The organism is Rhizobacter sp. P5_C2, assembly GCF_054049715.1.
The window spans coordinates 1-54784 of the sequence record NZ_JBFULV010000003.1 but is presented as its reverse complement, the minus strand read 5'-3'; the positions used below and the strand labels follow the sequence as shown (position 1 = coordinate 54784).

Genomic DNA, 54784 nt, shown 5'->3' with positions numbered 1-54784 from the left:
GCGCGCGGTGGCTCGCTGACGGCTGCCGCCGCGGCGCTCGGCGTCACGCCGGCGGCGGCCAGTGCGATGCTGAAGCGGCTGGAGGCGCAGCTCGGCACGCGGCTGTTCGAGCGCTCGACGCGCGCGATGCGGCTGACGGCGCAAGGGCAGACGCTGCTCGGCTATGCGACGCGAGCCTTCGAGCTGCTGGCCGAGGGCGAGTCGCAGGTGACGGAAGAGCGCGGTGCGCTGGTCGGCAGCTTGCGCGTCGCCGCGCCTTCGGACCTGACGCGCACGACGCTGCTGCCGTGGTTCAGCGAGTTCCTGGCGGCGCATCCCGGGCTGCAGTTGTCGCTGTCGGTCGGGGATCGCCCGAAGGACGTGGTGCGCGACGATGTCGATGTCGCGTTGCGCTACGGCACGCCGGCCGACTCGGGCCTGGTCGCGCGGCTGCTGGTGCCGTCGCGGCCGGTGCTGTGTGCATCGCCCGACTACCTGCGCCGGCACGCCGCGCCGCAGGTGCCGCAGGACCTGCTGCAGCACAACTGCCTGACCTTCGACCGCGGCGGGCGCAACTTCCGCGGCTGGCGCTTCGGCCGCGACGGCCATTGGGTCGAGGTGCGGGTCAAGGGCGACCGCACCGTCGACGATGCATCGCTGGCCCGCGAATGGGCGGTGGCAGGGGCAGGGGTGCTGCTGAAGTCGCAGATCGACATCCGCGGCGACCTGCTCAGCGGTGCGCTGGTGCCGCTGCTGCCCGAGTGGGAGACCGAGCCTTACCCGCTGCACGCGCTGCTGCCGAGCGGCCGCTTCGTGCCGGGGCGGGTCAGGGCGCTGGTGGATTTCCTGGCGAAGAAGTTCGATGACATGCCCAACGACTCTGTCACCGAACTGAAAGGCATGTTTGGCAAGGCGGCTCGCACCGTGACGCTCGAGGAAATGAACCGGGCGATCAAGGTGCGTGGCACATCGGCCGAATGACGCCTTGCTGAGCCGACACGGAAGCGTCGAGGACAAAAGTCTTTGGAACGCCTTGAGCGCGCGTGCGACTTAGAGGGGGCCATGGAGCCCGGCACAACGCTGGCGAAATGGAAATTCGTCCCGTGAACTGTTGCCCAACAAGGCTGTAGTGATGCAAAAAGTCAGTGATCGACCAATCCACCAGCGGGCTCATTCTGAGCCTCCAAAATCTCCCTTTCGAGAGCGTACCGCCGATTTGCGAAAGGCCGCAAAGAGGCTCAATTCACACATAGGCTACGCATTTCTCAGCGGTAATACCCACAAGGCGAATGCACTTCTGCATTCCCAGGGGGATTTCGACGATGTTGAGAAATTCTCTTATCTTCTGCAGCCTTCGACGCGAGATATGCTCAAGTCGACACTTGGGTCTGACGGTGTTGTCGAGATAAAGGCCTTTCAATGTTTCCTCAGAGGCGAGCGACGTGAGTGGCGCGATGTCGCCGCGTTCGCAAAACAATGGGCAACGAAGTGGAAATATCCAGATGGTCGTAAAGACTTGCAGAAATTTTCATGGGCGGAACATTTGAACAAGGCTGTTCAGGCGTTTCAGAGAATCAGTGAGCCGCAGAAAAATAATGAGCAATTGTCATTTGTCTGGGCGGAGGAGGTGGAACTTGAGACTTCCTCGCGAGAGTTGCCCGTTGATTCCTTGGAGGACGAGGTCCGGCTTCGTTTGGAAAACGCCTCCGCGTCCGAGGCGGGGGTGGTAGATTTGTCGGACATCTCTTGTACAGATCGGCATGCACCTGACATCATGGCCCAACAGGTGTATTTGTTTTCCATCAGCCATCCTGATGCCAAGCTGAAAATCAAGCTTTCAGGTGAGTTCCGCGCCGGATTGTGCCTATATTTCAAACTGCCGCCTGTTGACGGCAAGAAATTCAGTAAAGAGGAAAAGATAGACCAAGCATGGCGGCCGGCGTATTTTGCGGGCGCGGCTGAACGGGGGCGCGGAGGGCGCTGGCGTCCGCGATCGCTGTCAAGCGAGGCTGATTCTGAAACAAGGAAGCGGAAATTCGCGAATCTCGCCGGAGTCGCCAAGGATCTTGCTGTCAGCGCACCTCAGAACGCAGGGCCAGTGGTGAAGTTTCTTATCGATGTCTGCAAGAGAACTGAAGTCAAGGGGGAAATTGAAGACATGGGTAGATCACTGAGTGATGTCTATGACTTGTACGGTGGCACGCTAGCCCTTCAAAAGAGGAACGATGGACTGAGCGAAGAACGGGAAGATATTGCAAGCATGCTTCAGCATGTCATAGAAAATAGCGATTATTCTGCCAGATATGGCGATGCCACTATTGAAAATTCATGGGTGCGACTGGAGAAGTTGCGAGGGGCGATGCTCGGAAATCATGGTTGGGAGGTGTTGAATCCCGCGATGACAGATGATTTAACTCTGAGGAAGCAACAGTTTGACAGTCTTTGCAGATTGACCGGTTACTATATTCATTTTCAACCTGATAATGCAAAGCGGCTGATTCGCGCCTTGTACACTCGATGCAATGCCGAGAAAGATCCCGGCGCGATGAGGAATATTCATTCGACGCTCAAAGCCAGTTGTGAATTGGTTGAGAATTGGTCTCTCCAGGAGGCGGGGAAGGGAAATCCCAAGTACGGGAGGGATCGAAAAAAGATAGTGAAAAATTTGAATGATTTTCTGAAGAAGTCGGATTTCTCGAAAAAGGTGAATAAAGCCCTTCGGCATTGATGATTCGCTACGCCCTTGCGAGGCAGTATCGCGAAAAACCCATTAGCCTGAGCCCCTCGAAGGGTCGGTGCGCATCGAGCGAGGGCTTCGATAGGCTCAGCCCGACCCTTCGACAAGCTCAGGGTGAACGGAGTTTTTTTGCAACCGCCGGGTCCCTTCAAGGACCTCTTGTGCTCAGGGCAAACGGGGTGTGCTGGCTTTGATCTCCAATCGCGGCGACCCCTGCCGCATCCGCCCGATCACCGCAGCTTGCCCAAACCCGGTGGCATGAAATCGCGCCAGCACCTGCGCCGCCGCCTCGGGCGCGCAACTCACCAACAGCCCGCCGCTGGTCTGCGGATCGGTCAGCAGCGCCTGCTGCCACGGCTGCAGCTCGGGCGCGAGCGTCACGTCGGCGCCATACCCGGCCCAGTTGCGCGCCGACGCCCCGGTCGCGATGCCGTTGCGGGCATGAATGGCGGCCGATTCGATCAAGGGCAGCGCGGAGAAGTCCAGCTCGGCCGCGAGGCGTGAGCCCCTGCACACCTCCAGCAAGTGCCCCGCCAACCCGAACCCCGTCACGTCGGTCATCGCATGCACGCCGTCCAGCCCACCCAGCTCGCTGCCCACGCGGTTCAGCTGCGTCGTATGCCGGATCATCTCGGCATACCCCGCCGCATCGAGCAAGCCCTTCTTCAGCGCGGCCGACAGGATGCCGACGCCGAGCGGCTTGCCCAGCACCAGCACGTCGCCATCGCGCGCATCGGCATTGCGGCGCACGCGATCGGGATGCACCAGCCCGAGCGCCACCAGCCCGTAGATCGGCTCCAGCACGTCGATCGAATGGCCGCCGGCGATCGGGATGCCGGCCTCGCGGCAGATGCTCGCGCCGCCTTCGAGGATCGCGCCGATGACGGCCGGCGGCAGTTTGTCGAGCGGCATGCCGACCAGCGCGAGCGCCATGATGGGCGTGCCACCCATCGCGTAGATGTCGGAGATCGCATTCGTCGCCGCGATGCGGCCGAAGTCGCGCGGGTCGTCGACAATCGGCGTGAAGAAGTCGGTGGTGGCCACCAGCGCCTGCTGATCGTTCAGCCGGTACACCGCCGCGTCGTCGGCGGTCTCGGTGCCCACCATCAGCTCGGGCGGCACCAGGCCCTGCGGCGCGCGCGCGAGGATGTCGGCCAGCACGCCGGGTGCGATCTTGCAGCCGCAGCCACCGCCATGCGAGAAGGAAGTGAGTCGAATGGGTTCGGTCATCGTTGAAGTGTCGATCAAAAGAAGACTGAAGGCACGCCCGTGAGCCACAAGCCCACCACCGTCGAGGACCTGTCCGCCTTCAGCGTGCTGATCGACGTGCGCACGCCGGCCGAGTACGCGCTCGACCACATCCCCGGTGCGATCAACTGCCCGGTGCTCAGCGACGACGAGCGCCGCATCGTCGGCACGACCTACGTGCAGGTGTCGGCCTTCGAGGCCCGCAAGATCGGCGGCGCGATGGTGGCGCGCAACATCGCCGACCACCTCGACCTGCTGATGCGCGACAAGCCGCGCGACTGGCGCCCGCTGCTCTACTGCTGGCGCGGCGGCATGCGCAGCGGCAGCTTCGTCCACTGGCTGCGGCTGGTCGGCTGGGATGCACAGCAGCTGAAGGGCGGCTACAAGTCGTGGCGCGCGCATGTGATCAGCGAACTCGCCACGCGCGCACCGGCGCTGCCGCTGCGCGTGCTCTGCGGCCCGACCGGTAGCGCGAAGACGCGCGTGCTGCACGCTTTGGCAGAGCAGGGCGAGCAGGTGCTCGACCTCGAGGCGCTGGCCGCCCACCGCGGCTCGGTGCTCGGCGACCTGCCCGGCACCGAACAGCCGTCGCAGAAGGGCTTCGAGACGCAGCTGCTGCACGCGCTCGACGCGCTCGATCCGACGCGCCGCATCTGGGTCGAGGCCGAGAGCCGCCGCATCGGCCGGCTCACCGTGCCCGAGCCGCTGCTGCAGCGCCTGCGCGCGAGCCCGATCGTCGAGATCGCCGCGACGCGCGAGGCCCGGCTCGCCTACCTGCTGCGCGACTACGCCTGGCTGGGCGACGACCCGCAGCGCCTGGCCGACAAGCTCGGCGGCCTGCGCGAACTGCTGCCGAAAGAGACGCTCGCGAGCTGGCAGGCCTGGGCGCTGCAGCGCGAGCTGCCGCCCTTGTTCGAGGCGCTGATGGCCCAGCATTACGATCCGCTCTACGCCCGCTCGCAAGGGCGGCAGCTCGAACGCATCGGCCAGGCGCAGCGCGTCGAGGCCGACGACCTCTCTCCCGACGGCATCGCGGCACTCGCGCGGCGCATCGCCTCCCTTTCTTGAACCCCCTGGATCCCACCGATGAAACGCTCGCTCCACCACCTGTTCGCCACCGTCTCGCTCGCGCTGATCGCCGGTACCGCCGCGGCGCAGACCGCCACGCCCGGCGTGCTGCGCGTCACCGCGATCCCCGATGAATCGCCGACCGAGCTGGCGCGCAAGTTCGCGCCGCTCGGCAAGTACCTCGAAGCGAAGCTCGGCATGAAGGTCGAGTGGACGCCGGTGACCGACTACGCCGCGGCCGTCGAGACGGTGGTCAACCGCAAGATCGACCTGGCCTGGTTCGGCGGCTTCACCTTCGTGCAGGCTAGCGTGCGCTCGAACGGCAAGGTGATCCCGCTGGTGCAGCGCGAGGAAGACGAGCGCTTCCGCTCGGTCTTCATCACCGATGCGCAGAGCGGCATCGCGAAGCTCGAAGACCTGAAGGGCAAGACGTTGAGCTTCGGCTCGGCCTCGAGCACCTCGGGCCACCTGATGCCGCGCAGCTTCCTGCTGGCCGCGAAGATCAACCCCGACGCCGACCTGAAGCGCGTCAGCTTCTCCGGCGCGCACGACGCGACGATCGCGGCGGTGGCGAGCGGCAAGGTCGATGCCGGCGCGCTGAACATCTCGGTGTGGGAGAAGTTCGTTGCCGACAAGAAGGTCGACACCAGCCAGGTGAAGGTGTTCTTCACGACGCCGGCCTACTACGACTACAACTGGACGGTGCATGCCGACATGCCGGCCGAGCTGCGCAACAAGATCCAGCAGGCCTTCCTCGCGCTCGACCCGGCCACGCCGGAAGGCAAGGAAATCCTGGGCCTGCAGCGCGCGACCCGCTTCATTGCGACCAAGCCCGAGAACTACGTCGGCATCAAGGCCGCGGCAGAGAACGCCGGCCTGCTGAAGTGAACGAAGCTGCAGCGGCCGTCGAGCTGCGCGCGCTGTCGGCCCCGGCGGCACCGGGCGTGCCGGGCCTCGCGCTGCGCGGGCTTGACCTGCGCATCGCGGCGGGCGAGCAGGTCGCGGTGATCGGAGCCTCGGGTGCCGGCAAGACCAGCCTGCTGATGGCGCTTGCCTGCGCGGTGCGGCCGGCGGGCGGCAGCGTCTCGCTGTTCGGCCGCGATCCGTGGGCGATGCCGACGCGCGAACTGCGCCGGCTGCGCGGCCGCTTGTTCCTCGCGCCGCAGGTGCCGCCGCTGCCACCGCGCCAGCGCGTCGTGACGGCGGTGCTGGCCGGGCGGCTGCCGGCGATGGGGTTGCTGCAGAGCCTGCGCACGCTGTGGAGCCCGCACGATGCCGGGCTCGCGCAGGCGGCGCTGGCCGAAGTGGGCCTGGCCGACAAGCTGTGGCTGCGCGTCGACCGCCTGTCGGGTGGCGAGCGGCAGCGCGTCGGGCTGGCGCGCGCGCTGGTGTCGCAGGCAAGCCTGTGGCTGGTCGACGAGCCCTTGTCGGCGCTGGACCCGACCCGTGCGCGCGGCGTGATCGATGCGCTGCTCGGTGCCGCGCGGCGCGACGGCCGCACGCTGGTCTGCAGCCTGCACCAGGTCGACGTGGCGCGCGAGCGCTTCGAACGCATCGTCGAGCTGCGTGCCGGCGTCTGCGTGTACGACGGCCCGGCGGCCGGGCTGGACGATGCCGCCTTGCGCGAGCTGTACGCCGGCGAGCTGCCGGGGGCCGCACCGGCCGATCCGCTGCCGGTCCCCGACGCGTTGCCCGAAAGCATGTGCCGGTGATGGCGCAGGCCATGCGTTCGACCGGTGCCGCGTTGCACGACCCGGCGCTGCTGCGCAGGGTGTCGTGGCTGCTGGTGGTGGCGGTGCTCGCGTGGCCGGTGCTGGTGTGGACCGAGTTCAATCCGGCAACCTTGCTGGAGGCGCGCAGCCTGCGCGCGACCTGGAAGTTCGTCGCCGATTTCGTGCCACCGAAGCACGATGCCGATTTCCTGGCCGAGCTGCTGCGCGAGACTTGGCGCACCGTCGCGATCGCGACGGCGGGCCTGGCGCTCGCGTGGCTGCTGGCGGTGCCGCTGGCGCTGCTGTCGACCGCGCGCCTGTCCCTCAGCGGCCTGGCCGCGAGCATGGGCCCGCTGCCGACGGCGTTGCGGCAGGCGGTGCGCTGGGTGCTGGTGGTGCTGCGCTCGATTCCCGAACTGGTCTGGGCGCTGCTGTTCGTGCGGGCCGTGGGCCTCGGGCCGACCTCGGGCGTGCTGGCGATCGCGATCACCTACGGCGGCATGCTCGGCAAGGTGTATGCGGACATCCTGGAAAGCAGCGACCCTGCGGCCACGCAGGCGCTGCTGCGCAACGGCAGCGGGCGGCTGCAGGCCTTGCTGTTCGGCGCGCTGCCGGAGTGCGCCGGCGAGCTGGTCAGCTACACGGTGTACCGCTGGGAGTGCGCGATCCGCTCGTCGGTGGTGCTCGGCTTCGTCGGCGCGGGCGGGCTGGGCCAACTGCTCGACAGCGCCACGAAGGTGTTCGCCGGCAGTGAAGTGAGCGCCATCCTGCTGGTGTTCGTTGGGCTGGTGTGGTTGAGCGACCGCGTGAGCGCGGTGTTGCGGCGGGTGATGGGATGAAGGCGATGAGCGAGACCAGCGTGCTGCCACCCCCGACCTCGTCGCGCCGCCGCGGGCTGCTGGTGCTGGCCGGCGTGCTGGCACTGGTGGTGGCCAGTTTCGCGACGCTCGACCTGCACTGGCGCGAGTTCCTCGCGCCGGCCGAGCTGGCGAAGCTGGCGTCGTTCGGCGCGAGCTTCTTTCCGCCGGAGACGGCTCCTGCGTTCCTGCGCCGCACGCTGGTCGCGGCGGGCGAGACGCTGGCGATGTCCTTGCTCGGCACGGTGCTCGCGGCAGGGGTCGGCCTGTGCGTGGCCTTGCCGGCGAGTGCGCGTGGGGGAGCCGCGGCGCGCGCGGTGCATGGCGCTGCGCGCCTGCTGCTGAACGCGCTGCGTTCGATCCCCGAGCTGGTGTGGGCCTCGCTGCTGCTGATCGCGGCCGGGCTGGGCCCGTTCCCCGGCACCTTGGCGCTGGCCTTGCACACCACCGGCGTGCTGGGCCGCCTGTTCGCCGAGAGCATCGAGAACGCGGCCGCCGGCCCGGCGCTGGCGCTGCGTGTGCGCGGCACCGGTCGCGTGCGCGTCTTCCTGTGGGCGACCTTGCCGCAGGTGCTGCCGCAACTGCTGTCGTACAGCCTGTACCGCTGGGAGAACAACATCCGTGCCGCCGCAGTGCTGGGCGTGGTGGGCGCCGGCGGCCTGGGCCAGATGCTGTACTTCCACCTCGGCCTGTTCCAGATGCACGAGACCTGCACGGTGCTGCTCGCGATGATCGCGCTGGTGGCCGTCGTCGATGCCTTGTCGTATGCCGCGCGGCGGGCGCTGAGGTCGTAGCCCGCAGGCCCCATCACCCGCCAAGCGCCAGCAGCACCTCGTAGCACGCGCCCATCGTGTGGTAATCGGTCTTGCCGGCCGGGCTCTTCTCGTCGCTGTACTTCCGGTTGTCGTGCGTCAGGATCCTGTACCACGCCCCATGCTCGTGGTCGACGAAGTGCGCCCAGCTGTGGTCCCAGATGCGGTCGTACCAATCCCAGTACCCGCCTTCGCCGGTGCGCACCGCCAGGCACGCCGCAGCCGCCAGCGTCTCGGCCTGCACCCAGGAATGCTTGTCGGTGTCGCAGACGCTGAAGTCCGGCGCGAAGCCATGGAACAGCCCCCCGTGCTTCGCATCCCAGGTGTGCTGCGTCGACGCCGCAAAGAGTTCGCGCGCCCGCGGCAGCAGCCAGTCGCTCGGCCGGTGCCGGTCCAGGATCAGCAGCAGCTTCGCCCACTCGGCGTGGTGCCCCGGCTGGAAGCCCCACGGCCGGAAGGGGTTGCTCTTGTCGTCACTGTCGTTGCCACTGCCGTGCTCCCGGTCGATCGACCAGTCGAGCCGGTAGTGCTCCCAGACCAGCCCGTGCGCCAACGCCGCCAGCCGCTGCGTCACCGAGCGCGCCAGCGTCTCGGCCCGGTCGAGAAACCGCTCGTCGCCGGTGGCCTCGAAGGCCGCCAGCATCGCCTCGCAGGCGTGCATGTTCGTGTTCTGCCCGCGGTACGGCGCGAGCTTCCAGTCGGCGCTCGCCTCGTTGGCGTACAGCCCGTGCGCTGGCTCCCAGAAGTGCTGCTCCATCAGCCCGAAGGTCTCGTGCAGGCCGAGCCGGGCGTCCTCGATGCCGGCCATCAAGGCCTGCGCATGCGCCAGCAGCACGAACGCCAGGCCATAGCAGTGGTTGGTTGCGTCGAGCACGTCGCGCTCGCCATAGTTGCCGCCGGCGCCGTGCCAGCGCACCTGCCAGGCGTAGCCGCCAGTGTCGGCGTCGCGGTGCGCATCGCGCAGGAAGCGCAGCCCGTGGCGCGTGGCCTCGCGCCACTCCGGCCGCCCGAAATGCCGCGCCGCCATCGCATGGTTGAACACGAAGCGCGCGCTGCTGACGAGGTGGCGCGTCTCGCGGTCGTAGACCGTGCCGTCGTCCTTGAAGAAGTGGTAGAAGCCGCCGCTCGGGTCGCGGCTGCGGCCCTCGTAGAACGACATCGTGTGGAGGATGTGCCGGCGCAGGAAGTCGGGTGAGCGGAAGTCGATGATCGGTGTCATGCACTGCCTCCTCGCTTCGTCCCTGCGGACGGTGACTACCTCACCCCATGGTCTTCAACCCACCACGCGCTGCTCGCTCTTCGCGTCGAACAGGTGCGCGTCTTCCGGCTGCCAGCGCAGGTGCACGCTGTCGCCCACATGCTGGTGCACCTTGCCGGCCACGCGCGCGGTCAGCTTGCCGACGGCCGTCTCGACCATCGCGTAGGTTTCCGGCCCGGTCGGCTCCAGCATGCTGATCGTGCCCGGCAGGCCCTGGTCGTCGAACGACAGGCTCTCCGGCCGCAGCCCGTAGCTGATGCCCGCACCGTTGGTGGACTGCAGCGCGCCGCGCTGCGCATCGTTCAGCAGCAGCGGAACGCCCTGCGCGGCCAGGCCGTCGGCCGCGCGCTGGCTGTCGATGATGTTCATCGCCGGCGAGCCGATGAACTCGGCCACGAAGCGGGTCGCCGGGCGCGAGTAGATGTCGTCGGGCGTACCGAACTGCTGCACCAGGCCGTCGCGCATCACCGCGATGCGGTCGCCCAGCGTCATCGCCTCGACCTGGTCGTGCGTCACGTAGACGGTGGTGGTCTTGGTGCGCTGGTGCAGCAGCTTGATCTCGGCGCGCATCTCGACGCGCAGCTTGGCATCCAGGTTCGACAGCGGCTCATCGAACAGGAACAGCTTCGGGTTGCGCGCGAGCGCCCGGCCCATCGCGACGCGCTGGCGCTGGCCGCCCGACAGCTGGCCCGGCTTGCGGTCGAGCAGGTGCTCGATCTGCAGCATCTTCGAGACGCGCTGGATCGCCTCCTGGCGCTGCGCCTTCGGCACGTTGCGCATCTCCAGCCCGAACGCGATGTTCTGCCCGACGTTCATGTTCGGGTACAGCGCGTAGCTCTGGAACACCATCGCGATGTCGCGGTCCTTGGGCAGCGCGTAGGTCACGTCGCGGTCGGCGATGTGGATGCTGCCCGAGGTCGGAGTGTCCAGCCCGGCGATCATCGACAGCAGCGTGCTCTTGCCGCAGCCGGACGGGCCGACCAGGATCAGGAACTCGCCGTTCTCGACCTCGATGTCGATGCCCTTGAGGATCTCCACCGGGCCGTAGCTCTTGCGGACGTTGCGAATTGAAAGTGCACCCATGACGTTTTCTCTTTGAAGCCCGGGCCGGTCAGCCCTTGACGGCGCCGGCGGTGAGGCCGCGCACGAAGTATTTGCCTGCGACGATGTAGACGAACAGCGTCGGCAGCGCGGCGATCATCGCGGCCGCCATGTCGACGTTGTATTCCTTCACCGCGCTCGAGGTGTTGGCCAGGTTGTTCAGGCCGACGGTGATCGGCTTGGACGCACCGCCCGAGAACACCACGCCGAACAGGAAGTCGTTCCAGATGTTCGTGAACTGCCAGATCAGCGTGACGACCACGATCGGCGTCGACAGCGGCAGCACGATGCGCCAGAAGATGCGCCAGAAGCCCGCGCCGTCCAGCATCGCCGCCTTGATCAGCTCGTCGGGCAGGCCGACGTAGTAGTTGCGAAAGAACAGCGTCGTCGACGGCAGGCCGGCGATGATGTGCACCGCCACCAGCCCCCAGATCGAGCTCGCGATGCCGAACCAGCCCAGCACCTGCGACATCGGCAGCAGCACCACCTGCAGCGGCATGAACATGCCGAACAGCATCATCGCGAACATGAACTCGCTGCCGCGGAAGCGCCACTTGCTCAGCACGTAGCCGTTGATCGCGCCGAGCGAGGTCGACACCGCCACCGCCGGCAGCACCATCAGCACCGAGTTGAAGAAGAACGGCCTCAGGCCGCCGCAGTCGATGCCGGTGCAGGCGGTCGACCAGGCCTTGGCCCAGGACGCGAAGCTGGGCGCGGAGGGCAGCGACAGCAGGTTGCCCTCGCGCACCTCGTTCATGTCCTTCAGCGAGGTCGTGAGCATCACGTACATCGGCATCAGGAAGACCACCGCGAACAGCAGCAGCACGGACCACAGCGCCGCGCGGTGCCAGTTGAATTTGTTTCCCATGTCTTGTTCTCTCAGCGCCCGCTCAGCGCTTGACGCGCAGTTCCGAATACAGGTAGGGCACGACCAGCGCCGCCACGGTGGCCAGCATGACCGTGGCCGATGCCGCGCCCAGGCCGATCTGGCCGCGCGAGAACGCCATCGTGTACATGAAGGTGGCGGGCATGTCGGTCGCGTAGCCGGGGCCGCCGGCGGTCAGCGCCATCACCAGGTCGAAGCTCTTGATCGCCAGGTGGCTCAGCACCATCAGCGTGCTGAAGAAGACCGGCCGCAGGCTCGGGATGATGATGCGCCAGTAGATGCGGGGCAGGCTCGCGCCGTCGATCTGCGCGGCCTTCAGGATCGAGTCGTCGATGCCGCGCAGGCCGGCCAGGAACAGCGCCATCACGAAGCCGGCGCTCTGCCAGACGCCCGCGATGACCACGGTGTAGATCGCCATGTCGGGGTCGATCAGCCAGCTGAAATGGAAGTTCTCGAAGCCCCAGCCCTGCAGGACCTTCTCGAGGCCGAGACCGGGGTTCAGGATCCACTTCCACGCGGTGCCGGTGACGATGAAGCTCAGCGCCATCGGGTAGAGGTAGACGGTGCGCAGCACGCCTTCGACGCGGATCTTCTGGTCGAGCAGGATCGCCAGCAGCAGGCCGATGGCCATGCCGAAGAAGATGAACAGGCTGCCGAAGATGCCGAGGTTCTTCAGCGCGACCCACCAGCGTTCGCTCGCGAACAGGTTGGTGTACTGCTCCAGCCCGATGAATTCGTAGTTGGGCAGCAGGCGCGAGGCCGACAGCGAGAGGTAGCCGTTCCACGCGATCAGGCCGTAGATGAAGAAGAAGGCCAGCAGGAACGACGGAGCGACGACCAGCTTGGGCATCCACTGGCTGAGGCGAACAGAGGCGGAGGATTTCATGGGCAGGCCAACCGGGGGCGAGACGCGAATGGTGCGCCATCCCCGTGCAACAGGAAGACGGCGCCCGAGTGGGCGCCGTCCGAGGCAGGGCTAAAGCCTGATTACTTCGTCTTGGCAGCAGCGACCAGGCGGTCCTGAGCCTGGGCGGACGTGATCTTGTCGTCGTTCCAGAACTGCGACACCACGTCCTTGATCGCGCCTTCGGCAGCCGAAGGAACGGCCATGCCGTGGGCGATCGACGGCACCAGCGTGCCGGCCTTCGAGGTCGACACGAAGTCGGCTGCCGAGGTCTTCGCGCAATCGTCGAACTTCTTCAGGTCCATGCCCAGGCGAACCGGGATCGAGCCCTTGTTCAGGTTGAACACTTCCTGGAATTCCGGCGACATGATCGCGGTGGCCAGGTCCTGCTGGGCCTTCTGGTTGGCCGGATCCTTCAGCTTGAACAGCGCGAAGCTGTCGACGTTGTAGGTGTACGACTTCGCGGTGCCGGGGGCGGCCACGCAGGTGAAGTCCTTGCCCGGGACCTTGCCGGCGGCCAGGAACTCGCCCTTGGCCCAGTCGCCCATGATCTGCATGCCGGCCTCGCCCTTGATCACCATCGCGGTGGCCAGGTTCCAGTCACGGCCCGGAGCGTTCTTGTCGGTGTAGCCCTTGACCTTGCGGAAGGTCGTCAGCACCTTGTCCATCGTCGCGCTCTTCAGCGAGCCGGCGTCGAGCTGCACCAGTGCCTTCTTGTAGAAGTCCGCACCGCCGACGCCCAGGGCGACCGCCTCGAACGTGGTGAAGTCCTGCCAGTTCTGGCCGCCGTGGGCGATCGGGATGATGCCGGCCTTCTTCAGCGCTTCAGCGGCGACGAAGAACTCGTCCCACGTGGTCGGCACCTTGGCGCCGGCCTTCTTGAAGGCTTCCGGGTTGGCCCACAGCCAGTTCACGCGGTGCACGTTGACCGGCGCGGCAACGTAGTGGCCCTGGTACTTCAGGCCGTCGGCGATGGCCTTGGGCAGCAGGTCGTCCCACTTGTTGGCCTTGGCGACGTCGTCCATGTTGGCGAGCACGCCTTCCTTGGCCCATTCCTGGATCGACGGGCCCTTGATCTGCGCCGCAGCCGGGGCATTGCCCGACACCACACGCGACTTCAGCACCGTCATCGCCGAATCGCCACCGCCACCGGCGACCGCGAAGTCCTTCCAGGTGTGGCCCTTCGATTGCATCGTGGCCTTCAGCTCGGCAGCCGCCTTGGCTTCGCCGCCCGAGGTCCACCAGTGCAGGACTTCCACCTCACCGGCTTGCGCCAGCGTGGCAGTCATCAGGCCGGCGGCCATCATCGCGAGGCTCAAGCCGCGCACGGTACGTTGGGAAATCGACATGCATGTCTCCTGGGGTCAGAGTTATGGAGCCTGACGTATCAAGCGGTGGCGATGTTAATGTTTCATTAATGTCCTAACAATAGAACATGAACCTAGGACTTTCCCGGGGTTGCCCGCTGGCTCGTGCGGTCGGCTCTTGCACAATCCCGAGCCCATGAACCTGCCTTCCCGCCCGCCTGCTTCCCGGTTCGACCGCCTCGACGCGCTGCGCGCGGTCGCCATCCTGTGGATGGCCGCGTTCCACTTCTGCTTCGACCTGAACTACTACCACTTCATCCGGCAGAGCTTCACGTCGGATCCGTTCTGGCTCACCCAGCGCACCTGCATCGTCACGCTGTTCCTGTTCTGCGCCGGCTTCGGGCAGGCGATCGCGTGGGAGCAGGGCCAGGGCTGGCCGCGCTTCTGGCGCCGCTGGGCGCAGGTGGCGGGCTGTGCGCTGCTGGTCAGCGCGGGCTCGACCCTGATGTTCCCGCGCAGCTTCATCTACTTCGGCGTGCTGCACGGCATCGCGGTGATGCTGATCGTCACGCGCGTCACCGCGAATGCCGGCCGCTGGCTGTGGCTGCTGGGCGCGCTGGCGATCGCGCTGCCGCGGCTGCTGCAGCACCCGTGGTTCGACACCCGGCTCACCAACTGGATCGGCCTGATCACGCACAAGCCGGTGACCGAGGACTACGTGCCGGTGCTGCCGTGGATCGGCGTGATGTGGTGGGGCCTGGCCGCCGGCCAATGGGTGCTCGCGAACCGCCGCGAGTGGGTCACCGGCGCGTTGCCGAAGGCCTTGCACCCGTTCGCGGTGCTCGGGCGCTGGTCGCTGAGCTTCTACATGCTCCACCAGCCGGTGCTGATCGGCCTGCTGCTGGCGGTGACGATGCTGCGCCGCTGACCTGCGCTCGCGCCGACGAAACGCCGCAACCTGTGATACACCGGTGACTCGCTCTTCGCCGCATCGGTCGGCGGGATGGTCACGATGGTCCAACGACGTCGTCCGATGACCTCCGGTAGTCGAGGAGGCTCTCGAGAAGGCGCGCATCGGAGAACGGATGACGCGTTTGTCGGTTCAGCAGCTCGCGACCGCGGGCTTTCTGGTGGCGGTGGCCGCCATCCTCAGCCTCGCGGCCATCGGATGGAACTTCGCGCGCCAGACGCTCGAGGCCTCGGCCTTCGTGAGCCACACGCAGCAGGTGATCAGCGTGACCTCCGACATCCAGTCGGACATCTACCGCAGCGAGGCCGCGCAGCGTGCCTTCATCGCGAGCGGCAACCGGGTCTACCTCGAGGAGCGTGACGCCACGCTGGCCGTGATCGACGCCGGGCTGCGCCAGTTCGCGTGGCTCACCGCCGACAACCCGCAGCAGCAGACGCGGGTGTCGGAGCTGCGCGGTGAGATCGCGGCGCGCGTGCAGATCTTCCACGAGAACGAGGCGCGCTTGCCCAGCGAGACGCCGCAGTCGCTCGACGAACGGGTCGCGCGCGGCGTGCGGCGCCTGGACCGCGTCCGCGCGCTGCTGGACCAGATCAACACCGAGGAACGGCGGCTGCTCGCCGAGCGCGAGGGCGTCGAAGACCAGCGCTCGCAATCCACGGTCACCACCTTCGTCGTGTTCCTGGTCGCGCTGGTGCTGCTGTTGGGCGTGATCGCCTGGCGGCTGCGGCTCGACTGGGCCGCGCGCCAGCGCGCCGAGCAGGCGGTCGCCGAAGAGCGCCGCTACGACGCCTTGCACGCCCGCGCATTGACGCTCTACAACGCGCAGTCCACGCGCGAGGTGGTGCTGGCCGAGACGCTGGCGCTGATCGGCGAGAACCCGCTGTTTCCGGTGGCCGTGTTCTACGAGCACGAGGAATGGGGCGGCGTGCTGCGCACGGTGGCCCGGCACAACGCGCCGGCCGACCTGAAGAGCGTGCTGCGCATCGACGACGGCGCGGTCGGCGCGGTGGCGCGCAGCGGCAAGCCGGCGTATTTCGACCGCTTCGACGAAGCGAGCGGGCTGCGCATCGAGACCGGCCTGGCGACGCTGCACCCGGCCGCGCTGCTGATCTCCCCAGTCAGCTACCAGGGGCGCCTGATCGGCGTGCTCGCGCTGGCCGCGTCGGCGCCGCTGTCGACGCGCGACCGCGGCTTCATCGAGCGGCTGTGCGCGCAGTTCGCGGTGGCGCTGCACAACCTCGGCCAGCTGCAGGAGCTGAACCTGCTGGCCGAGCAGTTGCGCGTGCGCGGCGAAGACATCCAGATCAAGAACGCCGAGCTCGAGAAGGCCAACCGCATGAAGAGCGAGTTCCTGGCCAACATGTCGCACGAGCTGCGCACGCCGCTGAACGCGGTGATCGGCTTTTCGGGCCTGATGAAGGACGGCCTGGCCGGCGAGATGAACGCCGAGCAGCTGGAGTACACCAACGACATCCACGTCAGCGGCCGGCACCTGCTGAGCCTGATCAACGACATCCTCGACCTGTCGAAGGTCGAGTCGGGGCACATGCCGCTCGAGCTGGGTGTGGCCGAGCCGTCGCACGTCATGACGAGCGCGGTCTCGCTGATGCGCGAGAAGGCGTCGACGCAGCGCCTGCGGCTGAACGCGGTGTGCGCGCCCGACCTCGGCAGCCTGCAGCTGGACCTGCGCAAGTCCAAGCAGATCGTCTTCAACCTGCTGTCGAACGCGATCAAGTTCACGCCCGAAGGCGGCGTCGTCACGCTGGCGATGAAGCGTGTCGCGCGCGCCGACGTCGACGGCGTGCTGGAGGCGCAGGACACGCGCGTCTTCCGGCCGTCCGAACGCACGCTGCCGTCGTTCCTGGAGATCCGCATCGAGGATTCCGGCATCGGCATCGCACCCGACGGCATCACGCGGCTGTTCCAGCCCTTCGTGCAGATCGATTCGTCGCTGTCGCGCGAGTACGAGGGCACCGGCCTCGGGCTGATGATGGTCAAGCGCCTGGTCGAGCTGCACGGCGGCGGGCTGATGCTGCGCAGCACGCCGAACGTCGGCACCACCTTCGTGGTCTGGCTGCCGTGGCGGCCGGCGGGCGACGACGCGGAGCGCGCGTTGCGCGAGCAGGCGCCGCCCGAGCCGGTCGTGCTGCCGCCGCCGAACGGCAAGCCGCGCGAGATCGACCCCGATGCGCCGCTGATCCTGGTCGTCGAGGACGACCCGCGCACCGCGACGCTGATGCGCGCCCAGCTCGAATCCAACGGCTACCGCGTCGAGGTCGCGCGCAGCGCCGAAGAAGGGCTGGCGCGGGCCGCGGCCTTGCTGCCGGCCGCGCTGGTGCTCGACATCATCCTGCCCGGCCGCGACGGCTGGGAGCTGCTGTCGCAGCTGAAGGAGCAGGCGCAGACCGGGCACATCCCGGTCGTCATCGTGTCGATCACCGCCGAGGCGCGGCGCGGCTTCGCGCTCGGTGCGTCGCAGGTGCTGACCAAGCCGGTCTCGAAGGACGACCTGCTGGCCGCGCTGGCGGCGGTCGGGTTGGAAGGGCAGCTGCCGGGGGCGCGCGTGCTGGTGGTCGACGACGATCCGAAGGCCGTCACGCTGGTCGGCAAGCACCTGCAGTCGGCCGGCTTCGTGCCGATGCTGGCCTACAGCGGCCGCGAGGCGCTGGAGGTGGTGCGCCAGCAGCGGCCGGCGCTGATCGTGCTCGACCTGATGATGCCGCAGCTGTCGGGCTTCGACGTGATCGAGGCGCTGCGCGGGCGCAGCGACACCGCCGACATCCCGATCATCGTGCTGACCGCCAAGCTGCTGACGGTGCAGGATCGCGCGCTGCTGAGCGGGCGCGTGCAGCAGGTGATGGAGAAATCCGAGTTCCAGCCGGCCAGCCTGCTGGCCGAGGTGAAGCGGGCGCTGGCCAAGGGACGGCCGCGACGGGCATGACGATGGACCACGGTGCCACCCCGTCGATCCTGGTCGTCGACGACAACCCGGCCAACCTGAGGCTGTACCGCGCGACGCTGCAGGACATGGGGGCCGAGATCCACACCGTCGACAGCGGCGAGGCGGCACTCGAGCGCTTCGCGCAACGCTCGTGGGCGATGGTGCTGCTGGACGTGCACCTGGCCGGCATCAGCGGCTTCGACGTGGCGCGGCGCCTGCGCGAGCTGCCGGGCGGTGCCGACGTGCCGATCGTGTTCGTCTCGGCGATCTACACCCACGAGGCCGACACCTTCGCCGGCTACCGCATCGGCGCGGTCGACTACATCCTGTCGCCGATCGTGCCGGAGATCCTGCGCGCCAAGGTGGCGGTGTTCGTGCGCCTGCACCGCATGCGCCGCGAGACCGAGGCGCAGGCGATCGCGATGGAGCGGGCCTACCGCGAGCTGCGCAGCGCGCATGCCGAGATGGAGGCGTTCAGCTATTCGGTGTCGCACGACCTGCGCACGCCGCTCGGGCAGATCGCCGGCTTCGCGCAGCTGCTGCAGCAGGGCCACGGGCATTCGCTCGATGCCAAGGGCCAGGGTTTCCTGGGCCACATCCAGGGCGCGGCCCAGCGCATGAACCGCTTGATCGACGACATGCTGGTGCTGGCGCGCATGTCGCGCACCGAGATGCAATCCGCGCCGGTCGACCTGGCGGCGATGGCCGGCGAGATCGTCGGCGAGCTCGCGCAGGCGCAGCCGCAGCGCCAGGTGGCGTGGCGCCACGATGACGACCTGACGGTGCAGGGCGACCCGGGGCTGCTGCGCGTCGCGTTGTCGAACCTGCTGGGCAATGCGTGGAAGTACAGCGCCGGGGCCGACGCGCCGCAGATCGAGTTGCGGCGCGCCGGCACGGTGGGCGATGCGGCGTTCTGCGTGCGCGACAACGGCGCCGGCTTCGACGCCGCGGCGGCCGGCGAGCGGCTGTTCCGGCCGTTCCAGCGCTTCCACCCCGGGTCGCAGTTCCCCGGCAACGGCGTGGGCCTGGCGATTGCCCAGCGGGTCGTGACCAAGCACGGCGGGCGCATCTGGGCCGAATCGGCACCGGGCCGGGGCGCCACCTTCTATTTCACGCTGCCGCCGCTGCCGGCGACTCAAGAACACGCCTGACAAGGGCACAAGGCGAGGAAAAACCATGGCACGCATCCTGGTCGTCGAAGACAACGCACAGAACCGCAAGCTCGCGCAGCTGGTGCTGCAGAAGGGCGGGCACGAGGTGCTGTGCGCCGAGGGCGGCGAGGAGGGCGTGCGGCTGGCCCGCGAGCACCTGCCCGACCTGGTGCTGATGGACATCCAGATGCCCGGCATGGACGGCCTGGAGGCGACGCGGCTGCTGCGGGCCGGGGCGACGACGGCGGGGCTTAAGATCATCGCGCTGACGGCGCTGGCGATGAAGGGCGACGAGGAGCGCATCCTGCGGTCCGGCTTCGACGCCTACCTGGCCAAGCCCTTCGACTACGCCGAGCTGGTCGGCCTGGTGCAGCGCCACCTCGCCTGAGAGGGTGAGAGCAAATCCGCCATGCCCGCTCACCCTGCCCAAACACGCCCACTCTGCGTTGCAAATGCTCGCCGTAGCCCGAGCTACGGCTGCGCTTTGCGCCTTGATTGGACGCGTTTGGACAGGCTGCTCGGGCACGCCGGATTCACTCTCACCCTCTGACGCGCCGCACGGCGCTGGCCGTACCATCGCGCCATGAGCAACAAGATCCTGTTCGGCTTCCACGCCGTCACCGTGCGGCTGAAGACCGCGCCCAAGTCCATCCTCGAGATCCACGTCGACCCGAGCCGCCGCGACCAGCGCATGCGGCAGTTCGTCGAGCGGGCGACCGAGGCCGGCGCCAAGCTGATCGACAGCGACGACGATCGCCTGCAGAAGCTGTGCGGCTCGCACCGCCACCAGGGCGTTGTCGCGCGGGTCGAGGCGATGGCGATGAGCCATTCGCTGGACGACACGCTCGACGCCGTCGAAGAGGTCCCGCTGCTGCTGGTGCTCGACGGCATCACCGACCCGCACAACCTGGGCGCCTGCCTGCGGGTGGCCGATGGCGCCGGCGCGCATGCGGTGATCGCACCCAAGGACCATGCGGTCGGCATCAACGCCACCGTGTCCAAGGTCGCCAGCGGCGCGGCCGACACGGTGCCCTACTTCATGGTCACCAACCTGGCACGGACCTTGAATGAGCTGAAGGAACGCGACATCCTGATCGTCGGCACGTCGGATGACGCACCGCAATCGTTGTACGACATCGACCTGACCGGCCCGGTCGCGCTGGTGCTCGGCGCCGAAGGCAGCGGCATGCGCCAGCTGACGAGCAAGACCTGCGACGTGCTGGTGCGGCTGCCGATGCGCGGTGCGGTCGAGAGCCTGAACGTCTCGGTGGCCAGCGGCATCTGCCTGTACGAGGCGGGGCGTCAGCGGATGAAGCAAGCAGCCGACTGATCCGCGCACCGGAGCACGCCATGCCGACCATTGCCGTCAACCACCCGCTCGTGCGACACAAGATCGGCCTGCTGCGCGAGGCCGACATCTCGACCAAGAAGTTCCGCGAGCTGACCCACGAGCTGGCGCGGCTACTCGCCTACGAGGCCACGGCCGACTGGCCGTTGACCAAGACGACGATCGAATGCTGGAGCGGCCCGGTCGAGATCGACCAGATCAGCGGCCGCAAGGTGACGGTGGTGCCGATCCTGCGGGCCGGCCTCGGCATGCTCGATGGCGTGCTCGACATGATTCCGAACGCGAAGATCAGCGTCGTCGGGCTGTCGCGCAACCACGAGACGCTGCAGCCGGAGCACTACTTCGAGAAGTTCGTCGGCCACCTCGACGAGCGCACCGCGCTGATCGTCGACCCGATGCTGGCCACCGCCGGCTCGATGATCGCGACCATCGACCTGCTGAAGCGTCGCGGCTGCACCGACATCCGCGCGCTGGTGCTGGTGGCCGCGCCGGAGGGCGTCGCTGCACTGCAGCAAGCCCACCCCGACGTGCGCTGCTGGACGGCGTCGATCGACAGCCACCTGAACGAGCTGGGCTACATCATCCCGGGCCTCGGCGACGCCGGCGACAAGATCTTCGGGACCAAGTGAATTCGCGGCCTGCAGCGTGCTGCAGTGCCGCATGAATGTTCGTTGGATATCCCTATTGCTCGGGGGCCGTTCACCAAAGCGTCACCGCTTCAGGCCACACTCTGCGTTCGTGCTGAGCACGGTGTGACGGTCGCGACACCGTCGTTAACTGTGGAGCGACGTTGAGTGACATTCAGACCCTTGAAGGACCGCTGTTCGAACCCTATCGTCTGTCGGTGACCCGAGGGAGACCCCCGATGAAGAGCCCGTTTCGTTTCTGGATGACCGGTGGCATTGCGATGATCGTCGCAGCCCTGGGTGGTTCGCGCGCCTTTGGTGCCGAGGAGCGGCTGACGCGAGCGAGCGTCAGCCGGTTCGGCGTGACCGAGACGGTGCAGCGCATCGAAGCCTGCGCCGAGCGGCATGGCATGCCGGTGCTGGTGCGGCTGCAGCAGAGCGTCGGCGAGGACAACGATCGCCAGCGCTTGGTGATCGTCTTCGAATCGACGCAAGGCGGCACGCCGGTGCTGATGACCAGTTCCGATGCGTCGCCCGACCTGCTGCTGCGCGTGGTGGTGCAGCGCGGTGCGAACGGCAGCACCGAGGTGATGTGGCGCGGCGCGGCGCTCGACGAACTGCCAGAAGGGCTGTCGCCGGAGCTGCTGCACGACCTGGCTGATTTGCCGGCGCTGGTGGCTGAAGCGCTGGCCGCGTAGCCCGGATGCAAATCCGGGGATCGCCGTTCACTTCGACGGCGGCCCCCAGGTTCAGATCCAGCCGAGCGCGCCGACCACCGCGCCGAGCGCGACCAGCCACAGCGGGCTCAGCCGCGTCATCAACATCACCACGACCGTCACGCCGATCAGCACGATCGCCGCCGGCCGGTCGCGCACCGGATCGGCCAGGATCCAGCCGGTGGCCAGCAGCAGGCCGAGCGTCAGCGGCGCGAGGCCGGTCTTGAACGCCCGCACGCCCAGCGTGTCGCGCCGCGAATGGCTCCAGCGCGTCGCCCACAGCGCGAGCGTGGTCGACGGCAGCATGATGCCCAGCAGCGTCGCCGCCGCGCCCGCGAGGCCCGCCGCATTGAAACCGAGCACCGCGACGAACAGCACGTTCGGTCCCGGCGCCGCCTGCGCCAGCGCGACCGACGCGGTGAACAGGTCGTCGCTCAGCCAGTGCCGCTCGCCGACCACGTAACGGTGCATGTCGGGCGCGGTGGTGATCGCGCCGCCGACCGCCAGCAGGCTCAGCATCAGGAAGTGGCTGAACAGCGCGAGCAGGTCGCCGATGCTCAAGCCATGCATGCCCAGTTCAGTCACTTGCGCAGCCTCCACCAGGCGGCCGCGATGCCCAGCGAGCCCAGCCCCGCGAGCACCCAGATCAGCGACCAGCGCATCAGCGCCACCATCACGAAGGTGCAGGCGCCGATCGCGAGGCTGAGCGGCAGGCCCATCTCGTTGCGCTTCAGGCTGACGGCGAGCTTCAGGCCGGTCGCGATGATCAGCCCCGCCGACACCGCCCCCATGCCGCGCAACGCGCCGCTGACCAGCGGGTGCTGCGCCGCCCGCGCGTACAGCGCGGCCAGCACCAGCACGATGACGAGCGGCGCGAGCATCATGCCGGCCAGCGCGGTGAATGCGCCGCGCAGGCCGAAGAAGCGGTCGCCGATCATCAGCGACAGGTTCACGATGTTCGGCCCCGGCAGCACCTGGGCGACCGACAGGATCTCGACGAACTCGTCGCGGTCGAGCCAGCGCTCGCGCTCCACCAGTTCGCGCTGCGCGACGGCCAGCACGCCGCCGAAGCCCTGCAGCGCGAGCCGGTTGAAGACGCGGAACAGCTCGCCGAGCGAGCCCGGCTGGCGCAGCGCGGGCAGCGGTTCGCTCAACGGATGACTCGCAGCGCTTCGGGGTTCACCAGTTTCGTCGGCGTGCCGTTGATGAAGTTCACGACGTTGTCGAAGGCCGCGCTGAAGTACAGCTCGTAGCTGTCCTGCTCGACATAGCCGATGTGCGGCGTGCACACCGCGTTCTCGAGCCGCAGCAGCGGGTGGCCCTGCAGGATCGGCTCGCTCTCGAACACGTCGACCGCCGCCATGCCGGGGCGACCGCGGTTCAGCGCCGACACCAGCGCGCCTTCTTCGACCAGCTCGGCGCGCGAGGTGTTGACCAGCAGCGCGGTCGGCTTCATGCGGGCGAGGTCGTCGGCACCGACGATGCCGCGGGTCTCGTCGACCAGCCGCAGGTGCAGCGACAGCACGTCGCAGGTCTCGAAGAAGGCCTCGCGCGATTCGGCGGCCTGGTGACCGTCGGCCCGCGCCTTCTCGCGCGAGGCTTCGCTGCCCCAGACGATGACGTTCATGCCGAAGGCCCGGCCGTAGCCGGCGACCATCTGCCCGATCTTGCCGTAGCCCCACAGGCCGAGCGTCTTGCCCTTCAGCACCATGCCGAGCCCGAAGTTCGGCGGCATCGAGGCCGATTTCAGGCCCGACTGCTGCCACGCGCCGTGCTTCAGGTTGCCGATGTACTGCGGCAGCCGGCGCATCGCCGACATGATCAGCGCCCAGGTCAGCTCGGCCGGCGCGACCGGCGAGCCGACCCCTTCGGCCACCGCGATGCCCAGCCGCGTGCAGGTCTCGAGATCGATGTGCGAGCCGACGCGGCCGGTTTGCGAGATCAGCTTCAGCTTCGGCAGCTTTTCGAGCAGCTGGCGCGGGAACTGGGTGCGTTCGCGGATCAGCACCAGCACTTCGGCGTCGCGCAGGCGCACCGCCAGCTGGCCGATGCCCTTGACGGTGTTGGTGAACACCTTGGCATTCAGCTGCTCCAGGCGCTGGGCGCACTTGAGCTTGCGGACCGCATCTTGGTAGTCGTCGAGGATGATGATGTTCACGGCTTTGATTGTGCATGCTCGGCGGGGCGCGGCCACCCCATGCCGGCACGGTGCAGCCAGGAAGGCTAGCATCCGCCCCCACACCCCAAACCCGGAGACGAACAATGTCCCTCACCATGTACTCGGCCAGCGTGCCGATCTTCCTGCGCACCCTCGGCAACATCGGCAAGTGGCTCGACAAGGCCGAAGCCCATGCGCAGGCGAAGAAGTTCGATGTCGCCGTGCTGCTCGGCACGCGCCTGTCGCCCGACATGCTGTCGTTCACGCGGCAGGTGCAGCTGACCAGCGATGCCGCGAAGTTCGGTGCCGCCCGGCTGGCGGGCATCGAGTCGCCGAAGTTCGATGACGTGGAGACGACGCTGCCCGAGCTGCGCGAGCGCATCGCGAAGACGGTGGCCTTCCTCGAATCGATCCCGTCCGAGAAGATCGTCGGCAGCGACGACCGCGACGTGACGATCCCGCGCCGCGACGGCCCGCTGACGCTGAAGGGCGAGGTCTACCTGCGCACCTTCGTGCTGCCGAACTTCTTCTTCCACGCGACGACGATCTACGCGCTGCTGCGCCACAACGGCGTCGAGCTGGGGAAAAGCGATTACCTGGGGCCGCTGCAGCCCTGAGGCTGCCGGCCGGTCAGAGCGGAACGAACTCCGTGTCGCGGCCGGCCATCGGGAAGGCGGCGTCGAGCTGGCGGCGCACCGCCTTGCGCTCCTCGGGTGGCAGCACCGCCAGCAGCGTGTCGCTCAGTTCGAGCAGCTCGCCGATGTCGCCGGCGATGCGCAGCTGGCGCTTCAGCAGCGCGGCCGACGCCCCCTGCAGGCCCGCCGCCGATTCCATGAAGCACTGCTTCATCTCGACGAAGACCCGGCGCGCGGCGACCCGGGCCAATCGCTCTTGCGGCATCCCGGGGATGTTCTGCAGGGCGGCGTCGAGCTCGAGCGAAAGTCGTGCAGTTTTCATGGCGGTGGCGGGTGTCTTCACTTGCAGGGCTTTCGGCCGGCGCGCAGGCCGGTGTAGGTGCCCTGGCATTCTGTACAGCGGCCGGCGCCGCAGATCGCACGAAATGAGGCACTTCTGCCTGCCGTTCATCGGGGCCGGCTACGCTGCGCGGGAACGCACTGGAAGGAACGAACGATGAAATGGCTGCGGCACGGTGTCGTGGGTCTGGTGGTCGTGCTGCTGCTGGCGGCGGTGCTGCTGTGGGTTTATGCACGGCGCACGCTGCCGCAGCTCGACGGCGAACAGCGTGTGGACGGCCTGCGCGGCGAAGTGCGCATCGAGCGCGATGCGCAGGGCGTGCCGACCATCCACGCGTCCTCGCGCGAGGACGCGATGTTCGGCCTCGGCTTCGCGCACGCCCAGGACCGGTTGTGGCAGCTGGAGACGCACCGCCGCATCGGCGCGGGCCAGCTGGCCGAGGCCTTCGGCGAGCCGGCCCTCGACACCGACCGCTTCCTGCGCGCGCTCGGCGTGCGCCGTGCCGCGCAGGCGCAGTGGCAGCGGGCCAGCCCGGCCACGCGGGCCGCACTCGAGGCCTACAGCGCCGGCATCAACGCCTACCTCGCCGGCTCGCTGAAGGCGCGGCCGCCGGAGTTCGTGCTGCTCGGGCTGCAGCCGCAACGCTGGACGCCGGTCGACAGCCTGGCCTGGGCGACGATGATGGCCTGGGACCTGGGCGGCAACTGGTCGAGCGAGCTGCTGCGGATGCGCTTGTCGCTGAAGATGCCGGTCGAGCGCATCAACGAGCTGTTGCCGCCGTACCCCGGCGAGCAGCCGCTGGCGACGGCCGACTACGCGGCGCTGTTCCGCGGGCTGAAGGTCGACGGCACGCTGGGCCGCCAGGCGCTGCTGACGGCGCCCGAGTCCGGCGTCGAAGGCGTCGGCTCCAACAACTGGGTGGTCGCCGGCTCGCACACCGACAGCGGCAGGCCGCTGCTGGCCAACGACCCGCACCTGAAGCTCAGCGCGCCGTCGCTGTGGTACCTGGCGCGGCTCGACGCGCCCGGCTTCCAGGTGGCGGGCGCGACCATGCCTGGCCTGCCGATCGTCGTGCTCGGCCAGAACGACCACATCGCGTGGGGCTTCACCAACACCGCGCCCGACGTGCAGGACCTGTACCTCGAACGCATCCGGCCCGACGACGCGACGCAGTACCAGACCCCCGACGGCTGGGCGGCGTTCGAGCGCAGCACTGAAGTCATCAAGGTCAAGGGCCATGCCGATGTGACGATGACCGTGCGCAGCACCCGGCACGGGCCGGTGATCTCGGACGCCGGTGGCCCGACCGATGGGCTGACCGGTGCGCCGACCGCACCCACCTACGCCTTGGCGATGCGCTGGACGGCGCTCGATGTTGATGCTGATTCGGTCGATGCTGGCATCGGTTTCAATTCGGCCCGCTCGGTGGACGAGTTCATCGCGGCGTCGGCGGGCTATGTCGCGCCGATGCAAAGCATGGTGGTGGCCGACACGCAAGGGCGCATCGCGATGGTGGCGGCCGGGCGGGTGCCGGTGCGCGGGCCCGCGAACGACTTGAAGGGCCTGGTGCCGGCGCCGGGCTGGGACGCGCGCTACGACTGGGTCGGCAGCGTGGCGGCCGGCGAGACGCCGCGCGAGATCGATCCCGCTCGCGCCTGGATCGCGACCGCCAACCAGCGCATCGTCGGGCCGGCGTACCCGCATTTCCTGACCAGCGAGTGGGCGCCGCCGTACCGCCACCAGCGCATCGAGCAGCTGCTGGCCGCGACGACCAAGCATTCGATCGCCAGCCTGCGGACGATCCAGCGCGACCAGCTGTCGCTGGCGGCGCTGAAGCTGCTGCCGGTGCTGAAGCGCGCCGTGTCGAACCATCCGCTGGCGGCGGCCGCGCAGCGCGAGCTGGCGTCGTTCGACGGCACGATGGCGGCCGATCGCGCCGCGCCGCTGATCCTGTCGGCCTGGACGCGGCAGCTGACGCAGGCGGTGTTCAGCGACGAACTCGGCAGCGCCTTGTACGAGCGGCAGCTCGGCAGCCGCAGTTTTCGCGAAGCGCTGGAGGGCGTGCTGGAACGCCAGGACGGCTGGTGGTGCGACGACAAGACGACGCCGGCGGTCGAGACCTGTGCGCAGCAGGTGGATGCGGCGTTCACGCGGGCGCTCGACGAGCTGCAGCAGTCGCAGGGCGGCGATGTCTCGGCCTGGCAATGGGGCCGGGCGCACCAGGCGCGCGCCGAGCACCGGCCGTTCAGCAAGGTGAAGGCGCTGGCGCCTTGGTTCGAACTGCGTGCGCCGGTGGGCGGCGACACCTACACGATCAACGTGTCGCGCGTCGGCCTGCGACCGGATGCGACGACCGGCGAGCTGTACCTGGCTGAGCACGGCCCGTCGCTGCGGGCGCTGTACGACCTGGGCGACCGGGGTCGTTCACGCTTCATGCAGTCGAGCGGGCAGTCGGGTATCGTGTTTTCACCGCTGTACCGCAACTTCGTCGAGCGCTGGGCGAAGGTGGAAGACGTGCCGGTGTGGGGCGGGGCGGCGGAGCACACGCTGGTGCTGAAGCCGCGCTGATGCCGCGCTGATCAGCGGTCGAGAGGTCAGCGGTCGAGCTGCGCCAACTGGCTGACGATCTCGCGCGTGCTCAGCAGCCGCACGCCCTGGGCGGCCAGCGCCGAAGGCGCTTCGGGGGTGGGTCACACCGACCCGAACAAGGCCTTGCGCTGCGCGGTGTAGGCCCACCACGGCGCGGCCGGCGCGCCGCCCATGAAATCGGTGGCGGCCATGAAGGTGTCGAGCACGCAGGGGTCGTGGCGTTCGCCGGTGATCGCGCACAGCCGCTGGTACAGCACGAAGGCATCCTTGCCGCGCAGGTCTTGCGGCGCCTGGATGCCGATCAGCCGCAGGTCGGCCGCCAGCGCCGGGCCGATGTTGGGCAGTTGTTCGAGCGACTTGCACTCCGCGGCACTCGCCGCCTTCGGGGCCTTGATCACCACGGCAGCCTCCATCACAGCATGCTGTTGCGGATCAGGCCGACCGCGAGCCCTTCGAGTTCGAAGTCGACGTCGCCGAACGGCACGACGATGGGCTCGAAATCGGGGTTCTCCGGCAGCAGTTCGATGCTGGTGCGGGTGCGCTTGAAGCGCTTGACGGTGACCTCGTCGCCCAGCCGCGCGACGACGATCTGCCCGTTCTTCGCATCCTTGGCCTTCTGCACCGCGAGCAGGTCGCCGTCCATGATGCCGGCGTCGCGCATGCTCATGCCGCGCACCTTCAGCAGGAAATCGGGCCGGCGGCTGAACAGGCTGGCTTCCATCAGGTAGGTCTGGTCGATGTGCTCCTGCGCGAGGATCGGGCTGCCCGCCGCGACCCGCCCGACCAGCGGCAGCGTGAGCTGCGAGAGGCTGGGCAGCGGCAGGCTGAACTGCTTGCCGCGGCTCTGGTTCAGCGCACGCAATGTGTCAGACTGCAGACGGATGCCTCGCGAGGTGCCCCCCACCAGCTCGATGACGCCCTTGCGGGCCAGCGCCTGCAGGTGTTCCTCGGCGGCGTTGGCCGACTTGAAGCCCAGCTCGTTCGCGATCTCGGCGCGGGTCGGTGGGGCGCCGGTGCGCTCGATCGCGCTCTGCACCAGGTCGAGGATCTGCTGCTGGCGGTCGGTGAGCTTCGGGGTTTCGTTCATCGCGGGCCTCGGGTTGATGATTCGCGCGGCAGTGAGCAGCGGACTGAACATCCATCCAGTGACTGTATTTTTATCCAGCTTCGTGAAAAATGCAAAGAACTGACCCAACCGTCGTCGTGCTCGGCACCGGCGGCACCATCGCCGGCACCTCGGCCGCCCCCGGCGACAACATCGGCTACACCGCGGCGCAGCTCGGCGTCGCGCAGCTCGTGAAGGCGGTGCCGGCACTGGCCGCGGTGGCGCTCGAGCCCGAGCAGGTCGCCCAGGTCGACAGCAAGGACATGAGCGCCGACGTGTGGCGCGCGCTGCTCAAGCGGCTCGCCCACCACCTGGCGCGGCCCGAGGTGGCCGGCGTGGTCGTCACGCACGGCACCGACACGCTGGAAGAGACCGCGTGGCTGCTGCAGCGCGTGCTCGCGCCGGGCAAGCCGGTGGTGCTGACCGCGGCGATGCGGCCCGCCACCTCGCTGCAGCCCGACGGGCCGCAGAACCTGCTCGATGCGGTGACCGTCGCGCAGCACCCCGGCGCGCGCGGCGTGCTGGCGGTGCTCGGCGGCGTGGTGCATGGCGCGGCCGATGTGCGCAAGGTCCACACCTACCGCATCGAGGCCTTCGATTCGGGCGATGCCGGCCCGGTCGGGCGCATCGAGGAAGGGCGGCTGCGGCTGTTCCGCCCGTGGCCGGCCGGTGAGCCGTTGGAGGCCGCGGCGGTTAGCCGGCTGGTGGACGGGCCGGCGTGGCCGCGCGTCGACATCCTGCTCAGCCATGCGGGTGTCGACGGCGTGCTGGTCGATGCGCTGGTCGAGCGGGGCACGCGCGGCATCGTGGTCGCTGGCACCGGGCATGGCACGGTGCACCACGCGCTGGAGTCGGCGCTGCTGCGGGCCCAGGCGGCCGGCGTGCGCGTGCTGCGCTGCAGCCGCGTGGCCGGCGGCCCGGTGTTCGCGCAGGCCGGCGACGTGTTGACGGCCGGCGGCGAGCGCTCGCCGTACCAGGCGCGCGTCGAGCTGCTGCTGCAGCTGCTCGCCGACTAGGAAATGCTTTCCAGCGCGGGGCTGAACCAGCGGCGCAGCGCTTCTTCCAGTCCGTCCGTGTCGTTGTCGTCGCCGGCCCAGGCCACGCAGGCATCGGGACGGATCAGCATCGAGCGCCCCGCGCCGACCGCGACGCATCGCACCCACCGCGTGGCGGCCCTCACGAGCTGCGAGGCCTTGCCGTCCGTGGAGGCGTCGAGAAAAACGCCGCGCCCGTCCTGCATCAGCTCGCCGATCGAGACATCGCCGACCAGCCGGCCGACCTCGTCCCGTGCCGACCCGAGTTCGTACCGCGTCGACAGGCCGCTCATCGTCTCGCCGATCAACCGGTTCACGTCGTCGAACGCCATCAGCGTCGCGATGAGCTCGCGCATCGCACCCGCTTGCGGATCGGGCCGCAGGATCGCGACCTGGGCCAGCGTGTTCTGCAGAACCGCCTCGGCCGCGGGGTGCCGCTCGGCGGTGTAGCTGTCGAGCAGGCTGTCCGGCATCTCGCCGCGAATCACCGCCGCGAGCTTCCAGCCGAGGTTCGCCGCGTCCACCAGGCCGAGGCTCAGGCCCTGGCCGCCGAACGGCGAATGGACATGCGCCGCATCGCCGGCCAGCAGCACCCGGCCGCGCCGGTAGCTGTCGACGAGCCGCGTGTTGTCCGCCCACCGGTTGGCGCTGGCAAGTGCGTTCACGCGGACATCGGTGTCGCTGATGCGGCGCAACACCGCCTCGATCTCGTCGCGCGTGACGGGCGCTTGCCGATCTTCCGGCGGGCCGGTGAAATCCAGCATGAACAAGCGACCCGGCACCGGCCCGTGTGAGAACACCCCGCCCGGTGTGCGATGCCAACCCACGGGCCCCAGGCGATCGGGGTGGTCGACCTCGGCGACGGCCTGGTAGAAGGTCGAGGTCGGCGCGGTGCCGGGGAAGTCGAAGCCGGCCATCTTGCGGATGCTGCTGCGCCCGCCGTCGCATCCCATCAGCCAGGCGCAGCGCAGGCGGCCTGCGCTGGCCGGCGAAGCCCAAGCGACATCGACGCCGTCGTGCTGCTGCACGAAGCCGGTCACCTCGCAGCCACGGCGCACCTCGATCCCGAGCGCGCCGGCGCGCTCGGCCAGCATCGCCTCGACGCCCTGCTGGTCCACCGGCCGGGCACGCCGCTCCGGCTCTTTCTGCGCATCCTTGCGAATGAGGGCGAGGCCGGCGAAGTGGCCGCTGAACTTCGACCCCGGCCCGCGCGCGGCCGCGCCCGGCTGCGTGATGAACTGCTGCATCGCCGCGACGCTGCGCGCCTCGGCGGCGGCGAGGGCCTGCGCCATCCCGCGGCGCATCAGCGCCTCGCTGCCGAGCGGCCCGACCGACATCGCCTTGATGGCCATGCTCGGCGCGGCCAGGCGCTCCAGCACGACGACGCGCGCGCCGCCCAGGCCCAGCTCAATGGCGGCCAGCAACCCGACCGGCCCGGCACCGACCACCACCACATCCACCGGCATTTCCATGTACTGCACTCCACGTTGTACTGAGTACAATAACTGTACTCAGTACAATGAAGACATGTCAATCCCGTCCGACCTGCGATCCCGCAAGCGCCTCGCCACGCGGCAAGGCATCTCCAACGCCGCGACGCGCCTGTTCCTGGCGCGCGGCTTCGACAAGGTGACGGTGGACGAGATCGCGGCGGCCGCCGACGTCGGGCGGATGACGGTGTTCAATCACTTCCCGCGCAAGGAAGACATGTTCTTCGACCGCGACGAAGAGGTCCGCGAGGTGCTGCGCGATGCGTTGCGGCAGCGCGATCCGGGCGTTTCGCCGATCGAGGCCTTGCGCCTGCTCGCGCACCGGCTGGTCGACGACGGCAGCCCGTACGTCGAGTTTTCTGCGGACAGCCAGGGCTTCATCGAGACCATCGAGGGCAGCGACACGCTGAAGGCCCGGGCCCGGGCGATACGCGACGAGATCGCGCAGGTCGTCACCGAGGCGCTGGCCGAAGGGGCCGCGCGGGAGGCGGGCGATCCGGCCGCGCATCTGGCCGCAGGCCTGCTGCTGGCGACGTGGGCCGCCGCCCTCATCCAGGCGCACCGGAGCTTTCGGGAGCGCCAGGACGCTGACGCGGCGAAGGCGCTCTTCCTCGCCCTCGTCGACAAGGGCACCCTCGGGCTGAACGCCGCGATGGCGGGCACGCCTTACGCGTGAGCCATCGCGGCGGCGGCGATCAGGCTCAGGCCAGCGTCAGCGCCACGTCCACGTTGCCGCGCGTCGCGTTCGAGTACGGGCAGATCTGGTGCGCCGCGTCGACGATCTTCTGCGCGACCGCGCGCTCGACGCCCGGCACCGTGATGGTCATCGCGACCTGGATGCCGAAGCCTTGCGGGATCGGGCCGATGCTGACGCTCGCGGCGATCGAGGTGTCGGCCGGCAGGGCCACCTTCTGCTGGCCGGCGGCGACCTTCATCGCGCCGATGAAGCAGGCCGAGTAGCCGGCGGCGAACAGCTGTTCCGGGTTGGTGCCGACGGCGCCGTTGCCGCCCAGTTCCTTCGGCGTGGTCAGGCGCAGGTCCAGCACGCCGTCGGACGACTTCGACGTGCCTTCGCGGCCGCCGGTGGAGGTGGCGTGGGCGGTGTACAGGGCTTTTTCGAGCTTCATGGTGTCTTCCTCTTCAGGTGGGTGAGTGGGTGGGAGGTACGGCGTTCACGCATGCGCCGCATCGGGCGCGTCATCGAGCAGCTGCTGGCGCAGCTGCTGCAGGCGTTGGGTCAGGTCGGTCAGCTCGCCGACGCTGCAGCCGCTGGCCTGGGCCAGCTGCGCGGGCACGGCGCGCGCCTTCTGGCGCAGCGCGCGGCCTTCGGGCGTCAGGCTGACGATCACGCGGCGCTCGTCGTCGGCGGCGCGCTGGCGCTGCAGCCAGCCGGCGGCTTCCATGCGCTTGAGCAGCGGCGTCAGCGTGCCGGAGTCGAGGAACAGGCGCTCGCCGAGTTCGCCCACCGTCAGCGCATCGCGCTCCCACAGCACCAGGAACGCCAGGTACTGCGGGTAGGTGATGCCGAGCGGTGCGAGCAGCGGCTTGTACAGCTTGGTCATCGCGAGCGAGGTGGAATACAGCGCGAAGCACACCTGGTTGTCGAGCTGCAGCCAATCCACATCGGCCGGCAGCGCGGGCGCGCCGGCGCTGCTGCGGTCCTGTCGACGGGGGCGGTGTGTGCTTGCCATGGACGAGACTGTATTCTCAATCTGGCAATTGAATTGTGTACAACATAAATCCCGGGCCGCCGGCAGGGACTTCGCCCTGCCTGCATCGGAGGAACGGCGTTATCGCGTCAGTTGCGGGAACGCGCGGTACAGCGACAGAACGCCTTTCGCGGCCGCGATCGTGCCGGCGGCGAGGCCGGCTGGTGTCGGGCTCTCGCGCAGCTTCAGCGCGGCGCCGTAGATCTGGTCGCGCACGTTCGACGCCACGCCCAGCGCCGCGTCGGGCCGCGCGCTGCGCGTGCCCCGTTCGGGCACGGCGTTGCCGAGCGCGTTGGTGCCGCGGTCGCGCGCCCGGCTCGGTGCGGTCGTGCTGACGCTGCCGTTCTGCCGGGTGACGGTGGGCCGCGGTGCGCGTTCGGCGGGTCCGTTGATTCCGTGGAGTGCCATCGCGGTGCCTCAGACCTTCATGAACGTGAAGAAGTGGTCGGGCTCGCTGCTGCCGAGCACGGCGGCTGCCTTCTGCTGCTCTTCGCGCAGCAGGTAGCTCAGCGGGCTCTCGACGCCATCGGCCGGCCCGTCCACCTCTTTCGTGGTCGCCATCAGCAGCGTGATCGCGTCGGCGCGGAAGCTGTTGCGGTCGCCGCTGCGGCCCTGCATCAGCTCGTCGGTCACCTCGTCGATCAGCGCCCGAAAGCGCCCGAGCAATGCCGGGTTGACGGTCGGTGGCGCGGCCGGCTCGGCGGCACGGGCGGCGGTGTTCCGCTGCCCGGCGTTGCTGCCCGACCGGTCACCTGTCTGCGCTTTCTGGAGGGCCATCATGGGAACGAACGATAGGCCGTGCACCGCGGCGCACCGGTCGCCGACCGGAAGCCGCGTGCGGCAGCGCGAAGCGGCTCAGGTGCCCAGCGCGTCCAGTTCGCCGGTCACCTCGAGCCAGCGGCCTTCGGCCGCGTCGAGCTCGTCGCCGAGTTGCTTCAGCCGCTTGCCCTGCTCGACGCGCTGCGCCGGGCTCACGTCGGCGCGACCCGAGGCCTCGGCGATGTTGGCCTTCTCCTGCGTCAGCGATGCGATGCGCTTCTCGAGCGTTGCCAGCTCGGTGCGCAGCGGCTTGGTCTGCTCGGAAGCCTTCTGGCGTTGCTGGGCACCGGCCTTGCGATCGTCCTTGCCCGGCTTCGGGGCCGCCGCGGCGGCAGCGGTGGTCGCAACGGCCTGGGCCTTCTTCGCCTTGGCCTTCGCCGACCCCGCCTCGCGCGCTTCCTTCGCCATCTCGCGCGAGGTCTCGAGCAGCCACTTCTGGTAGTCGTCCAGGTCGCCGTCGAACGGCTTCACCGCGCCCTCGCTGACCAGCCAGAACTCGTCGCACACCTCGCGCAGCAGCGCGCGATCGTGGCTCACCAGCATCACCGTGCCCTCGAACTCGTTGAGCGCCATCGACAGCGCCTCGCGGGTGGTCAGGTCGAGGTGGTTGGTCGGCTCGTCCAGCAGCAGCAGGTTGGGGCGCTGCCACACCAGCATCGCGAGCACCAGCCGCGCCTTCTCGCCGCCGCTCAGCGAGCCGACGGCCTGCGTGACCATCTCGCCGACGAAGCGGAACGAGCCGAGGAAGTCGCGCAGCTCCTGCTCGCGCGCCTGCGGGCCCACGTCGCGCGCGAGGCGGATCATGTGCATCAGCGGGCCGTCGTCGAGCGACAGCACGTCGAGTTCCTGCTGCGCGAAGTAGCCGATCGACAAGCCCTTGCCCTCGGTGACCTCGCCGGCCACCAATGGGATCTCCTTCGCGATGGTCTTCACCAGCGTCGACTTGCCCTGGCCGTTGGCGCCGAGGATGCCGATGCGCTGGCCGGCCAGCACCGAGCGGTTGACGTTGCTGACGATCGGCACGCCGCCGTAGCCGCACGACATCACCGAGAACGCGAGCATCGGGTTCGGCAGCGACAGCGGCTCGCGGAACTCGAACTGGAAATCGCTGCTGGTGAGCACCGGCCCGAGCTTTTCCATGCGCGCCAGCGCCTTCACGCGGCTCTGCGCCTGCTTGGCCTTGCTGGCCTTGGCCTTGAAGCGGTCGATGAACTTCTGCAGGTGGGCCATGCGCTCCTGCTGCTTCGAGAAGTTGGCCTGCGCCTGCATCAGCCGCTCGGCCCGCATCTCTTCGAACGCGGTGTAGTTGCCGGTGTAGCGGGTCAGGCGCGTCTCGTCGAGGTGCAGCGTCACCCGGGTGATCGCATCGAGGAATTCGCGGTCGTGGCTGATCACGATCATCGTGCCCTCGTAGCGCTGCAGCCAGGCTTCCAGCCACACCAGCGCGTCGAGGTCCAAGTGGTTGGTCGGCTCGTCGAGCAGCATCAGGTCGGCCGGGCACATCAGCGCGCGGGCCAGCTGCAGCCGCATGCGCCAGCCGCCCGAGAAGCTGTTGACCGGCTCGTCGAGCTGGTCGAGGCGGAAGCCCAGGCCCATCAGCAGCGCCTGCGCGCGCGGGCGGGCCTCGAAGCCGCCGGCCTCGGCGATCAGCTGGTGAGCCTCGGCCATCGCATGGCCGTCGTCGGCCGCCTCGGCCGCGGCCAGCGCGGTGTTCGCGGCGTTCAGCCGGGTGTCGCCCTCGAGCACGAAATCGGTCGCCGAATCGTCGGTTTCGGGCATCGACTGCGCGACTTCGCCGACCAGCCAGCGCGGCGGGATCGCCACGTCGCCGGCATCGGACTGCAGCCGGTGCGTGAGCAGCGAGAACAGCGACGACTTGCCGGCGCCGTTGCGCCCGACCAGGCCGACCTTCTCGCCGGGCTGCAGCGTGACGCTCGCGTCCTGCAGCACGATCTTGGTGCCGCGCCGCAGCGTGACGTTCTTGATGACAATCATGGGTAACTCACCAACGGGAAAAAAACATGGGAAAGATCGCAGGAGACGGCAAGACCGAGGGCCTGACCACCCGGCTGCTGCACGCGGATCGCCGCGGCGGCGTCGAGCATGGTGCCACGCACAAGCCGCTGCACCCCTCGTCGGCCTTCGGTTACGACACGGCGCGTGAACTGGTGTCGGTTTTCAAGGGCGAACGCAGCGGGCATGTCTACGCGCGCCAGGGCAATCCGACCAACGCGGCACTGGAAACGAAGCTGACGCTGCTGGAAGATGGCGTCGGCACGGTCAGCTTCGCGACCGGCATGGCGGCGATCGCGTCGCTGCTGGTCGCGCTGCTGAAGCGCGACGACCACATCGTCGCGAGCCGCTTCCTGTTCGGCAACACCGCCAGCCTGCTGAACACGCTCGAAGGCCTGGGCTGCGGGCTGACGCTGGTCGATGCGACCGACGCGGCAGAAGTCGAACGGGCGATCACGCCGCGCACCCGGTTGGTGTTCGTCGAGACCATCGCGAACCCCGGCACGCAGGTCGCCGACCTGGAGGCGATCGGCCGGCTGTGCGGCGAGCGCGGGCTGCTGTACGTGGTCGACAACACGATGACGACGCCCTACCTGTTCCGCCCGAAGGCCGTGGGCGCCGGGCTGGTGGTGAACTCGCTGACCAAGTCGATCGGCGGCCATGGCAACGCGCTGGGCGGTGCGGTCACCGACACCGGCGTGTTCGACTGGGCGGGTTTTGCCAACATCGCCGAGCCGTACAAGAAGGGCGAGCCGCGCGGCTGGGGGCTGTTGCAGATCCGCAAGCGCGGGCTGCGCGACATCGGCGCGACGCTGGCGGCCGACGCGGCGCACCGCATCGCGACCGGTGCCGAGACGCTGGCGCTGCGCATGGACCGCGCCTGCGACAACGCGCTTCGCCTGGCCACCTGGCTGGCGGCACAGCCGGGCGTCAAGCGCGTCAACCACCCCGGCCTCGAAAGCCACCCGCAGCATGCCAACGCGAAGCGCTGGTTCAAGGCCGGCGGCGCGCTGATGAGTTTCGAGCTCGACGACTCGCGCGACTGCCTGGCCTTCCTCGACGCACTGGACGTGGTCATCAAATCGAGCCACCTGGGCGACAACCGCACGCTCGCGATCCCCGTCGCGCACACCATCTTCTGGGAGATGGGCGCGCAGCGGCGGCAAGCGATGGGCATCGCGGATTCGCTGATCCGCGTGTCGGTGGGGATTGAAGACCATGAGGATCTGCGCGCCGATTTCGAGCGCGCATTGGCCGCCGTCTAGCGGTTCCAGCGCGCGAGCGCTTCGCGGGTGACGAGCAGCACCTGGTCGTCGCCGGCGCTGGTGTCCAGCCACGCCACTTCGAGCTTGCGGAACGCATGCTCGAAGTGCGGCCGCTCGTTGCCGATCTCGAGCAGCAGCACGCCCTCGGGCGCCATCTTCGCCGGTGCGTCGCGCAGGATGCGGCGCACCAGGTCCATGCCGTCGTCGCCGCCGGCCAGCGCGATGGCCGGCTCATGGCGGTATTCCTCCGGCAGCCCGGCCATGCTGGTGCTGTTGACGTACGGCGGGTTGCACAGGATCAGGTCGTACGGCCCGCCGACGCTCGCCAGCAGGTCCGACTGCAGCAGCGTGATGCGCTTGCCGAGCTTGTGCTTGTCGACGTTGATGCGCGCCACCGCCAGCGCGTCGTCGGAGAGGTCGGCCGCGTCGACGACCACGTCGGGGTAGGCCAGCGCGGCGATCACCGCCAGGCTGCCATTGCCGGTGCACAGGTCGAGCACCGTGTGCGTCTGGTCGGACAGCCACGCGTCGAGCGTGCCTTCGCCTTCGCCGTCGACCAGCAGCTCGGCGATGAACGAGCGCGGCACGATGCTGCGCTCGTCGATGTAGAACGGCACGTTCTGCAGCCAGGCTTCGCGGGTCAGGTAGGCGGCCGGGCGGCGCGAGCGGATGCGCTCGTCGACCAGCGCGAGCGCGGTCGCCTCTTCTTCGGCCGACAGCTCGCGCTGCGCATGTTCTTCGAGCGCATCGAGCGGCATGCCCAGCGCCCACAGCACCAGCCAGGCCGATTCGTCGAACGCGTTGGTGGTGCCGTGCCCAAACGAAACGCCCGCCGTCTTGAGGCGGGCGCTCTGCGCGGTGATGAGATCGATCAACTTCATAGCAGCAAGCCTTCCAACGTGCGTCGGTAGATGTTCTTCAGTGGGTCGAGGCTCGCGACCTCGACGTTCTCGTCGATCTTGTGGATGCTGGCGTTCAGCGGCCCGAACTCGACGACCTGCGGGCAGATCTTCGCGATGAAGCGCCCGTCGGAGGTGCCGCCGGTGGTCGACAGCTCGGTGCGAACGCCGGTCTCGGCGAGGATCGCCGCGCTCATCGCGTCGCTCAGCTCGCCGATCTGCGTCAGGAACGGTTCGCCGCCGAGCGTCCACGCGAGGTCGTAGCGCAGCCCGTGCGCGTCGAGCACCGCCTGCAGGCGCGACTTCAGCGTTTCCGGCGTCGACTCGGTCGAGAAGCGGAAGTTGAAGTCGATCACCACCTCGCCGGGGATCACGTTGCCCGCGCCGGTGCCGCCGTGGATGTTCGACATCTGCCAGCTGGTGGCCGGGAAGTAGCGGTTGCCGCGGTCCCACTCGACCGCGCCGAGCGCGGCCAGCGCCGGTGCGGCGCGGTGGATCGGGTTGTCGGCCAGGTGCGGGTAGGCGATGTGGCCTTGCACGCCGTGCACCGTCAGCTTGCCCGACAGCGAGCCGCGCCGGCCGTTCTTGATCATGTCGCCCAGCGTCGCGAGCGAGGTCGGCTCGCCGACGATGCAGTAGTCGATGCGCTCGCCGCGCTGTTTGAGCAGTTCGCAGACCTTGACGGTGCCGTCGAGCGCCGGGCCTTCCTCGTCGCTGGTGATCAGCAGCGCGATGCCGCCGCAGCGCTCGCCATGCGCCGCGACGAACTCCTCGATCGCGACCACCATCGCGGCGATCGAAGTCTTCATGTCGGCCGCGCCGCGCCCGTAGAGCTTGCCGCCGCGATGCGTCGGCACGAACGGGTCGCTCTGCCACTGCGCCAGCGGCCCGGTGGGCACCACGTCGGTGTGGCCGGCGAACATCAGCTGCTTGCCGTTGCTTCCCGATCGCTTGCCGCGCCGCAGCGCCCACAGGTTGGTGACGCGGAAATCGGCCGGGCCGCTCTCGATCGTCTCGCACTCGAAGCCCAGTGGCGCGAGCCGTTCGATCAGCAGCGCCTGGCAGCCGCCGTCATCGGGGGTGACGGAGCGGCGGCTGATCAGGGCCTCGGTGAGTTGCAGGGTCGCGGACATCGAAAACTAGAAACGCGTGGAGAACCCGGTGTTGCGCTCGTCGTGCACGTCCAGCGTGATCTCGGTGAAGGTCGGTTTGTCGTCCGTTTCTTCCTTCTTCGGAACCTGGCGCGACACCGGCTCGGTGTCGTTGGCGAGGCGCCACATCAGGTTGGTCGGCGAATCGGAGAACGCGAGGCCTTCGTCGCGCGTGATCACGCCTTCGGTGATCAGGCGGGCCAGGTCGGACTCGAAGCTCTGCGAGCCTTCGGCCATCGACTTCTCCATCGCCTCCTTGACGCCGCTGAAGTCGCCTTGCTCGATCAGCTCGGACACCAGCTTGGTGTTCAGCAGCACCTCGACCGCCGGACGGCGCCCGCCGGCCGTGGCGCGCACCAGGCGTTGCGAGACGATCGCACGCAGGCCGGCGGCCAGGTCGGCGAGCAGCGCGGGGCGCGATTCGGGCGAGTAGAACGACAGGATCCGGCCGAGCGCGTGGTAGCTGTTGTTCGCGTGCAGCGTCGAGACCACCAGGTGGCCCGACAGCGCGTACGAGATCGCCATCGTCATCGTCTCGCGGTCGCGGATCTCGCCGATGTAGATGCAGTCGGGCGCCTGGCGCAGCGCGTTCTTCAGCGCGACCTGCAGCGACTGCGTGTCGCGGCCAACCTCGCGCTGGTTCACGACCGAGCGCTTGTTGCTGAACATGAACTCGATCGGGTCCTCGATGGTCAGGATGTGGCCGGCCATCTGCTGGTTGCGCTGCTCCAGCATCGACGCGAGCGTGGTGCTCTTGCCGGTGCCGGTGGCGCCGACCATCAGGATCAGGCCACGCTTCTCGAGCACCAGCGTGTTCAGTATCTGCGGCAGGTTCAGGCTGCCGAGCGCGGGGATGTCGTGCGGGATGCAGCGAAACACCCCGGCGATCGAGCCGCGCTGGCGGAATGCGCTGAGCCGGAAGCTGCCGACGCCCGACAACCCGATGCCCACGTTCAATTCGCCGGTGTCTTCCAGGTCTTCGAGCTGGGTCGGCGTCAGCAGTTCGGCCAGCAGCTGGCGCGGCTGCGTGGCGGTGAGCGGCTGGTCGCTCAGCTGCAGGATCTGGCCGTTGATCTTGATCAGGATCGGCGTGTTGGCCGACAGGTAGACGTCGGAGGCGCCCTTGTCGGCCATCATCCGCAGCACGCGTTCCATGTTGCCGCCAGTGGAGGCTGTCATCGCTGTGTCCTTTCGGGACCTTGTTGAACGGAAGAAAGCATCATGGCACGCCGGCCGGCGGGTTCAAGCCTCAGGCACGCAACAGTTCGTTGATGCTCGTCTTGGCGCGGGTTTGCGCGTCGACGCGCTTGACGATGACGGCGCAGTACAGGCTGTACTTGCCGTCGGCGCTCGGCAGGTTGCCGCTGACCACCACCGAGCCGGACGGGATGCGGCCGTAGCTGACTTCGCCGGTGGCGCGGTCGTAGATCTTGGTGCTCTGGCCGATGTAGACGCCCATCGAGATCACCGAGTTCTCTTCGACGATCACGCCTTCGACCACCTCGGAGCGGGCGCCGATGAAGCAGTTGTCTTCGATGATGGTCGGGTTGGCTTGCAGCGGCTCCAGCACGCCGCCGATGCCGACGCCGCCCGACAGGTGCACGTTCTTGCCGATCTGGGCGCACGAGCCGACGGTGGCCCAGGTGTCGACCATCGTGCCTTCATCGACGTAGGCGCCGATGTTCACGTACGACGGCATCAGGATCACGTTCTTCGCGAGGTAGCTGCCGTGGCGCGCGACGGCCGGCGGCACCACGCGCACGCCGGCGGCGCGCACTTCTTCGTCGCTGATGTGCGAGAACTTGGTCTTGACCTTGTCGAAGAAGGTCAGATCGCCGGCATGCATCAGCTGGTTGTCGTTCAGGCGGAACGACAGCAGCACCGCCTTCTTGACCCACTGGTTGACCTTCCACTGGCCGACGCTTTCGCGTTCGGCGACGCGGATGCGGCCCTTGTTCAGGTCGGCGATCACCGATTCGACGGCCTCGCGCACTTCGGGCGAGTTGACGGCGTTGATCTGGGCGCGGCCTTCCCAGGCGAGGTCGATGATGCTTTGCAGTTGCTGTTGGCTCATGGGGTTCTCGAGATCAGACGGACTTGACGAAGGAAACGATGCGTTCTGCGGCCGCTAGGCATTCCTCGACCTCGGCCACCAGGGCCAGGCGGATGCGGCCTGCCCCGGGGTTCACACCTTGCGCCTCGCGCGCCAGCAGGCTGCCGGGCAGCACCGCGACATTGTATTGAGCCAGCAAGTCGCGGGCGAAGCCCACGTCGTCGCCCTCGGGCACGGCGGCCCACAGGTAGAAGCCGGCGTCGGGCAGGCGCACGTCGAGCACCTCGGCCAGCAGCGGGGTGACCTGTGCGAACTTGCGGCGGTACTGGTCGCGGTTGTCGACCACGTGGGCCTCGTCGCGCCAGGCGGCGATGCTCGCCTGCTGCACCATCGGGCTCATCGCGCTGCCGTGGTAGGTGCGGTACAGCAGGAACTGCTTCAGCACGGCCGCATCGCCGGCGACGAAGCCGGAGCGCATGCCGGGCACGTTGGAGCGCTTGGACAGGCTGGTGAACACGACGAGGTTGCGGAAGTCGCGGCGGCCGAGCTGCATCGCGGCGTCGAGCGCGCCGAGCGGCGGGTCTTCGCGGAAGTAGATCTCGGAGTAGCACTCGTCGGAGGCGATCACGAAGCCGAAGCGCTCGCTGAGATCGAACAGCCGGCGCCATTCGTCGAGCGGCATCACTGCGCCGGTCGGGTTGCCGGGCGAGCAGACGTAGAGCAGCTGGGTGCGCGCCCAGACCTCGTCGGGCACCTGGGCCCAGTCGGCCGCGAAGTTGCGTGCCGGGTCGCTGTTGGCGAAGAAGGTCTGTGCGCCGGCCAGCAGCGCCGCGCCCTCGTAGATTTGATAGAACGGATTCGGGCAGACGACGGTCGCGCCGGGTCGGGTCGGGTCGACGAGGGTCTGGGCCAGCGCGAACAGGGCCTCGCGCGAGCCGTTGACCGGCAGCACCTGCGTGGCGGCATCGAGCGTGACGCCGTAGCGGCGCTCGACCCAGTCGGCGCAGGCTTGGCGCAGCGCGATGTCGCCGGCGGTGGCGGGGTAGCTGGCGAGGCCGCTGAAGTGGGCCGACAGGGCGTCGAGGATCAGCTGCGGCGTGGCATGGCGGGGTTCGCCGATGCCGAGGCTGATGGGCTTGAAGGCCGGGTTCGGCGTGATGTCGCGGGTGAGGGCGCGCAGCCGCTCGAACGGATAGGGATGGAGTTTGCCGAGCAGCGGGTTCATCTTGTCGATTATCGGTGCTTGCAAAGGCGCGGGTGGGGAGGCTGTGGCTCGCCGGACGGGCCGGTCATTGCCCCTGGCGGGGCAACGACTTCCCTCCGCTGGCTGGTTTCATGGCCCGTCGCCGAAACTCCCGCCACTCACTGCGTTCGTTGTGGTCAAACAGTCGGCGACAGTCAGTTCACGAAGCGTGCTGGCGCACGCGGGCCATGAAACCAGCCAGCTCCGGCGCCCCGCCCCTATTGGCGCTCCACAGCCTCCCCACCCGCGCCTTTGCCGACACCGCCGCTCTGTGTGTGGGGTGGAAAAGACTGAACAGACAGACGAAGCGTGCAAACGCTCGCACGCTCAACCCTCACTTCAATCTTTTCCCCCCAACAAGCGCAGGTGGTGCAGCGCGGCGGGTGGCGGGAGGGGGTGGGGGCGATTTCTGGGGCGACGAAGAAGATCGGCTTCGGGGGTGGCGGGCGCAGCCCGCTTCGTGGACTGACTCATCGGCACTGTCTGACCACAACGAACGAAGTGAGTGGAGGGAGTTTGCCGATGCACCCCCGAAGCCGATCTTCTTCGTGGAGTCGGCCCCCCGGGCCGACCGCCCCAGCATGAGCCCCCAGCCCCTCCCGCCACCCGCCGCGCCGCACGCAGAAAGATCAGAGCAGTCCCGACTCCGCCCCATGCGCCGGCATCTGCACCACCGGCAGCGGCTTCCAGCCCTTCTTGCGGTGCTCCGCCACCACATTGGTATAAATCCCGCCCCGCACGTACCACTTCGCGGTGATGCGGATGAAGCGCGGGTCGGTCGCCTTCACGATGTCGTCGAGGATGTCGTTCGTCACCTTCTCGTGGAACGCGCCTTCATTGCGGTAGCTCCACATGTACATCTTCAGGCTCTTCAGCTCGACGCAGAGCTTGTCCGCAATCATGTCGATCGTGAAGTGCGCGAAATCGGGCTGCCCCGTCAGCGGGCAGTGGCAGGTGAACTCGGGCACCTGGAACTGGATCGCGTAGTCGCGCTTCGGGCTCGGGTTCGGGAACACGTCGAGCTGCTTGCTCGGCATCGACGGCGGCTTGGCCGGCGCCTCACGCATGCGCAACGGGGTGGCGGGCGGGGCGACTTTCGCAGACAACTTCGACAACTTGGGTACCTTGGCCATAGAAGGGGGCGTCACGTTTTGAGAGGGTTTCGGCGGGCTGCCGCAAGAGGGCGCGATGGTATCATCGCGCCTCGCCCGAAGTCCGCGTACGCGTGGAATTCCCTAAATAAATCAATGACTTAGGCGACTTGCGGCACCCTCCGCCGCGGCCCGCCGGGACTGCTCTCCATGCGTCTGAACTCCATCAAGCTGTCGGGCTTCAAGTCATTCGCCGAACCGACGCACTTCCAGCTGCCGGGCCAGCTGGTCGGCGTGGTCGGGCCCAACGGCTGCGGCAAGTCCAACATCATGGACGCGGTGCGCTGGGTGCTGGGCGAATCGAAGGCCAGCGAACTGCGCGGCGAATCGATGCAGGACGTGATCTTCAACGGCTCCGGCAACCGCAAGCCGGCCAGCCGCGCCAGCGTCGAGCTGGTCTTCAGCAACGAAGACGCCCGCGCCGGCGGCCAGTGGAACCAGTTCACCGAGATCGCCGTCAAGCGCGTGCTCACCCGCGACGGCACCAGCAGCTACTACATCAACAACCAGCCGGTGCGCCGCCGCGACGTGCAGGACGTCTTCCTCGGCACCGGCCTCGGCCCGCGCGCCTACGCGATCATCGGCCAAGGCACCATCAGCCGCATCATCGAAAGCAAGCCCGAGGAGCTGCGCCTGTTCCTCGAAGAAGCCGCCGGCGTCTCGAAGTACAAGGAACGCCGCCGCGAAACCGAGAACCGGCTGAAAGACACGCGCGAGAACCTGACCCGTGTCGAAGACATCCTGCGCGAGCTGAACGCCAACCTCGACAAGCTGGAGAAGCAGGCCGAGGTCGCGACGCGTTACCGCGGCTTGCAGGAGTCCGGCACGCTGAAGCTGCACCAGCTGTGGTTCCTGAAGCACCGCGATGCAGCCAGCGAGCAGGACCGCGTGAAGAAAGAGGTGCTGGAAGCCACCAACGGGCTCGAAGCCCGCATGGCCGAGCTGCGCCACGGCGAGGCCGAGCTCGAGACCATCCGCCAGGCCCACTACGCCGCGAGCGACGAGCTGCACACCGCGCAGGGCGCGCTGGCCGAGGCCTCGCTCGAAGTGAGCCGGCTCGAAGAGCGCATCCGCTACGTGGTCGAGGGCCGCCAGCGCGTCGAGCAGCGCCTGACCGAGCTGAAGGTGCAGAGCGAGCAATGGGCCGAGCGCTCGCAGCAGGCGCAGGACGAGCTGGAGCAGATCGCCGAGCAGATCGCCGGCGCCGACGAGCAGGCCGAGGTGCTGGCCGCGCAAGCCGAAGAGCAGGCCGGCAACCTGCCGCAGGTCGAAGACGCGGTGCGTGCCGCGCAGAACCGCAGCAACGAGCAGCGCACCGCCGTCAGCGGCGTGCAGCAGCAGATCCAGGTGCTGGCGGCCGAGAGCCGCAACCTCGACGACCAGCGCCGCCAGTTCAACGCGCGCCGCGAGCGCCTCGACGGCGAGCGCCGCCAGCTCGCGTCGCCCGACATGGCGCGCCTGGCCGAGCTTAAGCAGCAATCGGCCGCGGCCGACGAGCAGCAGGGCGTCGCCGATGCGCGCCTGCACGAGCTGCAGGAGCAGGTGCCGGCGCTCGACGAAGCGCGCCGCGACACGCAGGACCAGGTCAATGCGCAAGGCGGCCGCCAGGCCGACCTGAGCGCCCGCCTCGACGCACTGCGCGCGCTGCAGGAGAAGGTGCAGACGGAAGGCAAGCTGAAGCCGTGGCTCGCCAAGCACGGCCTCGAAGGCCTGCAGGGCTTGTGGACCAAGATCCACATCGAGACCGGCTGGGAGACCGCGCTCGAAGCCGCGCTGCGCGAACGCATCAACGCGCTCGAAGTGAGCCGCATCGAGACGGTGCGCGCCTTCGCGACCGATGCGCCGCCCGCCAAGCTGGCGTTCTACACACCACCGCAGGGCGTCATCTCGAACACCCACCAGACGCTGTCGAAGCTGAGCGACCTGCTGCGCCTGGACAACCACGACCAGGCCGGCCTGAAGGCGCTGCTGAACGACTGGCTCGAAGGCGTCTACACGGCGGCAAGCATCGATGAAGCACTGGCCGAGCGATCGAAGCTGACCCACGGCGAGGTCATCATGACCCGCGAGGGCCATGCGGTCAGCCAGTTCGCGGTCGCCTTCTACGCCCCCGATTCCGAGCAGGCCGGCATGCTGGCCCGCGCCCAGGAGATCGAGAACCTGGAGCGCCAGCTGAAGGCGCAGACGCTGATCGCCGAAGAGTCGCGCAGCGCGCTGGTGCGGGCCGAGGCGGCCTACACCGATGCGTCGCAGCGGCTGGTCGGCGCGCGTCGCGAAGCCGCCGAGACGCAGACCCGCGCGCACCAGCTGCAGGTCGAGCTGCTGCGCCTGTCGCAGCAGGCCGAGCAGACCAGCGCGCGCCGCGAGCAGCTCGATGCCGAGCTCGGCGAGATCGACGCCCAGCTGGAAGAACTCGATGAACGCCGCGCCACCGGCGAAGCGCGCTTCGAGGAACTCGACATGCAGCTCGCGACCACGCAGGAGCGCCACGCCGAACTCGACGAAGGCGTGATCGCCGCCGAACGAAAGCTTGCTGATGCGCGCGAGCAGCTGCGCTCGCTGGAGCGCCAGGCGCAGGAGGCGCAGTTCTCGTCGCGCGCGCTGGCCGCCCGCCGCGGCGAGCTGCAGCGCAGCATCGAGACCGCGCAGCAGCAGGTCGCGTCGAACGAGGCGTCGTTCGAGCAGTTGCAGGCCGAGCTGGTGAAGCTGACCGATGCGTCGGCCCAGGTCGGGCTCGAAGACGCGCTGGCCCTGAAGCTCGACCGCGAGGCCGCGCTCGGCGCCAAGCGCAGCGAGTACGACGACCTGACGCTGCGCCTGCGCCGCGCCGACGAACAGCGCATGGCGCATGAGCAGAGCCTGCAGCCGCTGCGCGACCGCATCACCAAGCTGCAGCTCGAAGAGCAGGCGGCACAGCTCGGCGGCGCGCAGTTCCTCGAGCAGCTGACCGCTGCCGAGGTCGACCTCGCGGCGCTCGCGCAGAACATCGCCGACAACAGCGTCAAGCTGTACGGCCTGCAGGGCGAGATCGACCGCATCAACCGCGACATCAACGCGCTCGGCGCGGTCAACCTCGCGGCGCTCGACGAGCTCACCGCGTCGCGCGAGCGCAAGACCTTCCTCGATTCGCAGAACGCCGACCTGAACGAGGCGATCAGCACGCTCGAAGGCGCGATCCACAAGATCGACCTCGAAACGCGCGACCTGCTCGCCAGCACCTTCAACCAGGTCAACGAGCATTTCGGGCGCATGTTCCCGAGCCTGTTCGGCGGCGGCCAGGCGAAGCTGATGATGACCGGCGACGAGATCCTCGATGCCGGCGTGCAGGTGATGGCGCAGCCGCCGGGCAAGAAGAACAGCACGATCCACCTGCTGTCGGGCGGCGAGAAGGCGCTGACCGCGATCGCGCTGGTGTTCGCGATCTTCCAGCTGAACCCGGCCCCGTTCTGCCTGCTCGACGAGGTCGACGCGCCGCTGGACGATGCCAACACCGAGCGCTACGCGAAGCTCGTGAAGCAGATGGCCGAGGGCACGCAGTTCCTGTTCATCAGCCACAACAAGATCGCGATGGAGATGGCCGAGCAGCTGATCGGCGTGACGATGCAGGAGCAGGGCGTCTCGCGCATCGTCGCGGTCGACATGGAAGCGGCGGTCAGCTTGGCCGAGGCAGCCTGATGGCGATCACGCCGCAGCGCCGATGAGCACCTTGACGGTCTCGCTGGCCGCGCTGGGCGGCGTCGTGCTGGCCGGCGTGATCGCGCATGGCGCGTGGCAGGCCCGCAAGGCCGGGCCGCGGCGGCCGATGGAGGCGTTGCCGGCGCCGGGCGGAGCGACCGCAACAAGCGCAGGTCGCGAGACCACCGAGCAGCGCGAGCCGGTGTTCGGCGAGCCGCAACCGGCGTCGACCGGTGACGACCCCACCGCGCGCATCGACCTCGGCAGCGCGCTGCAGCCGCCGCCGGTGCGGCGCGCGACCGTGCGCATCGACGCGCTGATCGACGCGATCGCGACGCTGACGCTCGATGCGCCGGTCAGCGCCGAATCGGTGCTGCCGCACCTGCCGCCGACGCGCCGCGCCGGCAGCAAGCCGTTCCTGATCGAAGGGCTGAACGCTGACAGCGGCGAATGGGAACCGCCCACCGCCGGCCAGCGCTACGGCGAGTTCCAGGCCGGGCTGCAACTGGCCAACCGGATGGGCGCGGTCAACGAGATCGAGTACTCCGAGTTCGTGCAGAAGCTGCAGGCCTTTGCCGAATCGATCGGCGCGATGGCCGATTTCCCCGACATGCTCGATGCGGTCGCCCGGGCGCGCGAACTCGATGGCTTCGCCGGCGCGCACGATGCGCAGCTCGCGGTGCACCTGCAGGCGCGCTCGGCGGCGTGGAGCGTCGGCTACATCCACCAGCATGCGGCGCGGCACGGTTTCGTGCCGGGCGTGGTGCCGGGCCGGCTGGTGCTGCCGGCGGCCGACGAGGGGGCGCCGCCGGTGCTGACGCTGAGCTTCGATTCGCAGGCGGCGTTTGCCGACGACCCGAACAAGTCGGTGGTGCGCGACGTGACGCTGAGCTTCGACGTGCCGCAGACCGATGCGCGCGCCGAGCCGTTCATCGCGTGGCAGGCGAGCGCGCAGGCCTTGTCGCTCGGCATGGACGCGGCGATCGTCGACGACAACGGGCAGCTGCTGCGGCCCGAGGGGTTCGCCGCGATCGGCGGGGAACTGGGGCAGCTGTACCAGGCGCTGGAGACGCACGACCTGGCGGCGGGGACCGCGGCGGCGCGGCGGCTGTTCAGCTGACGGTGTCCTACCTCATCGCAGCAACGGCCCGTCCCAGCTCGATCACCGCCAGCGCGTAGTAGCTGGACCAGTTGTAGCGCGTCACCGCATAGAAGTTCGGCGTGCCCGCCACGTAGCTCGGCGCGGCATCGCCGTTCTGCAGCTCGATCAGCGCGAGCTTGTCGCCGAATTCGCGCGCCGCGGCCGGCAGTGCGGCGCCGTGCGCGAGGAATTCCTGTGGCGTGAAGCTGGGCACGATGTCGGGCACCAGCAGCGTCGCGCGGTCGGCGGCATCGACCGGCGCGGCCACGTCGAAGTGCGTCGGCATGCCGCGCTGCCAGCCGAACTCGGCCAGGTAGTGCGCGACGCTGCCGACGATGTCGGCGCCGCTCGTGTGCAGGTCGACGCGGCCGTCGCCGTCGAAATCCACCGCATAGCGGTTCCAGCTGCTCGGCATGAACTGCCCCATGCCCATCGCGCCGGCATAGCTGCCTTTCAGCGCGAGCGGGTCGATGTTCTCGCTGTGGCACAGCACGAAGTACTGCTCCAGCTCGTCGCGGAAGAAGCCGCTGCGGTCGCGCCGGCCGGTCGGGAAATCGAAGGCCAGCGTGGCCAGCGCATCGATCACGCGGAAGCCGCCCATCTGCTGGCCGTAGATCGTCTCGACGCCGACGATGCCGACGACGATCTCGGCCGGCACGCCGTAGAGTTCTTCGGCGCGCGCCAGCCATTTCTCGTTGTCGCGCCAGAACGCGAGGCCGGCGCGGATGCGCTTGGGTTCGACGAAGCGGCCGCGGTAGGCGGCCCAGTTCTTCGCGGTGCCGGCCGGCGGCGGCATGATGAACTTCGCGACGTTCGGGATGTAGCGCGCCTCGGCCAGCTGCGATTGCACCCAGCCGGCGTCCAGGCCCTGCCGCTCGGCCAGCTCGGCGCCGAAGCGCATCACGTCGTCGCGGCCGGCGTAGCTCACCGTGTCGGGGGCGTTCTCGACGCGCGCCGCTGCGGGAGCAGGGTGCTTCTTCTTCGGCTTGGCGTGGGCGATGCTGGTGTCTAGCAGCAATGCGAGGACCAGTGGTGCGAGCAGCAGGTAGGGGCGCGAAAAGAGCATGCGCGGATTATCGGTGTCTGCGGGAGCGACCTGCACCAAGAGATCCCGCGCGGTTATCGCAGTTGCGAACCGTCTGGATTGACGGCCTCTTCATCTTTTCGAGACGGGTAGTAAATTTTCTTGAAGGGATCGGTTGCCTGGTACACCTCGTCGATGAACGCGATGTCGCGACCGTCGGAGAAGATCAGCGAAAACTCCTCGTCCGACGCTTGGAAGATGTCGTAGACGCAATTCTCTGCGCCATCGATCACTTGAATGTTCTTCATTGCCGGGGTCCTTGCGGCGCCGGGATGGTGAAGTGGCCCAAGACCTCGTAGTCGTTCAGGATGTACAACGTGTCTCCTGGTTCGATACGTCCTCGGATCGCAACTTCAATGGATCGGGGGCATTCGCAAGATGCGTTCGAGCCCGGCACCGGCTGATTGAGGACAAGGGTGCTGCGATGTTCGAGCGTGGCGGTCATGAAGGGCTTGATGGCCTCCCCCTCGCAACGAGTTGGCGTGATCGCCGATACAAGATACCCGTCGGCCATAGGCTTCAACGACATCGACTGGCCGTCACGGAAGTCGACGCAGGCCGAACTCGATTGAAGCGTCACGCCGGTCTGCAGGGTGAAGGCGGGTTCCTTGCCGAGTTTGTCCGAGCAGGAACTCAAGAACGGCAGGACGACCGCGGGAGCAATCCAACAAAGTGGCCATTTCATTCCATCACCATGCATTCGAGGGCGGCGCTGCCGGATCAACTCGTGGCTCGATCGGGCCATTGGGACCGAAGATTCGCCACATGCCCGGTTCGAGCCAGTTGGGGATACCGTTCCACCAAGAGTTCTTGTCCTGGCTCAATGGAGGTGCGGAGAAAGGGATGGTAGTAGCCCAGGGCGTCGTCCATGTCCAGGATGTGGATGCGAGCACATTCCCTGCCCGAAGTCTTGCGAGTTGCTCTGCGATGGAGTTCTCTCCTTCGCCTGCACGGCAAGCGTTGATCTTGACAAGCTGCTTCGGTTTGCATCCCTTCGAGTTCAACAGAGTGTTGAGCTGGCTGGTATTGCGATGCCCGACGGAAGACGGGCTGCCGTGCGACACGATCAGACAGATTTCGGGGTCATCCGGCTCGTTGAGTGCCGCTGGATAGTTGGGGTCATTCTCCGGCAGCAAGATGATCTTCAAGAGCCCGGATGGGTCGACGCTGGTCAGCGGAGAAGCATCAACATATGAGTAGGTCGATGGACTCCCTCCCAGCAGGCCGATCGGATCGCTCTGCGTGTAGCGCCCTCCGTCAGGCCCGTAGTAGCGGAACTGGTTGTAGAACAGCCCGCTCTCCGCATCCGCGTACTGCCCCGGAAAGCGCAGGTTCTGCGTGAAGGCCCCCAGCCCCTGCGGATCGACCTCCGGCGCGGTCGTGCCGAACGGCTCGGCCAGCCAGCGCCAGCGCATGCGGTTCTCGCGGTCGACCACGATGCGCGGCGCGTTCAGGTGGTCGGTGTGGATGAAGTACACCAGCGGCTCGCCGCTCGGATCGRCCGGGTCCGGCGTGAACATCGCCATCGGCGTGTCGCGCAGCCACACGTATTCGCGCAAGGCCGCGCCGTGCTGGTCGTACTCGCCCAGCAGGTGTTCCTGGGGGTCGTACACGAACAGCGTGGTGCCGGCCGGGCCGGTGCTGCTGACCTTGCGCACGCGTTGCCCCTTGGCGTTGTAGGTGTAGTGCGTCGTCACGCCGGCCTTCGTGATCGCCGTCAACTGCCCCCGCAGGTTGAACCTGGCCGTGTAGCCGGCGCTGTCGCTCGTGGTGTTGCCGGCGGCGTCATGCGCAAAACTGCGCGCCGGGTTCGTGATGGCCGTCAGCCGGTTGCTGGTCGCCTCGGTCGTGTACACGCTCGGGCTGCCGTTCAGGCTCAGGCTGGCGCGGTTGCCGTTCGGGTCGTGCGTGATCGCCCAGGTGGCCGCGTTCGTCGTGATGTGCGTGATGCGGCTGTTCTCGTCGTAGCCGAAGCGCCGGTCCAGTGCCGGTCGCGGTGTGCCGTCGGGCGCCAGGTGCGTGAAGCCGACGATGCGGTTCGCCGCGTCGTAGTGGATGTCGCGGAACCCATCGCCGAAGGTGTGGCGCGTCATCCGCCCCGCGAGGTCGAAGAAGCGCCGGTTCGCCAGCGTGCCGTTCGCCATGTGCGCGGTCCAGCGCTTGAGCGAGCCGGCGAATGGCGTCCAGTCGATCTGCGTGAACAAGGGAACGGGCGGGCCGTCGCTGCTGCGGGCCAGCGCCATCGCGGTCATCTCGCCGTCCACCCAGGTCATCGTGAGCCGGCGTCCCGAGGGGTAGGCGATGCTGCTCGGGTTGCCCAGCGTGTCGCCGTAGACCACCAGCAGGTCGAGCGCATTCGGGTTGCCGCCTGTGCTGGCGTCCAGGTGCTGCAGATCGCGGGCGATCTTGCCCTGGTCGTCGTGGCCGTAGCGGTTCCATCCACCGGGGAAGGCAGTGCTCGTGAGCCTGCCCATGCCGTATGAAAAGTCAGGCCCCCGCTCGCTGTAGGCCAGCGTGACCGTCTCGCTCGCGTGCCCGTTCTTCGAGGTCTGCGCGCTCGTCAACCGGTCGCTGAGGTCGTAGCCGTAGGTGGTCAGCACGCCGCGGCTGTCGGTGCGGGTCTTCAGGTTGCGGGCGGCGTCGTAGGTCAATCGATCGGTGCCGGAATCCGGGCTGATCCGCTGCTGCACGTCGCCGAAGCCATTGCGTGGGTACTGCGTGACCAGCCCGCGCGGGTCGGTGACCTGCGTGGGCCGATCGCCGCCGTCGTAGCCGATGCTCGTCGTGCCGTTGCGCGGATCGGTCGTTTCAATGACGCGCCCGAGCGTGTCGTGGTGAAACCGGGTCTCGAGGTTCAGCGTGCCGGCTCCGCGGATGATCTTCGTGAGCCGACCCTGGGCGTCGTACTCGTAGCGCTCCAGCGGCATCGGTGATACCGGCGGGGGCGGCAGGGTCTGGGCTTGGGCCGTGAAGGCCGCTGCAAGGTGCACGAGCGCAACGGCCGTGCGCCGGACGGAGGGAGTTGCCATGAACGAGGCTCCTGGGGATTCGGTGGAATGGCCCCAACAGCCCGGGCGCGATGCGCGATGCTAAAAAAAAGCCGAGCGTGCCGGCTCCTTACTTTCTACAGAATTGCGCAGTACGCAGCGGATCGGCGCGTCCTGAGCGCGTCAGTTCCTGGCAAGCGTCCGCAGTTCGGAACGCACTGCGCGCAGCCATGGTGCCGAAGGCCGCTCGATCGCGCCGCGACCATAGCGCTGCGCGTCGAGCGCCTGCAGCAGCGCCGCCAGCGCGGCACCCCGCGCACCGAAGCGCGCATCGACCTGGGCCGCCAGCGCCCGCGGCGTGTCGTGCGGCAACGCGGCCAGCCCCAGCCGCTGCAGCGCGGCGCGCAACTGCCGCGCCTGCCGCTGCCACGGCTCCTGCCGGTGCCGGTCCCACCACGCCCAGCCGGCGCCCAGCAGCGCCAGCGTGCTCAGCGTGCCGATCAGCAGCAACGCCAGGTCTTCCCAGCTCGGCGAGCTGAAGCCCAGGTTCTTCAGCAGGTCGAGCTGCTGCCCGCGCGAGTAGTTCAGCACCCACTGGTTCCAGCGGTTGTTGACCGACTCCCACGCGCCGCGCAACTGCGCCAGCAGCGCCGGGCTCATGGAGCCGAGTGCACCCGCCACCAGCCCCGGCTGCGGCGCGAGCCGCGTGCTGCGCGCGATGCGATCCGGCGCCACCGCGGCGGTCGGGTCGGCGCGCACCCAGCCGATGCCTTCCTGCCAGTACTCGGCCCAGGCATGCGCTGAGCTCTGGCGCACGATGTAGAAGCCGTCGACCGGCGCCGGGTCGGTGCCCTGGTAGCCGGTGACGACCCGCGCCGGCACGTCCATCGCCCGCATCACGATCACGAACGCGGCGGCGAAGTGCTCACAGAAGCCGAGCTTTCGATCGAGCCAGAACTCGTCGACGGCGGTGCGCGGATCGGCCTCTCCGTACAGGCCCGGTGCCAGCGTGTAGCCGAAGCCGCCGATGGCGATGTGCTGCAGCACCGCGCGGGCCAGCGTGCCCGAATCGGCCTGCGCCAGATCGGGCCGCTTCAGCAGCTGCGTGGCCCAGGCGATCGTGCGCGGGTTGTAGCCGGTGGGCAACTGCACGAACTCGCGCAACTCGTTGCCGCGTTTCACCGGCCCGTGCTGGAAGCGCGTGTGCGCGACCGCCGTGAAGCGCAGCCGTTCGGTGACCGGCCGCTGCGTGCGCCACGACAGATCGTCGCGGGGTGACACCGGCAGGTTCTCGATCGGCTCGACCTCGGTCGTCGCCTCCAGCAGCGGCAGCAGCGGCAGCCGCAGCGGCTCGAGCGTCACCTCGTAGCGGTACGCTGGGCCGTCGGTTCGCAACGCGCCGCGCAGCGGCGGCGCGAACTCGGAGCGGAACAGCGGCCGCCATTCATCGCCGTCGTAGCGCGCGAGCACCGGGCCGCGGAAGTACATCGCCTCGGGCGGCGGCACCGGCCCGAGGAAGCGGATGCGCATCGCGACGCTGTCGTCGTTCGCGACCTCGGCGACCGACCCCATGCGCATGCTGTTGGACAGGCCGGTCGTCGACATGCCGTCCTGCGGCACGCCCCACAGCGGCCCGAGGCGCGGGAACATCACGAACAGCAGCACCATCACCGGCGCGCCCAGCGCTGCGCTGCGCAGCGCCAGCCGCGCCGCCTTGCGCAGCTGCGGCTGCCCGACCGGCATGTGCGCGAGCACCAGCGCGGTCAGCAGGCCCCACACCGACAGCAGCATCGCGGCCGCGACCGGCAGCGACTGCGAGTACAGGAAGTGCGTCAGCACGAGGAAGAAGCCGAGGAAGAACACGACGAAGGCATCGCGCCGGGCGCGCAGCTCCAGCGTCTTCATCGACATCAGCACCACCGCGAGCGTGATGCCGGGCTCCTTGCCGAGCAGCGAACGGAACGAGAACAGCGTCAGCCCGATCGCGAGCGCCAGCAGCCCGCCGCGCACCCAGCGGTTGGGCAGCGCGCTGCCGCTCAGCGCGAGGTGGCCGCGCCACAGCAGCACGCCGACGGTCAGCGCAGCGCACCATGGCGGCAGGTGCAGCAGGTGCGGCAGCACGGTCCAGGCGATCACGAGCAGCAGGAACAGCGTGTCGCGCGTGTCGCGCGGCAGGTGTCGCCAGCCGGGCCAGCGCGGCAGCCAGGCGGTCGCTGTCGCGTTCATGTGCCCGCTCCGCTGCCGCCGTGCAAGGCCAGCGCCTCCAGGCAACGCCGGCGCTGCAGCTCGCCCTGGGCGGGATCGATCTGCAGGCCGGGCAGGCGCAGCCCGTAGTCGGCGCCGGCGCGCTCGGCCGACAGCACCCAGGCGGCCAGCCGCGACAGCCGATCTTCGGGCGCGAGGCCGGCGCAGCGCTGCCAGTCGAGCCAGAGCTGCTGCTGCACCGTGGCGCTGGTGTCGCGGCTGACCAGCTCGCCGCCGGTCTCGAGGCTGCGCGCGGCCTTCTTCCAGACCACCAGCTTCAGCGGGTCGCCGCGCCGGTAGCTGCGCACGCCTTCGAGTTCGCCACCATCGGTGCGCCGGCCGGTGGCCGGGCCGCCGGGCGTCGGGTGGGCCGGCGGC

The 54784-nt window shown here is 68.6% G+C and carries 51 protein-coding genes (1 of these 51 cut by a window edge); 21 read left to right on the top strand and 30 right to left on the bottom strand.

The features are described from left to right. Positions 1-960, top strand: the 3' portion of a protein-coding gene (locus ACXJLU_RS01600; RefSeq protein WP_457328762.1) for a LysR family transcriptional regulator. The gene continues 45 nt to the left of window position 1, outside the view; 960 of the gene's 1005 nt are visible here — the last part of the coding sequence; its start codon lies off the left edge, out of view; its stop codon occupies positions 958-960. A 151-nt stretch (positions 961-1111) separates the two neighbouring features. Further along, the gene (locus ACXJLU_RS01595) at positions 1112-2707 is read left to right on the top strand and encodes a hypothetical protein (RefSeq protein WP_457328761.1); all 1596 of its coding nucleotides are present in this window, start codon (positions 1112-1114) and stop codon (positions 2705-2707) included. Between the two features lie 174 nt (positions 2708-2881). Here ACXJLU_RS01595 and selD read toward each other — a convergent pair whose 3' ends face one another. Next, positions 2882-3946, bottom strand: coding sequence for a selenide, water dikinase SelD (gene selD, locus ACXJLU_RS01590; protein WP_457328760.1), 1065 nt, complete (start codon positions 3944-3946; stop codon positions 2882-2884). Positions 3947-3985: 39 nt separating this feature from the next. Between selD and mnmH the strand changes: the two genes are divergently transcribed. From mnmH to phnE, 5 genes are read left to right on the top strand one after another with little or no spacing between them, the layout of a single operon-like run. Then, entirely contained in the window at positions 3986-5032 is a 1047-nt protein-coding gene (gene mnmH / locus ACXJLU_RS01585; RefSeq protein WP_457328759.1) for a tRNA 2-selenouridine(34) synthase MnmH, read from the top strand. 18 nt (positions 5033-5050) lie between these two features. Then, positions 5051-5920 (top strand): putative selenate ABC transporter substrate-binding protein, encoded by an 870-nt coding sequence (locus ACXJLU_RS01580; protein ID WP_457328758.1) that lies wholly within the window; start codon positions 5051-5053, stop codon positions 5918-5920. Further along, complete coding sequence (locus tag ACXJLU_RS01575) at positions 5917-6744, top strand: phosphonate ABC transporter ATP-binding protein (RefSeq protein ID WP_457328757.1); 828 nt, start codon at positions 5917-5919, stop codon at positions 6742-6744. Before ACXJLU_RS01580 ends, ACXJLU_RS01575 begins: the two co-directional genes overlap by 4 nt. Before the next feature lie 11 nt (positions 6745-6755). After that, positions 6756-7583: a PhnE/PtxC family ABC transporter permease gene (locus ACXJLU_RS01570; protein ID WP_457328756.1), complete on the top strand. Its 828-nt coding sequence runs from the start codon at positions 6756-6758 to the stop codon at positions 7581-7583. After that, positions 7580-8395, top strand: a complete 816-nt coding sequence (gene phnE / locus ACXJLU_RS01565; protein ID WP_457328755.1) for a phosphonate ABC transporter, permease protein PhnE — start codon at positions 7580-7582, stop codon at positions 8393-8395. Before ACXJLU_RS01570 ends, phnE begins: the two co-directional genes overlap by 4 nt. 13 nt (positions 8396-8408) lie before the next feature. Here phnE and ACXJLU_RS01560 read toward each other — a convergent pair whose 3' ends face one another. From ACXJLU_RS01560 to ACXJLU_RS01540, 5 genes are all read right to left on the bottom strand, one after another. Next, a complete protein-coding gene (locus ACXJLU_RS01560) occupies positions 8409-9632 on the bottom strand; it encodes an AGE family epimerase/isomerase (RefSeq protein WP_457328754.1) in 1224 nt (407 codons plus the stop codon). Between the two features lie 54 nt (positions 9633-9686). Continuing rightward, a complete protein-coding gene (locus ACXJLU_RS01555) occupies positions 9687-10754 on the bottom strand; it encodes an ABC transporter ATP-binding protein (protein WP_457328753.1) in 1068 nt (355 codons plus the stop codon). A gap of 28 nt (positions 10755-10782) precedes the next feature. After that, the gene (locus ACXJLU_RS01550) at positions 10783-11640 is read right to left on the bottom strand and encodes a carbohydrate ABC transporter permease (protein WP_457328752.1); all 858 of its coding nucleotides are present in this window, start codon (positions 11638-11640) and stop codon (positions 10783-10785) included. Between the two features lie 22 nt (positions 11641-11662). Next, positions 11663-12544, bottom strand: a complete 882-nt coding sequence (locus ACXJLU_RS01545; protein WP_073466815.1) for a carbohydrate ABC transporter permease — start codon at positions 12542-12544, stop codon at positions 11663-11665. Positions 12545-12645: 101 nt separating this feature from the next. After that, on the bottom strand, positions 12646-13869 hold the full coding sequence (locus ACXJLU_RS01540; RefSeq protein WP_143171602.1) for an ABC transporter substrate-binding protein: 1224 nt from the start codon (positions 13867-13869) through the stop codon (positions 12646-12648). Between the two features lie 196 nt (positions 13870-14065). On the opposite strand from ACXJLU_RS01540, the gene ACXJLU_RS01535 reads away from it, so the two are divergent. The 7 genes from ACXJLU_RS01535 to ACXJLU_RS01505 all read left to right on the top strand — a co-directional run bounded on the left by ACXJLU_RS01535 (position 14066) and on the right by ACXJLU_RS01505 (position 21603). Then, positions 14066-14797, top strand: coding sequence for an acetyltransferase domain-containing protein (locus ACXJLU_RS01535; protein ID WP_457328751.1), 732 nt, complete (start codon positions 14066-14068; stop codon positions 14795-14797). Between the two features lie 157 nt (positions 14798-14954). Next, a complete protein-coding gene (locus ACXJLU_RS01530; RefSeq protein WP_457328750.1) occupies positions 14955-17780 on the top strand; it encodes a response regulator in 2826 nt (941 codons plus the stop codon). Next, the gene (locus ACXJLU_RS01525; protein ID WP_457328749.1) at positions 17777-18931 is read left to right on the top strand and encodes a sensor histidine kinase; all 1155 of its coding nucleotides are present in this window, start codon (positions 17777-17779) and stop codon (positions 18929-18931) included. Before ACXJLU_RS01530 ends, ACXJLU_RS01525 begins: the two co-directional genes overlap by 4 nt. Before the next feature lie 25 nt (positions 18932-18956). Next, positions 18957-19319 carry a response regulator gene (locus tag ACXJLU_RS01520; RefSeq protein ID WP_457328748.1) on the top strand — a complete coding sequence of 121 codons (363 nt, stop codon included), beginning with the start codon at positions 18957-18959 and terminating at the stop codon, positions 19317-19319. Positions 19320-19514: 195 nt separating this feature from the next. After that, positions 19515-20261, top strand: a complete 747-nt coding sequence (rlmB, locus tag ACXJLU_RS01515; protein WP_457328747.1) for a 23S rRNA (guanosine(2251)-2'-O)-methyltransferase RlmB — start codon at positions 19515-19517, stop codon at positions 20259-20261. Positions 20262-20281: 20 nt separating this feature from the next. After that, complete coding sequence (upp, locus tag ACXJLU_RS01510) at positions 20282-20908, top strand: uracil phosphoribosyltransferase (RefSeq protein ID WP_073466808.1); 627 nt, start codon at positions 20282-20284, stop codon at positions 20906-20908. A 236-nt stretch (positions 20909-21144) separates the two neighbouring features. Further along, positions 21145-21603, top strand: coding sequence for a DUF302 domain-containing protein (locus ACXJLU_RS01505; RefSeq protein WP_457328746.1), 459 nt, complete (start codon positions 21145-21147; stop codon positions 21601-21603). A 51-nt stretch (positions 21604-21654) separates the two neighbouring features. Here the strand turns inward: ACXJLU_RS01505 and ACXJLU_RS01500 are convergent, their stop codons facing one another. The 3 genes from ACXJLU_RS01500 to ACXJLU_RS01490 are packed head-to-tail and all read right to left on the bottom strand — an operon-like array spanning position 21655 to position 23779. After that, a complete protein-coding gene (locus ACXJLU_RS01500) occupies positions 21655-22191 on the bottom strand; it encodes a chromate transporter (protein ID WP_457328745.1) in 537 nt (178 codons plus the stop codon). 11 nt (positions 22192-22202) lie between these two features. Then, the gene (locus ACXJLU_RS01495; RefSeq protein ID WP_073466806.1) at positions 22203-22775 is read right to left on the bottom strand and encodes a chromate transporter; all 573 of its coding nucleotides are present in this window, start codon (positions 22773-22775) and stop codon (positions 22203-22205) included. Beyond that, positions 22772-23779 carry a D-2-hydroxyacid dehydrogenase family protein gene (locus ACXJLU_RS01490; RefSeq protein ID WP_457328744.1) on the bottom strand — a complete coding sequence of 336 codons (1008 nt, stop codon included), beginning with the start codon at positions 23777-23779 and terminating at the stop codon, positions 22772-22774. The genes ACXJLU_RS01495 and ACXJLU_RS01490 overlap by 4 nt, the downstream gene beginning before the upstream one ends. 104 nt (positions 23780-23883) lie before the next feature. Between ACXJLU_RS01490 and ACXJLU_RS01485 the strand changes: the two genes are divergently transcribed. Next, the gene (locus tag ACXJLU_RS01485; RefSeq protein ID WP_457328743.1) at positions 23884-24396 is read left to right on the top strand and encodes a DUF1993 domain-containing protein; all 513 of its coding nucleotides are present in this window, start codon (positions 23884-23886) and stop codon (positions 24394-24396) included. Positions 24397-24409: 13 nt separating this feature from the next. On the opposite strand, the gene ACXJLU_RS01480 is transcribed toward ACXJLU_RS01485, so the two are convergent. Beyond that, the gene (locus tag ACXJLU_RS01480; RefSeq protein ID WP_457328742.1) at positions 24410-24736 is read right to left on the bottom strand and encodes a hypothetical protein; all 327 of its coding nucleotides are present in this window, start codon (positions 24734-24736) and stop codon (positions 24410-24412) included. Between the two features lie 174 nt (positions 24737-24910). Here ACXJLU_RS01480 and ACXJLU_RS01475 point away from each other — a divergent pair, with 174 nt between their 5' ends. Next, positions 24911-27322: a penicillin acylase family protein gene (locus ACXJLU_RS01475; protein ID WP_457328740.1), complete on the top strand. Its 2412-nt coding sequence runs from the start codon at positions 24911-24913 to the stop codon at positions 27320-27322. Positions 27323-27444: 122 nt separating this feature from the next. On the opposite strand, the gene ACXJLU_RS01470 is transcribed toward ACXJLU_RS01475, so the two are convergent. Together ACXJLU_RS01470 and lexA are read right to left on the bottom strand one after the other, a co-directional pair. After that, the gene (locus ACXJLU_RS01470; RefSeq protein WP_457328739.1) at positions 27445-27744 is read right to left on the bottom strand and encodes a helix-hairpin-helix domain-containing protein; all 300 of its coding nucleotides are present in this window, start codon (positions 27742-27744) and stop codon (positions 27445-27447) included. Between the two features lie 11 nt (positions 27745-27755). Beyond that, the gene (gene lexA, locus ACXJLU_RS01465) at positions 27756-28430 is read right to left on the bottom strand and encodes a transcriptional repressor LexA (RefSeq protein WP_073466870.1); all 675 of its coding nucleotides are present in this window, start codon (positions 28428-28430) and stop codon (positions 27756-27758) included. A gap of 89 nt (positions 28431-28519) precedes the next feature. Between lexA and ACXJLU_RS01460 the strand changes: the two genes are divergently transcribed. Beyond that, positions 28520-29464 carry an asparaginase gene (locus ACXJLU_RS01460; RefSeq protein WP_457328738.1) on the top strand — a complete coding sequence of 315 codons (945 nt, stop codon included), beginning with the start codon at positions 28520-28522 and terminating at the stop codon, positions 29462-29464. On the opposite strand, the gene ACXJLU_RS01455 is transcribed toward ACXJLU_RS01460, so the two are convergent. Further along, on the bottom strand, positions 29461-30954 hold the full coding sequence (locus tag ACXJLU_RS01455) for an FAD-dependent monooxygenase (RefSeq protein ID WP_457328737.1): 1494 nt from the start codon (positions 30952-30954) through the stop codon (positions 29461-29463). The two genes, ACXJLU_RS01460 and ACXJLU_RS01455, sit on opposite strands and share 4 nt — an antisense overlap. A 55-nt stretch (positions 30955-31009) precedes the next feature. On the opposite strand from ACXJLU_RS01455, the gene ACXJLU_RS01450 reads away from it, so the two are divergent. Beyond that, complete coding sequence (locus ACXJLU_RS01450; RefSeq protein ID WP_457328736.1) at positions 31010-31648, top strand: TetR/AcrR family transcriptional regulator; 639 nt, start codon at positions 31010-31012, stop codon at positions 31646-31648. Positions 31649-31673: 25 nt separating this feature from the next. Here ACXJLU_RS01450 and ACXJLU_RS01445 read toward each other — a convergent pair whose 3' ends face one another. From ACXJLU_RS01445 to ACXJLU_RS01425, 5 genes are all read right to left on the bottom strand, one after another. Next, positions 31674-32099 carry an organic hydroperoxide resistance protein gene (locus tag ACXJLU_RS01445; protein ID WP_073466797.1) on the bottom strand — a complete coding sequence of 142 codons (426 nt, stop codon included), beginning with the start codon at positions 32097-32099 and terminating at the stop codon, positions 31674-31676. Positions 32100-32144: 45 nt separating this feature from the next. Next, the gene (locus ACXJLU_RS01440; RefSeq protein WP_457328735.1) at positions 32145-32663 is read right to left on the bottom strand and encodes a MarR family winged helix-turn-helix transcriptional regulator; all 519 of its coding nucleotides are present in this window, start codon (positions 32661-32663) and stop codon (positions 32145-32147) included. Positions 32664-32762: 99 nt separating this feature from the next. After that, positions 32763-33089 (bottom strand): hypothetical protein, encoded by a 327-nt coding sequence (locus ACXJLU_RS01435; protein ID WP_457328734.1) that lies wholly within the window; start codon positions 33087-33089, stop codon positions 32763-32765. Between the two features lie 9 nt (positions 33090-33098). Next, positions 33099-33458 carry a hypothetical protein gene (locus tag ACXJLU_RS01430; RefSeq protein ID WP_457328733.1) on the bottom strand — a complete coding sequence of 120 codons (360 nt, stop codon included), beginning with the start codon at positions 33456-33458 and terminating at the stop codon, positions 33099-33101. 78 nt (positions 33459-33536) lie between these two features. Continuing rightward, positions 33537-35495: an ABC-F family ATP-binding cassette domain-containing protein gene (locus ACXJLU_RS01425; RefSeq protein WP_457328732.1), complete on the bottom strand. Its 1959-nt coding sequence runs from the start codon at positions 35493-35495 to the stop codon at positions 33537-33539. A 26-nt stretch (positions 35496-35521) separates the two neighbouring features. On the opposite strand from ACXJLU_RS01425, the gene ACXJLU_RS01420 reads away from it, so the two are divergent. After that, entirely contained in the window at positions 35522-36778 is a 1257-nt protein-coding gene (locus tag ACXJLU_RS01420) for a cystathionine gamma-synthase family protein (protein ID WP_457328731.1), read from the top strand. On the opposite strand, the gene prmB is transcribed toward ACXJLU_RS01420, so the two are convergent. The 6 genes from prmB to queF all read right to left on the bottom strand — a co-directional run bounded on the left by prmB (position 36775) and on the right by queF (position 43191). Further along, positions 36775-37659, bottom strand: coding sequence for a 50S ribosomal protein L3 N(5)-glutamine methyltransferase (gene prmB / locus ACXJLU_RS01415; RefSeq protein WP_457328730.1), 885 nt, complete (start codon positions 37657-37659; stop codon positions 36775-36777). The two genes, ACXJLU_RS01420 and prmB, sit on opposite strands and share 4 nt — an antisense overlap. Beyond that, positions 37656-38810, bottom strand: coding sequence for a succinyl-diaminopimelate desuccinylase (gene dapE, locus ACXJLU_RS01410; protein WP_457328729.1), 1155 nt, complete (start codon positions 38808-38810; stop codon positions 37656-37658). The genes prmB and dapE overlap by 4 nt, the downstream gene beginning before the upstream one ends. Positions 38811-38816: 6 nt before the next feature. Beyond that, on the bottom strand, positions 38817-40007 hold the full coding sequence (locus tag ACXJLU_RS01405) for a PilT/PilU family type 4a pilus ATPase (protein ID WP_457328728.1): 1191 nt from the start codon (positions 40005-40007) through the stop codon (positions 38817-38819). 70 nt (positions 40008-40077) lie between these two features. Then, positions 40078-40902, bottom strand: coding sequence for a 2,3,4,5-tetrahydropyridine-2,6-dicarboxylate N-succinyltransferase (gene dapD, locus ACXJLU_RS01400; protein ID WP_073466789.1), 825 nt, complete (start codon positions 40900-40902; stop codon positions 40078-40080). Between the two features lie 13 nt (positions 40903-40915). Beyond that, positions 40916-42106, bottom strand: coding sequence for a succinyldiaminopimelate transaminase (gene dapC, locus ACXJLU_RS01395; protein ID WP_457328727.1), 1191 nt, complete (start codon positions 42104-42106; stop codon positions 40916-40918). Between the two features lie 647 nt (positions 42107-42753). Then, a complete protein-coding gene (gene queF / locus ACXJLU_RS01390; protein ID WP_457328726.1) occupies positions 42754-43191 on the bottom strand; it encodes a preQ(1) synthase in 438 nt (145 codons plus the stop codon). Positions 43192-43425: 234 nt separating this feature from the next. On the opposite strand from queF, the gene smc reads away from it, so the two are divergent. Next, the gene (gene smc, locus ACXJLU_RS01385) at positions 43426-46950 is read left to right on the top strand and encodes a chromosome segregation protein SMC (RefSeq protein WP_457328725.1); all 3525 of its coding nucleotides are present in this window, start codon (positions 43426-43428) and stop codon (positions 46948-46950) included. Positions 46951-46972: 22 nt separating this feature from the next. Further along, entirely contained in the window at positions 46973-48070 is a 1098-nt protein-coding gene (locus ACXJLU_RS01380; protein ID WP_457328724.1) for a cell division protein FtsZ, read from the top strand. Between the two features lie 7 nt (positions 48071-48077). Here ACXJLU_RS01380 and mltB read toward each other — a convergent pair whose 3' ends face one another. The 6 genes from mltB to ACXJLU_RS01350 form a co-directional block, all read right to left on the bottom strand. Then, positions 48078-49157, bottom strand: a complete 1080-nt coding sequence (mltB, locus tag ACXJLU_RS01375) for a lytic murein transglycosylase B (RefSeq protein WP_457328723.1) — start codon at positions 49155-49157, stop codon at positions 48078-48080. A gap of 53 nt (positions 49158-49210) precedes the next feature. Further along, positions 49211-49423 (bottom strand): hypothetical protein, encoded by a 213-nt coding sequence (locus ACXJLU_RS01370; protein ID WP_457328722.1) that lies wholly within the window; start codon positions 49421-49423, stop codon positions 49211-49213. Beyond that, the gene (locus ACXJLU_RS01365) at positions 49420-49860 is read right to left on the bottom strand and encodes a hypothetical protein (protein WP_457328721.1); all 441 of its coding nucleotides are present in this window, start codon (positions 49858-49860) and stop codon (positions 49420-49422) included. Before ACXJLU_RS01365 ends, ACXJLU_RS01370 begins: the two co-directional genes overlap by 4 nt. A gap of 4 nt (positions 49861-49864) precedes the next feature. Further along, positions 49865-52204: an RHS repeat domain-containing protein gene (locus tag ACXJLU_RS01360; RefSeq protein WP_457328720.1), complete on the bottom strand. Its 2340-nt coding sequence runs from the start codon at positions 52202-52204 to the stop codon at positions 49865-49867. 141 nt (positions 52205-52345) lie between these two features. Further along, positions 52346-54388: a transglutaminase TgpA family protein gene (locus tag ACXJLU_RS01355; RefSeq protein WP_457328719.1), complete on the bottom strand. Its 2043-nt coding sequence runs from the start codon at positions 54386-54388 to the stop codon at positions 52346-52348. Then, positions 54385-54784, bottom strand: a 400-nt coding sequence (locus ACXJLU_RS01350) for a DUF58 domain-containing protein (RefSeq protein ID WP_457328718.1), incomplete at its 5' end; no start/stop codon positions are given. The genes ACXJLU_RS01355 and ACXJLU_RS01350, both read right to left, overlap by 4 nt.

What these genes read in the sequence shown, in the direction of transcription:
- ACXJLU_RS01595 (WP_457328761.1), top strand. Translation starts at nt 1,112, where the DNA reads ATGCAAAAAGTCAGTGATCGACCAATCCACCAGCGGGCTCATTCTGAG.
- selD (WP_457328760.1), bottom strand. Translation starts at nt 3,946, where the DNA reads ATGACCGAACCCATTCGACTCACTTCCTTCTCGCATGGCGGTGGCTGC.
- ACXJLU_RS01580 (WP_457328758.1), top strand. Translation starts at nt 5,051, where the DNA reads ATGAAACGCTCGCTCCACCACCTGTTCGCCACCGTCTCGCTCGCGCTG.
- ACXJLU_RS01570 (WP_457328756.1), top strand. Translation starts at nt 6,756, where the DNA reads ATGCGTTCGACCGGTGCCGCGTTGCACGACCCGGCGCTGCTGCGCAGG.
- phnE (WP_457328755.1), top strand. Translation starts at nt 7,580, where the DNA reads ATGAAGGCGATGAGCGAGACCAGCGTGCTGCCACCCCCGACCTCGTCG.
- ACXJLU_RS01560 (WP_457328754.1), bottom strand. Translation starts at nt 9,632, where the DNA reads ATGACACCGATCATCGACTTCCGCTCACCCGACTTCCTGCGCCGGCAC.
- ACXJLU_RS01555 (WP_457328753.1), bottom strand. Translation starts at nt 10,754, where the DNA reads ATGGGTGCACTTTCAATTCGCAACGTCCGCAAGAGCTACGGCCCGGTG.
- ACXJLU_RS01550 (WP_457328752.1), bottom strand. Translation starts at nt 11,640, where the DNA reads ATGGGAAACAAATTCAACTGGCACCGCGCGGCGCTGTGGTCCGTGCTG.
- ACXJLU_RS01545 (WP_073466815.1), bottom strand. Translation starts at nt 12,544, where the DNA reads ATGAAATCCTCCGCCTCTGTTCGCCTCAGCCAGTGGATGCCCAAGCTG.
- ACXJLU_RS01540 (WP_143171602.1), bottom strand. Translation starts at nt 13,869, where the DNA reads ATGATGGCCGCCGGCCTGATGACTGCCACGCTGGCGCAAGCCGGTGAG.
- ACXJLU_RS01535 (WP_457328751.1), top strand. Translation starts at nt 14,066, where the DNA reads ATGAACCTGCCTTCCCGCCCGCCTGCTTCCCGGTTCGACCGCCTCGAC.
- ACXJLU_RS01530 (WP_457328750.1), top strand. Translation starts at nt 14,955, where the DNA reads ATGACGCGTTTGTCGGTTCAGCAGCTCGCGACCGCGGGCTTTCTGGTG.
- ACXJLU_RS01525 (WP_457328749.1), top strand. Translation starts at nt 17,777, where the DNA reads ATGACGATGGACCACGGTGCCACCCCGTCGATCCTGGTCGTCGACGAC.
- ACXJLU_RS01520 (WP_457328748.1), top strand. Translation starts at nt 18,957, where the DNA reads ATGGCACGCATCCTGGTCGTCGAAGACAACGCACAGAACCGCAAGCTC.
- rlmB (WP_457328747.1), top strand. Translation starts at nt 19,515, where the DNA reads ATGAGCAACAAGATCCTGTTCGGCTTCCACGCCGTCACCGTGCGGCTG.
- upp (WP_073466808.1), top strand. Translation starts at nt 20,282, where the DNA reads ATGCCGACCATTGCCGTCAACCACCCGCTCGTGCGACACAAGATCGGC.
- ACXJLU_RS01505 (WP_457328746.1), top strand. Translation starts at nt 21,145, where the DNA reads ATGAAGAGCCCGTTTCGTTTCTGGATGACCGGTGGCATTGCGATGATC.
- ACXJLU_RS01500 (WP_457328745.1), bottom strand. Translation starts at nt 22,191, where the DNA reads ATGCATGGCTTGAGCATCGGCGACCTGCTCGCGCTGTTCAGCCACTTC.
- ACXJLU_RS01485 (WP_457328743.1), top strand. Translation starts at nt 23,884, where the DNA reads ATGTCCCTCACCATGTACTCGGCCAGCGTGCCGATCTTCCTGCGCACC.
- ACXJLU_RS01480 (WP_457328742.1), bottom strand. Translation starts at nt 24,736, where the DNA reads ATGAAAACTGCACGACTTTCGCTCGAGCTCGACGCCGCCCTGCAGAAC.
- ACXJLU_RS01475 (WP_457328740.1), top strand. Translation starts at nt 24,911, where the DNA reads ATGAAATGGCTGCGGCACGGTGTCGTGGGTCTGGTGGTCGTGCTGCTG.
- lexA (WP_073466870.1), bottom strand. Translation starts at nt 28,430, where the DNA reads ATGAACGAAACCCCGAAGCTCACCGACCGCCAGCAGCAGATCCTCGAC.
- ACXJLU_RS01460 (WP_457328738.1), top strand. Translation starts at nt 28,520, where the DNA reads ATGCAAAGAACTGACCCAACCGTCGTCGTGCTCGGCACCGGCGGCACC.
- ACXJLU_RS01455 (WP_457328737.1), bottom strand. Translation starts at nt 30,954, where the DNA reads ATGGAAATGCCGGTGGATGTGGTGGTGGTCGGTGCCGGGCCGGTCGGG.
- ACXJLU_RS01450 (WP_457328736.1), top strand. Translation starts at nt 31,010, where the DNA reads ATGTCAATCCCGTCCGACCTGCGATCCCGCAAGCGCCTCGCCACGCGG.
- ACXJLU_RS01445 (WP_073466797.1), bottom strand. Translation starts at nt 32,099, where the DNA reads ATGAAGCTCGAAAAAGCCCTGTACACCGCCCACGCCACCTCCACCGGC.
- ACXJLU_RS01440 (WP_457328735.1), bottom strand. Translation starts at nt 32,663, where the DNA reads ATGGCAAGCACACACCGCCCCCGTCGACAGGACCGCAGCAGCGCCGGC.
- ACXJLU_RS01435 (WP_457328734.1), bottom strand. Translation starts at nt 33,089, where the DNA reads ATGGCACTCCACGGAATCAACGGACCCGCCGAACGCGCACCGCGGCCC.
- ACXJLU_RS01430 (WP_457328733.1), bottom strand. Translation starts at nt 33,458, where the DNA reads ATGGCCCTCCAGAAAGCGCAGACAGGTGACCGGTCGGGCAGCAACGCC.
- ACXJLU_RS01425 (WP_457328732.1), bottom strand. Translation starts at nt 35,495, where the DNA reads ATGATTGTCATCAAGAACGTCACGCTGCGGCGCGGCACCAAGATCGTG.
- ACXJLU_RS01420 (WP_457328731.1), top strand. Translation starts at nt 35,522, where the DNA reads ATGGGAAAGATCGCAGGAGACGGCAAGACCGAGGGCCTGACCACCCGG.
- prmB (WP_457328730.1), bottom strand. Translation starts at nt 37,659, where the DNA reads ATGAAGTTGATCGATCTCATCACCGCGCAGAGCGCCCGCCTCAAGACG.
- dapE (WP_457328729.1), bottom strand. Translation starts at nt 38,810, where the DNA reads ATGTCCGCGACCCTGCAACTCACCGAGGCCCTGATCAGCCGCCGCTCC.
- ACXJLU_RS01405 (WP_457328728.1), bottom strand. Translation starts at nt 40,007, where the DNA reads ATGACAGCCTCCACTGGCGGCAACATGGAACGCGTGCTGCGGATGATG.
- dapD (WP_073466789.1), bottom strand. Translation starts at nt 40,902, where the DNA reads ATGAGCCAACAGCAACTGCAAAGCATCATCGACCTCGCCTGGGAAGGC.
- dapC (WP_457328727.1), bottom strand. Translation starts at nt 42,106, where the DNA reads ATGAACCCGCTGCTCGGCAAACTCCATCCCTATCCGTTCGAGCGGCTG.
- queF (WP_457328726.1), bottom strand. Translation starts at nt 43,191, where the DNA reads ATGCGTGAGGCGCCGGCCAAGCCGCCGTCGATGCCGAGCAAGCAGCTC.
- smc (WP_457328725.1), top strand. Translation starts at nt 43,426, where the DNA reads ATGCGTCTGAACTCCATCAAGCTGTCGGGCTTCAAGTCATTCGCCGAA.
- ACXJLU_RS01380 (WP_457328724.1), top strand. Translation starts at nt 46,973, where the DNA reads ATGAGCACCTTGACGGTCTCGCTGGCCGCGCTGGGCGGCGTCGTGCTG.
- mltB (WP_457328723.1), bottom strand. Translation starts at nt 49,157, where the DNA reads ATGCTCTTTTCGCGCCCCTACCTGCTGCTCGCACCACTGGTCCTCGCA.
- ACXJLU_RS01370 (WP_457328722.1), bottom strand. Translation starts at nt 49,423, where the DNA reads ATGAAGAACATTCAAGTGATCGATGGCGCAGAGAATTGCGTCTACGAC.
- ACXJLU_RS01365 (WP_457328721.1), bottom strand. Translation starts at nt 49,860, where the DNA reads ATGAAATGGCCACTTTGTTGGATTGCTCCCGCGGTCGTCCTGCCGTTC.
- ACXJLU_RS01355 (WP_457328719.1), bottom strand. Translation starts at nt 54,388, where the DNA reads ATGAACGCGACAGCGACCGCCTGGCTGCCGCGCTGGCCCGGCTGGCGA.